40 protein-coding genes and 1 pseudogene (1 of these 41 running past the window's edge) are annotated in these 57,671 nt (G+C 61.5%); 11 read left to right on the forward strand and 30 right to left on the reverse strand.

Translation table 11 applies throughout. The annotated features are described in order from the left end of the window. From VHX65_03035 to miaA, 6 genes are all read right to left on the reverse strand, one after another. A partial coding sequence (locus VHX65_03035; protein ID HEX3997506.1) for an ABC transporter ATP-binding protein occupies nt 1-925 on the reverse strand: 925 nt, incomplete at its 3' end. A 56-nt stretch (nt 926-981) separates the two neighbouring features. Further along, a complete protein-coding gene (locus tag VHX65_03040) occupies nt 982-3,666 on the reverse strand; it encodes a hypothetical protein (protein ID HEX3997507.1) in 2,685 nt (894 codons plus the stop codon). Nucleotides 3,667-3,755: 89 nt separating this feature from the next. Further along, nucleotides 3,756-4,886: an efflux RND transporter periplasmic adaptor subunit gene (locus tag VHX65_03045; GenBank protein HEX3997508.1), complete on the reverse strand. Its 1,131-nt coding sequence runs from the start codon at nt 4,884-4,886 to the stop codon at nt 3,756-3,758. A 246-nt stretch (nt 4,887-5,132) separates the two neighbouring features. Continuing rightward, on the reverse strand, nt 5,133-6,266 hold the full coding sequence (locus VHX65_03050; GenBank protein HEX3997509.1) for an ABC transporter permease: 1,134 nt from the start codon (nt 6,264-6,266) through the stop codon (nt 5,133-5,135). 218 nt (nt 6,267-6,484) lie between these two features. Next, nucleotides 6,485-7,681, reverse strand: a complete 1,197-nt coding sequence (locus VHX65_03055; GenBank protein ID HEX3997510.1) for an ABC transporter permease — start codon at nt 7,679-7,681, stop codon at nt 6,485-6,487. Nucleotides 7,682-7,783: 102 nt separating this feature from the next. Beyond that, complete coding sequence (gene miaA, locus VHX65_03060; GenBank protein HEX3997511.1) at nt 7,784-8,746, reverse strand: tRNA (adenosine(37)-N6)-dimethylallyltransferase MiaA; 963 nt, start codon at nt 8,744-8,746, stop codon at nt 7,784-7,786. A 201-nt stretch (nt 8,747-8,947) separates the two neighbouring features. On the opposite strand from miaA, the gene VHX65_03065 reads away from it, so the two are divergent. The 3 genes from VHX65_03065 (at nt 8,948) to hisG (ending at nt 11,243) form a co-directional block, all read left to right on the forward strand. Continuing rightward, the gene (locus tag VHX65_03065; GenBank protein HEX3997512.1) at nt 8,948-9,292 is read left to right on the forward strand and encodes a phosphoribosyl-ATP diphosphatase; all 345 of its coding nucleotides are present in this window, start codon (nt 8,948-8,950) and stop codon (nt 9,290-9,292) included. 39 nt (nt 9,293-9,331) lie between these two features. After that, nucleotides 9,332-10,279 carry a hypothetical protein gene (locus tag VHX65_03070; GenBank protein ID HEX3997513.1) on the forward strand — a complete coding sequence of 316 codons (948 nt, stop codon included), beginning with the start codon at nt 9,332-9,334 and terminating at the stop codon, nt 10,277-10,279. 115 nt (nt 10,280-10,394) lie between these two features. Further along, nucleotides 10,395-11,243: an ATP phosphoribosyltransferase gene (gene hisG, locus VHX65_03075; protein HEX3997514.1), complete on the forward strand. Its 849-nt coding sequence runs from the start codon at nt 10,395-10,397 to the stop codon at nt 11,241-11,243. A 109-nt stretch (nt 11,244-11,352) separates the two neighbouring features. On the opposite strand, the gene VHX65_03080 is transcribed toward hisG, so the two are convergent. The 3 genes from VHX65_03080 to VHX65_03090 all read right to left on the reverse strand — a co-directional run bounded on the left by VHX65_03080 (nt 11,353) and on the right by VHX65_03090 (nt 15,822). Continuing rightward, on the reverse strand, nt 11,353-12,642 hold the full coding sequence (locus tag VHX65_03080) for an amidohydrolase family protein (protein HEX3997515.1): 1,290 nt from the start codon (nt 12,640-12,642) through the stop codon (nt 11,353-11,355). Beyond that, complete coding sequence (locus tag VHX65_03085) at nt 12,635-14,866, reverse strand: ABC transporter permease subunit/CPBP intramembrane protease (protein HEX3997516.1); 2,232 nt, start codon at nt 14,864-14,866, stop codon at nt 12,635-12,637. The genes VHX65_03080 and VHX65_03085 overlap by 8 nt, the downstream gene beginning before the upstream one ends. A 158-nt stretch (nt 14,867-15,024) precedes the next feature. After that, nucleotides 15,025-15,822 carry an ATP-binding cassette domain-containing protein gene (locus VHX65_03090; protein HEX3997517.1) on the reverse strand — a complete coding sequence of 266 codons (798 nt, stop codon included), beginning with the start codon at nt 15,820-15,822 and terminating at the stop codon, nt 15,025-15,027. A 596-nt stretch (nt 15,823-16,418) separates the two neighbouring features. Between VHX65_03090 and VHX65_03095 the strand changes: the two genes are divergently transcribed. Both VHX65_03095 and VHX65_03100 read left to right on the forward strand, forming a co-directional pair. After that, the gene (locus tag VHX65_03095; protein ID HEX3997518.1) at nt 16,419-18,569 is read left to right on the forward strand and encodes a hypothetical protein; all 2,151 of its coding nucleotides are present in this window, start codon (nt 16,419-16,421) and stop codon (nt 18,567-18,569) included. A 199-nt stretch (nt 18,570-18,768) separates the two neighbouring features. Further along, nucleotides 18,769-19,593, forward strand: coding sequence for a formylmethanofuran dehydrogenase subunit C (locus tag VHX65_03100; GenBank protein HEX3997519.1), 825 nt, complete (start codon nt 18,769-18,771; stop codon nt 19,591-19,593). 104 nt (nt 19,594-19,697) lie between these two features. Here VHX65_03100 and VHX65_03105 read toward each other — a convergent pair whose 3' ends face one another. Next, entirely contained in the window at nt 19,698-21,239 is a 1,542-nt protein-coding gene (locus VHX65_03105; GenBank protein ID HEX3997520.1) for a PQQ-binding-like beta-propeller repeat protein, read from the reverse strand. Between the two features lie 258 nt (nt 21,240-21,497). On the opposite strand from VHX65_03105, the gene VHX65_03110 reads away from it, so the two are divergent. Both VHX65_03110 and VHX65_03115 read left to right on the forward strand, forming a co-directional pair. Continuing rightward, nucleotides 21,498-23,009: a sugar ABC transporter ATP-binding protein gene (locus VHX65_03110; GenBank protein HEX3997521.1), complete on the forward strand. Its 1,512-nt coding sequence runs from the start codon at nt 21,498-21,500 to the stop codon at nt 23,007-23,009. Nucleotides 23,010-23,037: 28 nt separating this feature from the next. Further along, a complete protein-coding gene (locus VHX65_03115) occupies nt 23,038-24,261 on the forward strand; it encodes an ABC transporter permease (GenBank protein ID HEX3997522.1) in 1,224 nt (407 codons plus the stop codon). Nucleotides 24,262-24,518: 257 nt separating this feature from the next. Here VHX65_03115 and fabF read toward each other — a convergent pair whose 3' ends face one another. From fabF to rpmF, 5 genes are all read right to left on the reverse strand, one after another. Continuing rightward, nucleotides 24,519-25,766 carry a beta-ketoacyl-ACP synthase II gene (fabF, locus tag VHX65_03120; protein HEX3997523.1) on the reverse strand — a complete coding sequence of 416 codons (1,248 nt, stop codon included), beginning with the start codon at nt 25,764-25,766 and terminating at the stop codon, nt 24,519-24,521. Between the two features lie 10 nt (nt 25,767-25,776). Next, nucleotides 25,777-26,013 carry an acyl carrier protein gene (gene acpP, locus VHX65_03125; GenBank protein ID HEX3997524.1) on the reverse strand — a complete coding sequence of 79 codons (237 nt, stop codon included), beginning with the start codon at nt 26,011-26,013 and terminating at the stop codon, nt 25,777-25,779. A 398-nt stretch (nt 26,014-26,411) separates the two neighbouring features. Next, nucleotides 26,412-27,203 carry a 3-oxoacyl-[acyl-carrier-protein] reductase gene (fabG, locus tag VHX65_03130; protein ID HEX3997525.1) on the reverse strand — a complete coding sequence of 264 codons (792 nt, stop codon included), beginning with the start codon at nt 27,201-27,203 and terminating at the stop codon, nt 26,412-26,414. Between the two features lie 111 nt (nt 27,204-27,314). Continuing rightward, entirely contained in the window at nt 27,315-28,226 is a 912-nt protein-coding gene (gene fabD / locus VHX65_03135) for an ACP S-malonyltransferase (protein ID HEX3997526.1), read from the reverse strand. A 135-nt stretch (nt 28,227-28,361) separates the two neighbouring features. Then, the gene (rpmF, locus tag VHX65_03140) at nt 28,362-28,541 is read right to left on the reverse strand and encodes a 50S ribosomal protein L32 (protein ID HEX3997527.1); all 180 of its coding nucleotides are present in this window, start codon (nt 28,539-28,541) and stop codon (nt 28,362-28,364) included. A gap of 221 nt (nt 28,542-28,762) precedes the next feature. On the opposite strand from rpmF, the gene VHX65_03145 reads away from it, so the two are divergent. Further along, nucleotides 28,763-29,596, forward strand: a complete 834-nt coding sequence (locus VHX65_03145; GenBank protein HEX3997528.1) for a menaquinone biosynthesis protein — start codon at nt 28,763-28,765, stop codon at nt 29,594-29,596. A 202-nt stretch (nt 29,597-29,798) separates the two neighbouring features. Next, on the forward strand, nt 29,799-30,878 hold the full coding sequence (gene mqnC / locus VHX65_03150; protein ID HEX3997529.1) for a cyclic dehypoxanthinyl futalosine synthase: 1,080 nt from the start codon (nt 29,799-29,801) through the stop codon (nt 30,876-30,878). A 135-nt stretch (nt 30,879-31,013) separates the two neighbouring features. Here the strand turns inward: mqnC and VHX65_03155 are convergent, their stop codons facing one another. The 3 genes from VHX65_03155 to VHX65_03165 form a co-directional block, all read right to left on the reverse strand. Next, entirely contained in the window at nt 31,014-32,441 is a 1,428-nt protein-coding gene (locus VHX65_03155; protein HEX3997530.1) for a class II fumarate hydratase, read from the reverse strand. A gap of 116 nt (nt 32,442-32,557) precedes the next feature. Then, the gene (locus VHX65_03160) at nt 32,558-32,926 is read right to left on the reverse strand and encodes a hypothetical protein (protein ID HEX3997531.1); all 369 of its coding nucleotides are present in this window, start codon (nt 32,924-32,926) and stop codon (nt 32,558-32,560) included. Nucleotides 32,927-33,291: 365 nt separating this feature from the next. Beyond that, nucleotides 33,292-33,732, reverse strand: a complete 441-nt coding sequence (locus VHX65_03165) for a DUF393 domain-containing protein (GenBank protein HEX3997532.1) — start codon at nt 33,730-33,732, stop codon at nt 33,292-33,294. A gap of 381 nt (nt 33,733-34,113) precedes the next feature. Between VHX65_03165 and VHX65_03170 the strand changes: the two genes are divergently transcribed. Then, nucleotides 34,114-35,916 carry a hypothetical protein gene (locus VHX65_03170; GenBank protein ID HEX3997533.1) on the forward strand — a complete coding sequence of 601 codons (1,803 nt, stop codon included), beginning with the start codon at nt 34,114-34,116 and terminating at the stop codon, nt 35,914-35,916. 603 nt (nt 35,917-36,519) lie between these two features. Beyond that, on the forward strand, nt 36,520-37,731 hold the full coding sequence (locus tag VHX65_03175; GenBank protein ID HEX3997534.1) for a lactonase family protein: 1,212 nt from the start codon (nt 36,520-36,522) through the stop codon (nt 37,729-37,731). A 149-nt stretch (nt 37,732-37,880) separates the two neighbouring features. Here VHX65_03175 and VHX65_03180 read toward each other — a convergent pair whose 3' ends face one another. From VHX65_03180 to VHX65_03235, 12 genes and pseudogenes are all read right to left on the reverse strand, one after another. Then, nucleotides 37,881-43,136 (reverse strand): hypothetical protein, encoded by a 5,256-nt coding sequence (locus VHX65_03180; GenBank protein HEX3997535.1) that lies wholly within the window; start codon nt 43,134-43,136, stop codon nt 37,881-37,883. A gap of 73 nt (nt 43,137-43,209) precedes the next feature. Then, nucleotides 43,210-43,653, reverse strand: a pseudogene (locus VHX65_03185) (four helix bundle protein). Next, on the reverse strand, nt 43,607-44,947 hold the full coding sequence (locus tag VHX65_03190) for a prepilin-type N-terminal cleavage/methylation domain-containing protein (protein ID HEX3997536.1): 1,341 nt from the start codon (nt 44,945-44,947) through the stop codon (nt 43,607-43,609). The pseudogene VHX65_03185 and the gene VHX65_03190 overlap by 47 nt, the downstream one beginning before the upstream one ends. Continuing rightward, entirely contained in the window at nt 44,947-45,987 is a 1,041-nt protein-coding gene (locus tag VHX65_03195; GenBank protein HEX3997537.1) for a prepilin-type N-terminal cleavage/methylation domain-containing protein, read from the reverse strand. The genes VHX65_03190 and VHX65_03195 overlap by 1 nt, the downstream gene beginning before the upstream one ends. Before the next feature lie 58 nt (nt 45,988-46,045). Next, a complete protein-coding gene (locus VHX65_03200) occupies nt 46,046-46,957 on the reverse strand; it encodes a prepilin-type N-terminal cleavage/methylation domain-containing protein (GenBank protein HEX3997538.1) in 912 nt (303 codons plus the stop codon). A gap of 206 nt (nt 46,958-47,163) precedes the next feature. Next, nucleotides 47,164-48,069, reverse strand: a complete 906-nt coding sequence (locus VHX65_03205; protein ID HEX3997539.1) for a prepilin-type N-terminal cleavage/methylation domain-containing protein — start codon at nt 48,067-48,069, stop codon at nt 47,164-47,166. Between the two features lie 241 nt (nt 48,070-48,310). Continuing rightward, the gene (locus VHX65_03210) at nt 48,311-49,657 is read right to left on the reverse strand and encodes a type II secretion system F family protein (protein HEX3997540.1); all 1,347 of its coding nucleotides are present in this window, start codon (nt 49,655-49,657) and stop codon (nt 48,311-48,313) included. Between the two features lie 130 nt (nt 49,658-49,787). Beyond that, complete coding sequence (locus VHX65_03215) at nt 49,788-51,506, reverse strand: ATPase, T2SS/T4P/T4SS family (protein ID HEX3997541.1); 1,719 nt, start codon at nt 51,504-51,506, stop codon at nt 49,788-49,790. A 224-nt stretch (nt 51,507-51,730) separates the two neighbouring features. After that, nucleotides 51,731-52,885: a type IV pilus twitching motility protein PilT gene (locus VHX65_03220; GenBank protein HEX3997542.1), complete on the reverse strand. Its 1,155-nt coding sequence runs from the start codon at nt 52,883-52,885 to the stop codon at nt 51,731-51,733. 531 nt (nt 52,886-53,416) lie between these two features. Beyond that, on the reverse strand, nt 53,417-55,129 hold the full coding sequence (locus VHX65_03225; protein HEX3997543.1) for an ATPase, T2SS/T4P/T4SS family: 1,713 nt from the start codon (nt 55,127-55,129) through the stop codon (nt 53,417-53,419). Nucleotides 55,130-55,467: 338 nt separating this feature from the next. Beyond that, complete coding sequence (locus VHX65_03230; protein HEX3997544.1) at nt 55,468-56,856, reverse strand: S26 family signal peptidase; 1,389 nt, start codon at nt 56,854-56,856, stop codon at nt 55,468-55,470. 107 nt (nt 56,857-56,963) lie between these two features. Further along, nucleotides 56,964-57,671, reverse strand: partial view of an MFS transporter gene (locus tag VHX65_03235; GenBank protein ID HEX3997545.1) — the end only. Its footprint extends 780 nt past the window's final position; the window shows 708 of its 1,488 coding nt (coding positions 781-1,488); the start codon falls outside the window, past its right edge; its stop codon occupies nt 56,964-56,966.

Genomic DNA, 57,671 nt, shown 5'->3' on the forward strand with positions numbered 1-57,671 from the left:
AATTCACCAGCCCCTTGGTTACTAGCATGAACACGTCTTCCAGCGTCGGATCCTTGTCGGCATAGCTGCGCACGCGCACGCCTTCGCGCATCAGGTGCTCGAGCAGTTCGGCCACTTTCGCATCGTCGCCTTGGAGTTCGACTGTCGCCCGATGGTCTTCGACGCGCACATCGCGCGTTTCCGGCATGCTGCGAATGATCGATAGGCCGATGTCCATGCGGTCGACGAATTTGATCTCGATCAGCCGATTGCGGCGGATGCGGCGATACACCTCTTCGATCGGCCCGTGCAGCAGCAATTGGCCGCGCTCGATGATGCCGACCGAAGTGCAGCAATCGGCCAACTCGCTCAAGATATGGCTCGAGATGAGAATCGTCTTGCCCATGCGGCGGAGCTCTTTCATCAGCGCCTTGAACTCCATGCGGGCCCGCGGATCGAGGCCGCTCGACGGCTCGTCGAGGATCAGCACCGGCGGATCGTGCACGAGCGTCTTGGCGAGGCACAGCCGCTGCTTCATGCCGCGCGACAGGCCGTTGACGAAATCGTCGCGCTTGTGCGTGAGATCCAAAAGCTCGAGCACATCGCAGATGACCTGCTTGCGCCGGTCGCGCGGGATGAGATAGGCCACAGCGAAAAAATCCAAGAACTCCCAGACTTTCATCCCATCATAGACGCCGAAATTGTCGGGCATATAGCCGACGCTGCGGCGAACGCCGAGCGGATCGCGCGTCACGCTGTGGCCGTTGATCACGCCTTCTCCGCGAGTGGCTTTGAGCAGCGTCGACAGAAAGCGGATCGTGGTGCTCTTGCCCGCCCCGTTCGGGCCGATGAAACCGAACATCTCCCCCGCCTCGATCTTCAAATTCAAGCCATCGACGGCTTTGAATTCGCCGTAGTGCTTCGTGAAATCGGTGAGTTCGATCATGAGGAAGGGGCGAGGGCGAGGGGCGAGGGGCGATTGTTCGGGTGCGGGCGATAGGGTTAGGGGGAAGGAGCAGGGGTGGGCGGGGCAGTTGGTTCTTCGGGAGGCTCGGGCGGGGCGTTTTGCGTGGGGCGGAGGTTGACGTCGGCTTCGGGGGGGGCGGGCGGAGCATAACGCAGGTTTGCGACGACAAACACGCTGGCTCGGGTCGCTTGAGAGGCCTGCGGCGTCACTTCCATTCCCGGCAGCGGCTCGGCGAGCAAACCGACGAGCCGCATGTCGCCGGGTTTGAATCCGTCGCGATTCGTGACGATTTCCACCACCGAACCTCCAACGACACTTGCCGCGGCAGCACGGCGCTCGGCCGATCGCGCACGGGGAGAATCCGGGTCGTCGTCTTCGGGCGCTGGCGGAGCTTGCCGCCCCGGAGCTGCCGCCGGATGGTCGAGCGGCATCTCGCCGCCGCTCGCTGCCGCCAATTCCGGCAGCGCCGGTGAGCCTCGCGGCACGGGTTTGAAATCGAGCATGCGGTCGGAGTCGGCGGGAAGTTCGCCGATCCAGGCGGCGTCGAAATCGCCGTTCGGCTCGCGCCACACGACGCCTGCTTGCTGGAGCGTGAATTTCGAGCGGTTGAAAATCTTCAGCCGGCCCCCTTCGGTCGCGCAGGAAACCCCGCCGCCGAAATCGAACATCTGTTCGCTGTGCAACATCGCCGTCGAATTACTGGAAACGTCGAAATCGGTCAGCCGAACGTCGGCGTCGCGGTGCAGCATCACGGTTCGAGCATCCTGACGCAACCGCGATTCGCCGCCCAGGGCAAACGGCTCGACCAGCGCATGCGGATCGTCGAAGCGGATGTCGTAGGTCGTGGAAAGCGATGTGTAAAGGGCGGTGTAGCGGGTGAGATGGGCACGCGGATAATTTGGCTGCAGCTCGACCACGTCGATCTCGGTCTGCGAGCGGGCGAAGCCGATATTCAAATGCGCCGCCTTCGTGACCACGACCGCGCCCAAAATCGCGATCATCGGAGCGGCAACCCACGCCCATTCGACGCGGCCGATCCAATTGAAAAGCCCCCAATTCAATGGCCCCAGAATCACCAGATACGCGACCAGCATCCAGGCGACGAACATCGGCTTCGGGATCGTGATGCCCGCTGCGGTGCGGAGCGACTGGCGCGCGGCGGATGATATGCCGCCGAAATCGGTCCACGCTCCGACACCGGAACCGACCAACTCCCCATCGGTTATGAAATTTTCCCGATGCGACCCCGACGGAAACTGGGGTGGAGGCTGCATGGCGTCGTCGGCTTGCTCCTGCTGCGGTGGCGCGAAAGCGATTCCACTATCGCCCGCAAATTCGCCATCGTCAGCCATGTCGCGGCTTAGATAGCGCAGGCCGCAAGTTAGCCGCGGATCGAAGCGATTCTCATTTCGATCGGCCCACTGGGGCGCCCAATCATGGTCGAGATCGTCGGTCGTAACGTATTGGCGCGGCGGATGCCGCAGCAGGCAGGCGTTCAACAGCGTGTCGAAGCCCGGCCAGTTCAAGAGTTCGCGCTGTGTGAGATGAAATGCCGTAACCACGATCCGGCCACGGCCAACCGCGGCTTCAGCAATGAGACTCGTGCTCCCTTGCGGCAGCCAATGCGCCGCTGGGCGTAGACTGAGTTCGACGCCGCTCCACGGCCGCACCGGCTCGAGCGGCAAGTAGCGCTGCGGGACGTCGGAGACAAATCGCCGTTTCGACCATGTCGGCGGTCCGTCGGGGCCGGTCGGCTGCACTGCGGCCACCAGCGGCGCGAGCGATTCGGCCGTCAGCGTGCGGCTCTTTCCAGCCGTCGCGGGCAAATAGGGATCGAGAAAACTGTTGTGCAACCGCGTGAGTGTGTCGGGCCCGCTGACGATGAGCTGGCCGCCCCAGTGGAGCCAATCGAGCATCGCCTGCTGTTGTTCGAGCGACAGCAGGCCCGGATCGACGTCGTCCCAGAGCACGTAGGCCGTGCTGGTCCAAGCCAGCGAATTCGACGGCAGCGGAACGTATTTATCCACTCGCGGCGAGTTGACGCGATAGTAGGCGAGATTGCCGTCCCACGACGCCCCCTTCAGCGCGTCCTTGCGAGCGAACGATTTATAGCGCGACGGCTCGCGGGCCAGGATCACGAAATAATACTGGTAGGCGGGCATCGGCGAGAGCTCTTGCGAAACCGGCATGGCCACTTCGGCGCCGCCGCGGGTGTCGATTCGGTCGCGCACCCACGGCTTGTGCTCGCTGCGCGGGATGAAGAGCGTTTGGTCGAGATATTTTTCGCGTCCCTTGGGCAATACGACATTGCGCGTGGCAAGCAGCAGATAGGGCTGGCGATCCAGTTCGAGGGGCACGGCTTGGGTGTCGAGGCGGGCAAAAACATCCGCCTCCATCGATCCGACGAAGTCGAAGTTGTTCGCCGTTATTTTTCGCGTCGCGCTGAGCCAGTGTCCCGGCTTGGCTGCCGAGAGCGGGTTTTCCGGATCGGCGGGTTGCACGCGCAGATCGGAGATTTCGAAATCGGGCTTCGGCTTTTCTTTTTTCTTCTTCTCTTCTTCCTTCTGTTGTGCGGCCGTTTTTGCGGCATCGGCTTGTTGCTTGCCGGCGTCGGACTTTCCCCAGCCCCGCCAACCCAAGATCGGCAGTGCGATCCAAATCAACGGCAATAGCAGTGCGGCGCAAACGAAGAGAGAGAACAGTTTGAATCGACGGGACATGGCGAACCGCGCGGCAGCAAAGACGAGGCCTCTTCCGATCCTGCCCCTGAGTGTAATGCACCCCGGCCGCTGGGGAAAGATATTCGCATTCAGCGAGCGCCGCCGTTTCCTTGCGGCAGCGGGTGATTCCTTTTTTTCGCGGGGGGAACAACACCCTTCACGGACGACGGCGCGAGCTTCGCTTGCGACGGTTGGGCCGCGCCTTCTGGGGGCGTGGTCGGAATGGCAGGCGAATCGGTCGGCGCAGTGTCCACATCACCGCTGGTGTCGAGAAATACGTCGACTTGCATGCCGACGAACAAGCCCGGTTCGTCGCGGTCGACCTGGTAGATCACCTGCAATACGCGCGTGTCGACCCGCTCGGTGTTGTCGCCGGTGAGCGATTGTTTCGGGATCACGTAGGGTTCGACGCGCACGAAGCGCATCGGGAACCGCTTGCTCGGGTCGCCGCGCGGCGAGGCAAACGCGGGCACGCCCGGCCGGAAATACGGATAGGCTCGGGGAATATCGTTCTCGTCGATATCCACGCGGACGTTCAGATTGTGAACGCTGCCGAGCAAGAGCAGCGCTTGCGAGGGCGGGGTGCCGACGTATTCACCGGGCCGCAGGTTGACCTGCAACACCTTGCCGTCGACCGGCGCTCGAACGAGGCAGCGGCCGATGTCGGTCTTGGTTTGCCCGATCTGCGCCTCGGCCTGTTGGATGGCAGCCCGCGAGAGATTGATATTCGCGACGGCCTGGTCTTCCTGCGCCTGGTACTGGTCCAACTGCAACTCGCTGACCGCGCCGGAATTTCCCTTGAAGAGGGTCTTGAATCGCTCGTTGGTCGCCTTGGCGAGGCGCAGCGAGGCTTCGTTGAGTTCGAGTTGGGCATTGGCGGAAGCGAGATTCGCTTCTTGAAATTTGAGCAGGGCTTCGAGAGCCCGGGTGTCGACAAGGAACAATTTGTCGCCCGCCTTCACGCGCTGCCCGACTTTTTCCACCGGCACGTAGACTTCGAGCACCACACCGGGTAGCGCCGAGCCGATGGCGATATTCTCCGTTTCGGCCTCGACGATTCCGGCCCCGGCCACGGTTTGACTGAACGGGGTGCGCGGCGGTTCGATCGGCGGCGGAGGTTTGGGGGCGGTTTGCTGCGCCCGCATCACATGCCACACTGAAAACACGAGCATGACAATTGCCAACAGCGGCAGAAACAACTTGGTGAATTTCGATGTCACGGATATTGCCTCGCTTGCTGCGATTGTCGAACGGCTAGAAAGTGCAGTGTGTGCGAAATGGAGTGGCGAATCAAACACGCCTCGCCGGCTTTTCGTCTAAGCACCGAGTCACCGAGAACACCGAGACGACAAGGCCGAGTCGAAGGGTTGTGTGTTTCAGCGCCTGCGGCGATCGGCGTCGCTCGTTCATTCGGATGCTTCCGCTGCTCTCGGTGTTCGCTGTGGCTCTGGTGGTTAGCAATCGATTCAATTCCGAAACACGACGGCCGGCTCAAGCACCAGCACGCGATAGATGCTGATCAAGCTGGCGATCGCCACGATGAATCCTACGCTCACGGCCGTGCCGACCAGGATCTGCCACGGCATGTAAAACGATATTTCGGTGTTGTGCGTGGCCACGCCGAATAGCGTGGCCAGCCCCACGCCCAAACTATAGCCGATCAGCCCGACCACGAGCGCCTGAATGAGCACCATGCCGACAATCCGCCGATTGCTGACGCCCATGGCCTTCAGCGCCCCGAACTGATTTTGATTTTCGAGGACGAATGTATAAAACGTCTGCCCCGCAATCGCGCAACCGACGATGAATCCCAGCCCGACCGTGATGCCGAAATTGATCGGGATGCCAGTGCGCTTGAGATAATAAGAAATCGTTTTCCAGGCGAAATCGTCGCGCGTGATGGCGATCAGGCCTGTTTGTTGGCGAATTCGAGCACACACTCGCTTCGCCGACGCTCCGGGCTTGACGGCTGCCAGCACGAACGGCATCACGCGCCGCTCCTGCGGGATAAATTGCAGCGCGAGGCTATAGCGCGTGTAGAGCACCGGAAACGTTTGAAACGTGCGCGAGGCACGGCAAATGCCCACCAACACGGCCCGATGGTCGTTCATTTCCAACAGTCGGCCGGTGCGGAGCGGCTGGCGCGGCCAGAGATAATGATAACCCTCTTCATCCATGATGACGGCGTCGGGCTGCCGCAGATCGGCAAGCGAACCGAGCACGATTTTTGTCGGTGCGCCGACCATCGTCGCGTCGTCGAGGCCCAAGACGATCGCCTGCTGATATTTGCCGTTGCCCAATTTCAGCCGTGCCTGACCCTTATAGAAGTGCACCGCCCAGGCCACGCCGGGCACTCCCTGCACGCGCTGCAAATAATCTTCCTTCATCGGCTTCAATTCGTCGATGTAATCGACGTTCGGGTCCATCACCCAAACATCGGCCTCGGCGATGTCTTGCAATTGGCTCGTGGTGCGCAACAGCAGGCCGCAAAAAATCGAAAGCTGCTGTGCGATCAGCAGCGCGGCAAACGTGATCCCGGCGACGATGCCAAAATACTTGGCCCGATCGCCGACGAGCATCTTCAGAGCGATCCATCTCATGGTTTCACGCTGGGGCAACGACGGAAAAATGAAAACATCTCAGGCGGAGACGCGGGGGACGCGGAGAAACCGAGATCAATCAACAACACAAAACCCTCTGTTCGGAACATCCTGCAAGCGAAGTCCCAAAATCCAATTCGTGCCTTATCTTTCCTCCCTCTTCTCTCCGCGTCTCCGCGTGAGCTGCCTTCGTCTCGTCGTCTCTCCGCTGCCTCGCGTCATCGGAAGGCCGTCGCCGGTTCGAGTGTCAGCACGCGGCGGAGGCTGAACACCGACGTCACGAGCACGATCAGCGCCATCGCCACAGCCGTGCCGGCGGGGATTTGCCACACCATGTCGGCGGCCATCGGAATCGTTTTCAATCGCAGCGCCAGAATCTCTTCGATGCCGCACGTCATCCCCAAGCCGATTCCGTAGCCGATCAGTCCCACGAAAAATCCCTGGATCAGAACCATGCCGATGATCCGCGGGTTTGTCAAACCCATTGCCTTGAGTGCGGCGAAATGCCGCAGGTTGCTGATCGTAAACAGATGAAACGTTTGCCCGGCGATCGAGGCCCCGATAATGAAGCCCAACAACACGGTGGTGCCGAAATTGATCGGGATGCCCGTGCGGCGCAAATAATACGTGATCGTCATCCAAGCGAAGTTGCGCTGCGACAGCGCGAGCCGGCCGGTCTGCTGCAAAATCCGTTGGCAAACTTCATCGACCGGCACTCCGCTCTGCGCTTTCGCCAGGATGAACGACAGCGTGCGCCGCTCTTGCGCCGAATAGCGCAGCGCCTGGCTGTAGGTGGTGTAGACGATGGGAAATGTCTGAAACGTCGGCGATGCCCGGCAGATGCCGACGATATGGGCCCGGGTGTCGTTCATTTCGAACGTCTCGCCGATTCGCAGCGGTTGATTTGGCCAGAGATAGCGGAAGCCGTATTCGTCGATGATCACGGCATCGGGGCTGCGCAAATCGCCGATCGAGCCCAAGAGCATCTGCGGCGGTGCGCCGACCAACGTCTGATCGTCGAGCCCCAGCACGATGAACTGCTTGAAATTTCCCTCGCGAAACTGCGCCTGAGCCAGACCTTTGTAGAGCGGCACGGCCCAGGCCACGCCGCTGACACCGCGAACGCGATACAAATCATCGTCCGAGAGCGGCGTAATGTCGTCGACGAATTCCACGCTGGGATCCATCACCCAGATGTCGGCCCCGCTGATATCGCGGATTTGGCTCGTGGTATTGCGCATCAAGCCCACGAAAATCGACGCCTGCTGCGCCATCAGCATGCATGCGAACGCGATCCCGAAAACAATGGCGAAATACTTGCCACGGTTTCCGATCAACATCCGTAGCGCAATCCAACTCATGCCGGCACGACCGTCCAACTGCCCACGCTTGTGAAAGAATCGTTCAACATGCATTCTACCGGCTGGTTGCAAACCAGAGATAGGCGGGGTGTAAATCTTGAATCCCCGAAGGTCGCCCGGTTTCCGTCGCAGCGACGCCGCTTTGACCGCAGACAATCAGCCTCCGCCACGCGCTGGTTGCAAGCCCGAAGCCGCGGCGACGACGATCCGCTCGGCCACGGCGGCCGGATCAATGCGTTGTTCCACCGCGATCCAGCGGCATTCCGTCAGGCTACGCAGCCATGTGAGTTGCCGCTTCGCAAATTGGCGTGTGCGAGTTTTTATCAATTCGGCGGTTTCGGCAAAGCCGCGTTCGCCGGCCAAGTGCTCGAGAAGCTCGCGGTATCCGACCGCCTGCGAAGCGGTTCGGCTAAGCGCTCGGCCGCTGTCCACGAATTGTCGGGCTTCGTCGAGCCAACCGGCGGCGAACATCGCATCGACGCGGTCGTTGATCCGCCGGTGCAATTGCTCGCGCGGCCAATCGAGCACGAACACTTGCCGCCGCCCGCTTTCGCCGGCGGCCGTAAATTGCGTCTGCATGCTGCTGATCGGCTGGCCAGTGTGATGGTAAACCTCGAGGGCGCGGATCAAGCGGCGCGTGTCGTTCGGATGGAGACGATTCGCCGCGGCCAGATCGACTGCCGCGAGTTGAGCATGCAGCGCTGCGGAGCCTTCGCGCCGCGCGATCTCCGCCAGTTCGCCGCGAAAGTCCCAGTCGGCCGGCGGCCCGTCGAACAGGCCCCGCAGCAATGCCTTGAGATAAAGCGGCGAGCCGCCGACGAACAGCGGCCGTCGCCCACGATCGAGAACCTCCAGGACCGCTCGCTCCGCCGCGTCGATATATTGCGCAACACTGAAATCTTCGGTCGGCTCGACGAGATCGAGCAGATGATGCGGCACCGCCTGCCGCTCGGCCGCCGGTGGCTTGGCCGTGCCGATATCGAGCCCGCGATAGACGGCCATTGAATCGAGCGAAAGAATCTCGCCGCCGATCCGCCGCGCCAAATCGTTCGCAACCGCCGACTTGCCGGAGGCCGTCGGACCGGAAAGAAACCAACATTCTTGGAGACGGGCGAGCATTATCCGATTATAGTGGCCCCGAGCCGCCCCGCGCCGCGGCCGATTGCAGGATGGCAAGATTCTATCTACGATTGCTGATCCATGATGACAGCATGCTCGTGGGCCCCGCTTCGGTTGGCGTAGCCGCGGGATTTCCTTAGCCCAGGCTTTTAAGCTCTGAAGGCCTGGGCTAGGAAAAACGACAACCGTTCTGATCCAGCTATGACCGACCCTGAAGCCCACCGCCTCGCCGACCTGATGGCCACGATCGAAGATCGCAAGGCCAACCCGCCCGCCAAATCGTATACGACGACGCTGTTCGCCGGCGGCGTGCAAAAGATCGGTGCGAAAATCACCGAAGAGGCGGCCGAGGTGGTCGAAGCGGCCGGCGAACCCGATGAAGCCGGCCGCGCGCACCTGATCCGCGAAGCGGCCGATTTGATCTACCATTTATTCGTGATGCTGGCCCAGCGCGACGTGCGGCTCGCGGAGGTAGAAGCCGAACTGGCCCGCCGCAGCGGCACCAGCGGCCTCGACGAAAAAGCCTCGCGTTCCAAACCGCAGTAGATCGGTTGGAGCGAATCAAACTCAAAGCGTTTCGGGCGCATGTTGAACTTCGCATCCAACCTTCAAAGCGACTACGAACGAAGCGTGTCCGCCCCATGCCGCAAGGAGCGAGGGCAGGTGTTCACGCCGCCCGAGGTGGCCCGATTCATGGCGGGCCTGCTCGATTCGATTCCGACGGAATACGTGCTGCTTAACCCGGCGGCGGGCGTCGGCATCCTGACCGCCGCATTCTGTGAGCGAATCGCCGCGCTGCACTCGCCGCGAACGATCACGGCCCACCTTTTCGAAAATGATCCGCGAGTCGTTCCGTATCTCAGGCAGAACCTGGACAACTGCAAGCGGGAATTGATCGCCGCGGGCCATCGGTTCCACTACGTCGTGCATTCCGAAGACTTCATCCGTGCGGCGTCGCACGGTTTGAACGGTGGTGGGCTGTTTGATGAAGCCGGTTTCAATTTCCCTTGCGACGGCGTGATCATGAACCCGCCGTATTTCAAGCTGCGCAAGGATTCGCTGCACGCGAAATGGATGCTGCGAATCGTGCATGGCCAGCCAAACAGATCGGCACTGAAGTTGCTGGCGCTGGCCGGGCTCAATTCGGGCGATCCGTGGACAAAGGCCCGGAAACAGTCGCTCCGAATCTGGGATATGATGGCTTTCATGCGCGAGAACTGCGGCAAGGATTACGCCGCCAATTCGCGCGAAACGATCCGGCGGCAGACGATTCACCAGTTTGAGCAAGCTCGGGTGGTCGACCGAAAGTGCTATACGATGCGGCGAAGCATTGGCTGTTTCTTATCGAGGCCGCCACAAGCCACGGTCCGGTCGGCCCCAAGCGGCACGCAGAACTTGAACGGATGTGCGCAGGAAGCCCGGCCGCGCGGGTCTACATCACGGCGTTCCTCGACAAGGCCAGTTTCCGAAAGCGTGCGGCCGATATCGCCTGGGAAACCGAAGTGTGGGTTGCGGAGAACCCCGATCACATGATTCACTTTAATGGCCCAAAATTTCTCGGTCCGTATAGACCCATACCTTCCGCCGAGTAGTATGCCTTTCCTTCGTCTCGCCCCTCGCCCCTCGCCCCTAACCCCTCACCCCTTCCATGAACCTTCGCATCGGTGTTCCCAGTAAAGGCCGGTTGGCCGAAATTGCCGAGGAATTGTTGAAACAGGCCGGGCTCCACTTTCGCCGCACCGAGCGAAGCCTCTTCGCGCGCTGCCGCGAGTTGCCGGTCGATATCACGTTTCTGCGCACCGACGATATTCCCACGCTTTGCGCCGAAGGGGCCATCGACCTCGGCATCACCGGCGCCGATCTGATCGCCGAAAGCGGCGCCGATGTCGCCACCCGGCTAAAACTGGGGATGGGAAATTGCCGCCTGGCTGTGTGCGTGCCGGAATCGAGCCCGATCACCAGCGCCAGCCAGTTGAACGGCACGCGGGTGGCCACGAGCTTTCCACACGTTACGGCCCAGTATCTAAAATCGCACGGCGCCGAAGCGCATCTGGTGACGCTCACCGGCAGCGTCGAGATCATGATCGCCCTCGGCGTCGCCGACGCGATTGTCGACCTCGTGGAAACGGGGAGCACGCTCGCGGCCAACCAATTGCGGATTCTCGACGAAATCGGCCGCTACGAAACGGTGCTTGTGCAGAACCACAAGGCGCGCGAAAAGGAACTGGCCGACCGCGTCGTGCGGCGATTGGAAGGGGTCGTGATCGCCCGCAGCTATTCGCTGTTGGAATACAATGTGCCGCGCAAAAAACTTCCCCAGGCCGAGCAGATCACGCCGGGCTTCAATTCGCCGACGATCAGCGCCCTCGAGGATCCGGCGTGGTGCGCGGTCAAGGTCATGGTCCATCGCGGCGACGTGATACGGATCATGGAGCAATTGGAAACGCTCGGCGCTTCGGCAATTCTTGAAACGCAGATCACGAACTGCCGGCTGTAGGTCTTTGTCTCACGCGGAGCCGCGGAGACGTGGAGAAGAGATTTGACTTTTGTACAGCTCGCGGGCGGCTAGCGCCTTGCCGCTAACGCGACCCGTTAGCCGCAAGGCGCTAGCCGCCGGTGTTTTTCGCATCTCGCGCGATTTGCTGGCCGGCGCGAATCGTTGCGGTCACGGCGGAACGAGGATCGAGCAGAAGTTCGTGCGGCTCGGCTTCGATATTTGGCAGGCCCACGATTGCCAGATCGGCAGATTTGCCGGGCGTGAGCGTGCCGACTTGGTGATCGTGGCCGAGTGCCTTCGCGCCGCCGAGCGTTGCGGCGGCCAAGATTTTCTCCGGCGGCAACGAGTGATGTGCGGCCGCGAAGCGGATTTCTTCGAACAAGTTCAGATCGGGATTCGACGCTCGGCTGTCGGTTCCCAAGCCCACGGTTACGCCCGCGGCCAACAGCTTCGCCAGTGGATATGGTGCGTGCGGGAAATAGGCGTGAGTGCGCGGGCAGTAGACCACCGCCATCCGATCCGAACGGGCGGCAAGATAGGCGATCTCCTCGCCGTCGAGATACGTGCCGTGGATCACCAGCGCGCGGTCGGCGTCGGCCAACAGCCGTAAATAATCGATCGGTCGAGCACCGGGTGGAATTGCCGCCGGGTCCCAGGCTGCAAATTCTTGCAGTAAATCCCGCAACGGCCCGTCCCCCGTCGCCAGCAATCGCATCTCTTCCGGCGATTCGGCGATGTGCATCGCGAGCGGGATTTGGGCCATTCGACTTACCTCGGCCGCGTAGCGAATCACGGTCCGGTTGACCGTGTACGGCGAGTGCGGGCTAAAACCGACGGTGCCCTGCCGCTCCACATGCTCCGCCGCAGCGGCGATGTTCGCAACCGTTCGCTCCGGTAGTAAACCAAGCAGTTCGAGAAATACGACCGTGGCCGGATGGTTTGGGTTCGACGCGCCGCCAAGCAGCAAATCAACCGGCCAGCCAGCCGTCGCGATTTCGCCGAGCATCGCCGTGCCCGCCCGGACTGATTCTTCCAAGCCGCGGCGAACCGCCTCGCGGCGGTCGGTATCGCTCCGGCTGCGGCGATAAGCGACGACCGCGCGAATCCAATCGGGAAACGCGATGCCCGCGTGGCCAAGCGGGGCCGGTAAATCGCTGAATTCCAAATGCGTGTGCGCGTTTACGAATCCCGGCAGAATCGCGGCGTTTCCGAGATCGACGACATTGCCGCCCTTGGCCGCGGCGCTCGCAGACCATTGCCCGACCGCGACAATTCGGGACCCATCGATCGTCAGCGCCGCGTCGGCAATCGGCGGGGCGGCGACGGGAAACGCGTATCGGGCGCGGAAGATTTTCTGGCTGTCGCCCGCCGGCTGCAATTTCTCGCCGTCGTCAAGCATGCACCGCCTCGGCAGCTTCGCGGGCAATCGCTTCCTCGACCACTTCTTCCTCGGTGTGCTGATAGCGAAGCCTGCTGAACCAAGCCAGGATTCCGATTGTCGCCAATGCGGCGACCAGCACGATGCCCCCTTCGATCCACGGCATGAGCTTCGGATGGAGATTTTCCAACTCGGCGAGATCGCCTTGATATCGCTCTTGCAGCCACAACAGCGAGTTGTGGATCAGATGCACGAGCATGCCGGGCCAGATGCTGCCGGTTTGCACGGCGATATAGGCGAGCATGGTTCCGAAGATGAAGGCGGAAATGGATTGCTGGAGCACTTGATGGGTGACGGAGAAGAAAAATGCGCTAAGCAGAATCGCTCGCCATTTGTGCCCCGTATGCCGCAGGCCGGAGAGAATAAAACCGCGAAACGCGAATTCTTCGCACACGGCCGGCAACAGCCCGATCAGCAACGGCGCGAGCCACGCATATTTCGCATTCTTGATCAACAAGTTAAAAATGGCCTCGAGCGCCGCCACCTCTTTGCCCGGCGGGTAGATCGCCTGCAAAACATAACTCAGCGCGATCGACAGCGGATGCAGCGCGATGGCCAGCAACACCGCCATTGCAATCGCTCCCCAACCGGTGCGGCGAATCAATAGCGTCTTGGCCGGATCGCGAGCAAACAGCCCCGTCATCAGCACCGTCGGTACGACGACAATCGCCATGCTAACGACGACCAGCACGACCGCATCGGAATAGGTCGTCGGCAGCGGCAGCAGCAGCCCGACAAAGAATCCGCCGACGAGAATCAGCAGCCCGCAAACGACGGCGGCCGCGGCGGTGGGCGTGGCGCCGCGGGTGCGAATCGTGTGTTTTAGCCAGAGACGCAAATCGAGCCGTTCGCTTTCGCGGAACAGCACGCTCTCCTTGTTGAATTGATCCACTGCCCAACGCACCGCGATATAGCAACACGTGCCGGTCACCGCCACGACCGGCAACACCATCGGCAGCGCGTCGCGCCATTCGCCTTCCAGCAACAGACGCAGCAGCAGCACCAATCCGGTGAGCGGAATCAAGCTGGTGCCCAGCGTCAGATCGACTCCCGGCGCCATCGGCAAAATCAACAGCGGCATGGCCACCATCATGAGCGGCATCAGATAGTATTGCCCCTCTTTCGTGCTGCGAGCGACCACGGCCAGTGCGACGCATAGGGCGCTGAACAGGGCCGACACTGGCACCAGTGCGACGAGCATCCAGGCCACGGCCGACCATGGAGGGAAGCCCAATCCCGCCCCGAGCACCTTGCCCAGCGAGCCGATATGGCCCATCACCATCAATCCCGTGAATCCCATGCTGAGCAGATTCAAAAGCGACGTGGCCATGCTGAACAGCATGACGGTGAGCATTTTGCCGGCGACGATCTCCGAGCGTTCGGCAGGGCTGGAGAGCAAGGTTTCGAGCGTTCCGCGTTCTTTTTCGCCGGCGCAAAGATCGATGGCCGGATAAAAGGCTCCGGTCAGGGCCCAAATCAGCAGCACGAACGGCAATATTTTCGACCACAGGGCGGCTTGGCGTTGGCTCGGCTCGGCAATATCGGTGTCGGCGACGTTAAACGGTTGCGCTGCCGACGCCGGCACATTGCTGTCTTTGAGCGTTTGCTGGGCAATCGCCTCTTGCCAACGGTGGACCACCTGGCTCACGCGGTTGAATGCGATTTCCGATTTCTCTTTCGTCGAATTCCAATAAATCTGCGGCGAGGGAATTTCCGGAGAGGGAAGGTTCGCGGCGCTCGTTCGATCGCGACGCAATAACTCTTCGCGAAATCGCTTGAGCCGCTGCGAAAAATCGGGCGGAAAATAAACCACCACATCGTCGTTGCCGACGGCCATCCATTGACGACTCTGCTCGCCGATCGTCGCCTGCGATTTGGCGGCCGGTAGCTCATCGGTCCGCTTGCGCTCCACTTTCAGCAAATCGGGATCGACGCTTTTGTCGAACCATTGCGGCGCGAAGTGGTCGTCGTCCACGAGCGATGGAAACCCGGGCACGTTGGTCCAATCGACCACCAGAATCCGACTGGCATGCTCTTGCATGAACTGCGCGACCTGCACGAACGTCATCCCCAGCAGCGGATAGAGCAACAGCGGCAGCACGGCGATCATGAACAGCGTGCGCCGGTCGCGCAACTGATCGCGAACCTCGCGAAACAGAATCAGTTTGACGTTGGTCCAGGACAAAGCAGGGGCTAGGGGCGAGGGGCGAGGGGCGAGGGAAAAGAGCGGTGTGAATCAGAGTGGAGTGAGTAGCTCGCTTGCGGTTTCGCGCGCTGACGCGACGCGCGAAACCGCAAGCGGGCGACCAGCCTCGCTGCCAGGGGTGGGCATCAATGGTTTTCTCATAGGATTTCTTCCTGTCCGACTTCCTCGCCCCTCGCCCCTCGGCCCTCGTCCCTCGCTGCGTCATGTTGCGAAATTAGGCGAAAAAACAGCTCTTCGAGGTCCGATTCCTGGTAGGTGTCTCGCAAATGCGGCAGCGTGCCTTCGGCAAGGATGTGGCCACGATGAACGATCGCAATCCGATCGCAAAGCTTTTCCGCTTCACGCATGATGTGGGTGGAAAATAGAACGCACTTCAAATGATCGCGAAGGTCGGCGACGGTTTTTAGCAGCGCCCGCGCCACGAGCACATCCAGCCCGGCGGTCGCTTCGTCGAAGATCACGACCGGCGGATCGTGGACGATGGCCCGGGCAATCGACACTTTCTGCCGCATCCCGCTCGACATTTTCGAGCCGAGCCGGTCGCGAATTTCGTTCATCTTGAGCACGTCGAACAGTCGCTCCATCCGCTCTGCGAGCGGCTCGGGCTGCATGCCGTAGAGGCGGCCGAAATATTCGACCATTTCCCAGGCCGTCATTCGGTCGTAGATGCCCGTGTTCGCAGACATGAAACCGATTTGCCGCCGCACCAGAGACGGCTGAGTGACGACGTCGAAACCGTTGACGGTGGCGGTTCCACTGGTGGGGCGAAGCACGGTGCTCAAAATCCGCAGGGCCGTGGTCTTGCCGGCGCCATTCGGGCCGAGCAAGCCATAGATCTGGCCGGGCACGGCGTCGAAGCTGATGCCTCCCAGGGCAACAAAGCTCCCGCGCCGCAAATCGGCATAGTGCTTCGTGAGATTGCTGACGTGGATCATGGTCGGCCGATGCTTGGGAGCCGCAAGATGCGTCGTGCGCCTCGGGGCCGACGATGATGAACCGCCAGGCTCGGTCTCAAAATTCGCCCGACCCGCACACTAGCCCGATGCGTTTGCGAGGAAGACCTGCAAGGGCGGCATCGCTGGGCTGCATGACGGAAAAAGCCGAATGCGCATTGGCTCGAGGCGCTAACCCGGGCGAGCGGCGATGGGGCGCGCCCTGGCTTAGGCTTCGGGCTAGTGGTTTGGGACAAAGTCTGGTTCCTTTGATTTCCGACGAAAGGGGCGGCCATCGGTTGGATCTCCGCCGGTCATCAACCCAAGCCGCATCGGTCGGCGCGCATCTTGAGCCCACGGCTAGTTTAGCTTATCACGGCCTTGAAGCGCATGGGGGCAGGAAGAGCGCGCCCCGCGAACGTTGGTCCAGATCAGACAAGGCAATATCGGCACTTTCGAAAAATCGCGGGAACTTGGCCGACGGTTTGGGCGTCTAACCGCTGCCAAAGGTACAATTTGCCCAGCGGCGCGGTCGATTTTGTCCCGCCACGGCCCGCCTGCGCCCAATCCCCGTCGTTCTTGTACAAGGAGTTCTGGCGATGTCGCGCAATATTTTCAAACTGCTGCCGCTCGCGCTTCTCGGCCTGATCTTTGTTCTGCCGACCGCAAGCGCCGCCGCTGCCGATGGCGACGCTCCGCCACCCAAAGAGAACGCCGGCGAAAAGCCGGCCGCCGCCGCGTCGCTGCCATTGACCAAGGTGGCGCTGTTTAGCTCGGGTGTCGGATTCTTCGAGCACGATGGCGAAGTAACCGGCGACGCCCATGTCGATCTCCAGTTCAAGGTGCACGACATCGACGACCTGCTGAAAAGCATGGTGTTGCAGGATTTCAGCGGCGGCCGCATCTCCACCGTCAACTACGGCTCCAAAGAACCCGTCACCAAAACGCTCGAATCGTTTTCGATCGATCTCAATGGCCAGCCGACGATGGCCGACTTGCTCCGCCAGTTGCGAGGCGAATCGGTCGAGGTCGACGCTCCGCAACCCGTTACCGGCACGATCATCGGCGTCGAAAAACGCAAACTGCGCAGCGGAAAGGACGAAACCGTCGAAGTCGAGTTTCTCAACCTGCTCACCAGCGAAGGCTTGCGCAGCATCTCCCTGGAAAACGTCGTGCGGATCAAGTTGAACAATGCCAAGCTCAACAACGAATTGCAGCAAGCCCTGGCGGTGCTGGCCACGGCCCACGACACCGATAAAAAGACCGTGACGCTCCATTTCCTGGGCAACGGCAAACGGCAGGTTCGCGTGGGTTATGTGCAGGAAGCGCCGCTGTGGCGGACCAGCTATCGGCTCGTGCTCAAAGACAAGGCCGAACCGTTCTTGCAAGGCTGGGCGATCGTCGAAAACCCCACCGAGCAAGATTGGAAAGATGTTTCGCTGACATTGATCAGCGGCCGGCCGATCTCGTTCGTGATGGATCTCTACGACCCGTTGTATCTCACGCGTCCGACGGTGGTGCCGCAGCTATATGCTTCTCTACGGCCGCAAACCTACGATCAGGATTTGGCGAATCGCGAACGAATGTTTCACGGAGCGGAAGACAAAGCCAAAGCCGATGAGATGGCCGACGCGGAAGGGGCCGGCAGTTTTGGGGGAATGGCAATGCGGAAGGCCGCGCGGGCGCCCATGGGCGCTGCTGTGGCCGGCAGTCGGCCCCAAAATGGAGCGTTCGCTTATCGCCGCCAACTCGATCTGCAACAGGGAGGCCAATCGCTGGCCGAAGCGGCCAAGGTCGGCGAATTGTTCCGCTACACCATCGAAACGCCGGTCACGCTAGCCCGCCGCCAGTCGGCCATGCTGCCGATCGTCAACGAATCGATCAAAGGCAAGAAGGTTTCGATCTACAACGCTCAGGTCCAAGCCAAGTATCCGCTCAACGGCCTGCAACTGACGAATAGCACCGCGCTGCACTTAATGCAGGGCCCGATCACCGTGTTCGACGGCGGCAACTACGCCGGCGATGCGGAGATCGACGACGTGCAGCCCGGCGCCGAACGGTTGATCAGCTACGCGATGGATCTCGATACCGAGGTGGCCCCCGAATCGATCGGCCATCCCGAGCAGCTTGTGAGCGTGCGGATTGCAAAAGGCACGCTCTACGCCTCGCGCAAGTACACGCGCACGATGAAATACACGGTGAAAAACTCCGGCGCGCACGACAAAGACGTGCTGATCGAGTATCCCATCGATCCGAGCTGGAAGCTGATCGCGCCGGAAAAGCCGACGGAGAAAACTCGCGACCTGTATCGCTTTTCGGTCAATGCCGAGCCCGGCAAGCCGGCGGTCCTGTCGGTCGAGGAAGAACGAACCGATCAGCAGTCGTGGGCCGTCACCAATCTCGACAACGGCACGATTCTGTTCTACGCCCGATCGCAAGCGACCACGCCGAAAGTGAAAGACTCCTTGGAGGAAGTGATCAAGCGGAAGGAGGCGATCGAGCAACTGGCCCAGAAGCGTCAGCAGTTGGAGCAACAAGTGCGGGTGATCGACGCCGATCAGGCCCGGATTCGCCAAAACATGCATGAGCTCGATCATACGCTGAAGATCTACAGCGACTACGTCGAGAAATTCAGCAAGCAGGAATCGCAGATCGACGCGTTGCACAAGCAAATCGAATCGCTGCAAAATGATGAAAACGGGGCCCGTAAGAGCTTGGATGATTATTTGCTGAGCTTGGATTTGTCGTGATGGCCAGGGGCCGGCGAGCGCGGCAACCGGGATTCGCCCTGGTTGCCGCGCCGCTGCTTTTTTTCGCTGTTTAAGACCAGATGATTGCCGCTCCTGGTTTGTCCGGCAGTGTGCCTCACGCCAGACCGCCGACTGCCGGACAAGCCAGCAGTGGCACCCGGGAACACCGAACCCAGTCGCCAGCGAGCAGTGATTCCGCATGCCATTGCAATTGAAGTGTACTGCCGCCTCCCGACTTCCGATCGATTTTGCGGGGATAATTCCCGAGCGGATTCGCGGGCATTCGCTTGCGGAAATTGAGCGAACCGAAATCTTCTGCGGCAATCGGCGATTGCCGCTCGTCGAATTATTCTCCGTTGCCGGCGAATCCGCCGACGGTGGGATTCATTTGACGGGCGATCTGTCGAGCGTGCATGGCATCGGATGCGGAATGACGCAGGGCGTGATCCGCATCGAAGGTAGCGCCGGACGGCATCTGGGAGCCGAGATGCGCGGCGGCAGGATCGATGTTTTCGGCGACGCCGGCGATTGGGCCGGCGCGGAAATGCGGGGTGGCGCGATCCACGTCCATGGCAATGTGGCCGATCACGCGGCCGGGGCTTTTCCCGGCAGCCTCCGCGGCATGACCGGCGGCGAATTGCTCGTTGCAGGCAATGCCGGCGATAACGCCGGCACGGCGATGCGGCGCGGACTGGTGGCCATCGGCGGATCGGCCGGCGACGGCCTCGGTTCGCGGATGATCGCCGGCACGATCATCGTCGGCGGCCAATGCGGCCGGCACGCCGGCGCCGCCATGCGCCGCGGCACGATCGTGCTCATGAATCCAGCAAGCAACGGCGCGATGCAGCTATTGCCGACGTTCGTTCGAGCGAACCAATGGAACCCTCCGTTCCTTCGGCTGCTGCTTGTGAATCTCCAGAGCGCCGGTTTTGTGCAAGCCGAGCGATGGATCGACTCGGATTACATCGTTCACCACGGCGACCAGTTGGCCCTGAACCGGGGCGAGATTCTCGTTCGAGTGTAGCCGGTCCAGCTCGACTGAAAAGCAACTTCTCCGCAGCCCCTCTCCCCTCGCGGGAGAGGGCGGGTGAGGGCTTCGAAAAGCGGAAGTTATTTTTCGGCCGAGCCTTATTGATTCGCCGCGGCCTTGGCCTTTTTTGGCGCCTTTGCGGGCGGGGCGCCGCTGTCGTCGGCCTTCTTCTTGGGCTTTGGCGCCGGCTTCGGATTGTCGGCATTGTCGGCCGCGGGCTTCGGATGGCTGACTGCCGCTACCACTGGTTTCGGCGGCATCGCCATCTTCTGGGTCGGGTAGTAAGCCGGCTCCGGCATCAGCGTTTCATGCAAACATTGCAACATGCCGCTTTCGCTGGAAAGCAGAATGCGGTCGGTTTGGATATTCGTGAGCGGTCGAACATCGGTCGGCAGCGGAATCGTGTCGAGCGTGCCCCCCGCCTTGCCGTCGAGAATCAACATGCGGTTTAATCGATCGACGGCGTAAACCTTCGTCGGACTGGCCGCGAGAAATTGCCGCGGGATCGAGTTAACCCATTCTTCATGCCCATCGGCGATCGCAGCGCAGGCCAACCCAGCGTCTTCGGGTAGCGTGTAGACGACATTTCGGATGGCAATCGGCGCTTCGCGAATCGGCGAACCGATGGGAGATTTCCAGATCAGAGCGCCTTCGGTATCGCGGATGCAAAACAGGTCGCCATCGGAATTCGCCGCAAAGATATAGGGCGAATGGACGGCCAGTTGCGCCGCGGCCGGGCCTCCCAGATCGACCTCAAATTTCGGAGTAATGCCGTCGGGCATGGTGAGGTGCACCGAACCGCGATCGGAGATCCATGCCACACGCTGGCCGGCCACGACCGGCGGATGCTCATTGCGGCCGGAGCTGGTGACATAGGTGACGCCCGCGTTCATGTCGTTGATCGCGTAGGTCTCGATATGCCCGTTGGCGGTTGGCACGTAGACGAACTCTTCGGCGACCATCGGGCCGTTCTTGGGCAGGTTGCGCAAATGGGTCGCCCACGCCTGTTTGCTCTTTCCGTCCATATGGGGCCGGCCGTCGGCCCGGTCGAGCAAGTACAATTGGGTGCCGTTGACGACCGCCACGACAAGGTTGTCGGGCATCGGCCACACGGTTGCCGCCGCAGGCGATTTCGGCTCGGTTGCCGGTGGCGCGGAACCCTCGTCGGCGGGCATTGGTCGGGCGTCGCCGGCGGCGACTGCATTCGCCGCGCCTCCGTCAGCGGCCACCGGCGCGGCCGCATGTCCGGCGGCGGCGCCCTGCTTCGCCTTCGTTTCCGGTTTCCAATGGGCCTTGCGAAAAACCGGATTTCCATTGCCGGCCGCCGGAAAAGTCGGCTGGCGCGGGTCGCCGACTTGGGTCGACCAAACCAATCGCCCCGTTTCCGCATCGACGGCCATCACCTCGGCGTTGGTGGTGGTCACAATCAGCAGATCGTCGTCGGGCACGACGGCCACGATTTTCGAGCGCATTCCGGCCAGCGGCAACTGCATGAACCACGAGCGCGTCAGCCCGTGCCGCTCGACGAGCGATTGAGGGACCAGAATTTCGCCGACGTTTTCAGCCCGTGTTGGGGTGGCCGATAAAACCGCGGCGGCAAAAAGGGCCAAGCCACAAATCAAAATCCGAGAAACGCGCATGGCGATGCCTCTAGCGAGAGATTTGCCGAGTAGGTCGAGATTCGAAATTCGCGAAATGTACGGACGAGAACGCGGAATGCCGTCCATTCCATCATAATTGGACAATTCTCGACATGGAACAGGGGATGGAGCCGGCCATCGTTGTTTGGGGAATTGTTTGCTACGATACAGCCGCCTGACTCCGGGCCGATTTGTGCTGCATCGTTGCGAACAACGCTCCGGAACCAACCCCCGCTTCTGCCCCAGCCAATTTTTCTAATGAGCGGTCCTGCACTTCTCAGAATGGAGCGCATCGCGAAACGGTTTGGCCGGACCGTTGCGCTTGGCGAGGTGACGCTCGACGTTCGCCTTGCCGAGGTGCATGCGCTGGTCGGCGAGAATGGGGCCGGCAAGTCGACGCTGATGAAAATCCTGGCCGGGGCCGAAATTGCCGATAGCGGGTCGATCGAATTCGCTTGCCGGCCCTTCGCGCCCCGCGAGCCGCGCGATTCGCTCGCCGCCGGCATCGCCATGATCTACCAGGAATTCAATCTGGCCCCGCATTTGTCGGTCGAGGCCAATCTCGTGCTGGGGCGCGAACGGGCGGCCGGGCATGTGTTTATCGCCGGCCCCCTGGCGGCAATTCTCGGCGGTCCGGAGCGGCGGCAATGCCGCGCCATGCTCGATCGGCTCGGAATGCGCGTGCCGCTCGATGCCCGCGTGGGCGATCTGGGCGTGGCCGACCAGCAGATGATCGAAATCGCCAGGGCTTTGCTGGGCGGCGCGCGGTTGGTGATCATGGATGAGCCGACCAGCGCACTCGCGTCGCACGAAGTGCAGCGGTTGTTCGAGATCATCCGGCAACTGCGCGGCGATGGAATCAGCGTCATCTACATCAGCCATTTTCTGGAAGAGCTCGATCAAATCGCCGATCGGCTGACCGTGCTGCGCGATGGGCGGACCATCGCCACCGGCGAACTACGCGACTGGCCGCGGCAGCGAATTATCGAAGCGATGGTCGGCCGCAAGGTTTCGGAAATGTATCCGCGCGTCGAACATGAAATCGGCAAGCCGCTATTGGAAGTCCGCGATTTGGCCGGCCGAAAAGCGCCGCGCCGCGCAAGCCTGACGCTCCATCGTGGCGAAATCCTCGGCCTCGCCGGGCTCGTCGGCGCCGGGCGCACCGAAATGCTGCGCACGCTGTTCGGGCTAGACCCGCGCCGCGGCGGGCAGGCCACGCTCGAGGGCGTGCGCATCGAGCGGTTTACGCCCAGCGATTGGAATGCCCGCGGTGTCGGCATGTTGAGCGAAGATCGCAAGCGCGAGGGCTTGGCTCAAAATCTGTCTTGCATCGCGAATATCACACTGCCGGCGGTCTCGCGCAACTCGCGGTTTGGGTTGGTCGGCCGGCGGAAGGAATATGTCGCGGCAGGGGAAGTCGGCCGCACGCTCAAGATCAAATGGGCGACCCCGCGCCACAATGTTGCATCCCTTAGCGGCGGGAACCAGCAAAAGGTGGCCATGGCTCGGCTCCTATACACCAATGCCGATGTGCTGCTGCTCGACGAGCCGACGCGCGGTATCGACGTCGGCGCGAAAGTGGATCTCTACCGCGCGATCGGCGAATTGGCGCGGCAAGGCAAGGGAATTATCGTGGTCAGTTCGTATTTGCCCGAACTTTTTGGTGTCTGCGATCGGATTGCCGTGATGAGCCGGGGCGTGCTATCCGCGGCAAGGAACATCGGCGAGTGGACGCCCGAAACGGTGATGCACCTCGCCGTCGGCGAATGACCGGTTCAGCAACTTTTTGACTCCAGCCATGCCGAACGACGCGAGCAATTCCGACTTCCCCTCGCCCACTTCGCCGCGTCCCGTTGCGGGGGACGGCGAAGCGGCATTGCACGGATTGCTGCGTTCGCTCGGCAGCGTTGCCGGGCCATTGATCGGGCTGGCGCTCGTGATCCTGATTTTCGGCGCGTGGCAGCCCTACACGTTTCTTTCGGCGAAGGCCTTTCGCAGCGTCTTCGAAAACAACTATCACTATTTGATCGCCGCGATCGGAGCAACTTTTGTCATCATCACCGCCGGCATCGATCTATCGGTGGGCAGCACGATGGGGTTGGCCTCGGTCTGTTGCGCGATGGCCGCCGCGGGGACTCAGTTTCCCGTTTTCGATTGGCAGCGAGCGCTGGTGATCGCCGGCGGAATGGCGCTCTTGGCCGGCCTGTGCGTCGGCGGTTGGACATTGCAACGCGGCTGGCAGCGGCTGCGGGCCCTGCGCTGGGCGGTCGGCTCGGCGGCAGCGGCGGCTATTGCCGGCATTTTGATCTGGCGGCTGTTGGCCGGGGCGACGATAGCGCCGATGCCGGTGTCTGCCGCGCTGCTCGTTGGCGTCGCCGCCGGAGCACTCGTGGGGCTGCTAAACGGCACGTTGATCACCACGCTTTCGCTCCCTCCCTTCATCGTCACATTGGCAACGCTCGGCGCCGTGCGCGGACTGACGCTCTATATCACCGGCGGAATCCCGGTGCCGAACTTGCCCGACAGCGTTTCGCAATTGCACTATGGCACGTGGCTTTTCGGATTGTCGCCGAATCTGTGGATCACGCTTGCCGTCGTCGTGGTGTCGATTCCGCTGTTGCATTTCACCGTGTTCGGCCGATATGCATTCGCGATCGGCTCGAACGAGCGAACGGCCCGGCTGTGCGGCGTACACGTCGAGCGGTGGAAGACGCTTTGCTATATCATCGCCGGCGCGACGGCAGGCCTTGCCGGGGCGATGATGACCGCCACGCTTGGCGGCCGGCCGACGAATTTCGAGGGGCTCGAACTGACGGCGATCGCGGCGGTCGTGATCGGCGGCACGAGCCTGTTCGGGGGCGAGGGAACCGTGGCCGGCAGCATCTTGGGCGTCTTGATGCTCGGATTCTTGAACACCGGCTGCACGATGGCCAGCCTGAGTTCGTATGTGCAGCCGATTTTCATCGGGGCCACGATCGTAATCGCTGCCGCCATCGACCGCTTCCGCCATTTAGGCCGGTGATGCGGCTGCTCGCGGGGCTCCGGCCTGGGCTGGTCGAATCGGCCTTTCAGGCCGAGACGTTCTCGCGGCAAAAACCCCCTCACCCCCGGCCCCTCTCCCGCAGTGGGGAGAGGGGAGAAGACGCGCGACGTCGATCGTGCAGATAAATCGGTTTATCCTGCGCGACGAGTGCGAATTCCCGCCCGGCACCGAGGGAACGATCGTCATCACGGTAGACGGCGACGAGCGGAAAACCCACGGCACGGCGGCGCGGCTTGTCAGGCCAGGCCGCGCAATCGGCCCACGATGAGCGACGCGTTGTGGCCGCCGAAACCAAAACTGTTGCTCATGGCGATCGGCACGTCGCGCTCGCGCGGATGATGCGGCGTGTAGTCGAGGTCGCACTCCGGGTCGGGAGTGTCGAGATTGATCGTCGGCGGGATGATGCCTTTGCCGACCGCCAGAACGCAGAAGATCAATTCCACGCCGCCGCTCGCCCCCAAGAGATGCCCCAATTGGCTCTTCGTGCTGGAAATGCTCAGCTTCTTGGCGTGCGGGCCGAAGATCGTTTTGACGGCCTTCGTTTCCGCCAAATCGCCGAGCGGAGTGCTGGTGCCATGGGCATTGATGTACACGATCTCGTCGGGCGGCAGCCGCGCGTCGGCCAGCGCTCGCTCCATCGCCTTGGCTGCGCCGACGCCGTTTTCATCCGGTGCGGTGATATGGCTGCCATCGGCGCTGGCGCCGTAGCCCAGCAGCTCGGCGTAGATTTTTGCACCGCGGCGGCGGGCGTGTTCGAGTTCTTCGATCACCAGCAGGCCGGCCCCTTCGCCGAGCACGAAGCCGTCGCGATCGCGGTCGAACGGGCGGCTGGCTTTGGTGGGCTCGTCGTTGCGCTCCGAAAGGGCCCGCATGTTCGAGAAGCCGGCGATGCCCATGGGCGTGATGGCGGCTTCGGTGCCGCCGGTGATCATGATGTCGGCTTCATCGCGCTCGATGGTGCGAATGGCATCGCCGATGGCGTTGGCGGCGCTGGCGCAGGCGGTGGCCACGGCGGTGTTCGGGCCGCGGAGGCCATATTCGATCGACACCCAGCCGCTGGCCGCGTTGACCATCAATTTGGGGATCGTGAACGCGGACACTTTATCGGGCCCGCGCAGCACGAGCCGCGAATGCTGGGCTTCAATTTCGTTGAGCCCGCCGATTCCGGAGCCGAGGATCACGCCACAGCGGAAGGGATCTTCGCGCGAGAAATCGAGGCCCGAATCGCGGACCGCATCGATGCCGGCGACGAGGGCGAACTGCGTGAAGCGATCGATTCGCTTCTCGTCTTTGCCGGAGATGTATTCGCCGGGCGACCAATCGTAGATATCGCCGGCGAAGCGGACTTTGTACTGCGTGGTGTCGAACAGGCGCAGCGCATGGATGCCGCTTTCGCCACGCAAAATCCGCTGCCAAAGATCGTCGACCTTCAAGCTCAGCGACGTGACCGCCCCAAGACCGGTTACGACAACCCGCCGTTTCATGCGCACTCGGTCAGGATTGGGTTTTTTCGATATAATCGACGGCCTGGCCGACCGTGGTGATCTTTTCGGCTGCGTCGTCGGGAATATTGATGTCGAACTCTTCTTCGAGTTCCATGACGAGCTCGACGACGTCGAGCGAATCGGCCCCCAGGTCGTTGACGAAGGAGGTTTCGGGTGTAATCTGCTCCTTGTTCACCCCTAGTTGCTCGGCGACGATGTCGATAACGCGTTCTTTGACGGAAGCCACCTTCTGGTTCCTTCTGTTAGTCCGATTTGAGGCCAGGCATGAAGTGCACGCCCGGCCAAAAGGAGCAGCGATTTTCCTACCGCTCCGTGTGCCGCCTTCCTGGTAAGCCCACTAAGATAGAGGAATTCCGCAAGTCAGGTCAAGATATAGCGATTTTCGCCTCTGGTGTCCAGACGGAAGGCTGTGAGGCTTGAGACTGTGAGGCTTGAGGTACGCGGGCATGTCGGACGCTGGCGCGTCCTCACGGGGAAGACTGTGAGGCTGTGAGGGGCGTGAGACTGTGAGGACGCACAAGCGTCCGGCCGTTTCTTCGTCCCTCAAAGCCTCGCGTCCCTCAAAGCCTCGCGTCCCTCAAAGCCTCACAGCCAAAGCCTCATAGCCTAACGCCTCATAGCCTTCTACACTGCAAATCCGCCGTCGACCACCAGCACTTGGCCGGTCACGTAGCCGCTGGCCGGCGAGGCGAAATAGAGCACCGCATCGGCAACTTCTTCCACTTGGCCCATCCGCTTGGCGGGAATCATCCGCTTGGTGATTTCTTCCAGCATCACCGGGCCAAGCGCGGCGGTCATTTCGGTATCGATGAACCCCGGGGCCACGACGTTCACCGTCACCTTGCGGCTGGCCAATTCGCGAGCCACGGTGCGCGTGAATCCGATCACGGCCGCCTTCGAGGCCGAATAATTCGCTTGCCCCGGATTGCCCCGCAGCCCGGAAACGCTCGAAATATTGATGATCCGGCCGTAGCGAGCCTGCATCATCGGCCGTGTCGCGGCGCGGGTGAACAGGAATGTGCCACGCAGGTTCGTATTCAAAACTTCGTCCCATTGCTGGTCGGTCATCCGCGGCAGCAGCGTATCTCGGGTCACACCGGCGTTGTTGACCAAAATATCCAATCGGCCCCAGCCGTCGGCAATCGAATCGACGAGCTTTTGCACCGCTTCGCCATCGGTGACATCGCCGGGCACGGCCTCGGCCGACCCGCCCGCGGCTTGGATCGCTTGCACCGTTTCGGCAAGCTTGTCGACGTTTCGAGCCACGCAGGCGATGCGCGCCCCGCAGCGACCGAGGGCCTCGGCAATCGATCGGCCGATGCCGCGCGATGCCCCGGTCACCAGGGCGACTTGCCCAGCCAGATCGACGGTGAGGCGGGGAACGGGAGCATTGGGATCAACGGGTTTCTTGCTCATCGTGATGGCTCAATTTTTGTAGGTCAGGCTTTCCGGCCTGACAAAGAACCGTGAGAACCGGATAGCATTCTCGTTCCTTGCGGCAATTCGCGTCAGGCTGAACAGCCTGACCTACTGATCGAACGTGCCGTGGCACGGAATCTTGCGCTCGATGCGCTTCAGCAGTCCCCGCAGCACGCGGCCCGGCCCTACTTCATAGAATTCATCGCAGCCGCTGGCAAGTAGCGCGCGCTGCGAATCCTCCCATAATACGGGGCTGACCACCTGCCGCACCAGCAAATTGCGGATCTCTTGCGGGTCGTCGTGGATTTGCGCGTCGACATTCGACACGACCGCAATCCGCGGCCGCCGAATCGGCGCCTCGGCTAAGGCTGCCGCCAATCGCTCGACGGCCGGCTGCATGATCGACGTGTGAAACGCGCCCGCCACGGCCAGCGGCACTGCCCGCATCGCACCCGCCGCCGTTGCCATCTCGGCCACTCGGGCACAGGCTGCCTTGGTGCCCGAAACGGCGATATTCCCTGGGCACAACAGGTTGGCCACTTGCAAAAGCTCGCCCCCGCTGGCGTCGGCACACAGTTGTTCCACCGCCACGCGATCCAGGCCCAAAATGCTCACCATGCCGCTGGGCATTCGGTCGGCCGCGTCTTGCATGGCTTCGCCGCGTGTTTGCACGACACGCAATCCATCTTCGAATTCGATTGCGCCCGCGAAAACCAGTGCCGTGTATTCGCCGAGGCTCAGTCCGGCAGCCGCCTGGCAGTTTTCCACCGCTGCGGGATTGCCGGCTTTCAGCGATTCAACGGCCGCCAAGCCGGCGACGAACAGAGCCGGCTGGCTATGCACGGTCGAATCGAGCGCGTGCGCCGGGCCCTCGAAGCAGATTTTCGCCAGATCGTAGCCCAACAGCGAGTTGGCCCGATCGAACAGCGCCCGGGCGGCCGGCAGCGACTCGGCCAATTGCCGCCCCATGCCGACCGTTTGCGCCCCTTGGCCCGGAAAGAGGAATGCGATTTTGCTCAAAGCAGCGGAGGGGTTAGGGGCCGCGGGATGCGATCCAGCACGGGCACGGCGCGAAACCGCAAGCGAGCTACCCCGTCGATTGGCATCGGGGCTCGCTTGCGGTTTCGCGCAGTCGAATAGCCCAGGCCCCCGGGGTCATTCCTTGATTTCAACGACGGTGCGGCCCATGTATAGGCCGCATTTGGGGCAAATCATGTGCGTCGGCACAGCGGTGCTGCACTGCCGGCAATAGGTCAGTTGCCGCGGCTTCTTGGCATCGTGGGCCCGCCGGCTACCGGTTTTGGAATTCGACTGTCTGCGCTTTGGAACGGCCATGATCGCTCACCCAACCTGAAATCCCCCGGTCGCATTCCGCCGGGAAAATGCAAACCGCCCAATCTAAACGCGGGCTACGGGGGTGTCAAGGCGGTGAGAGGCATCGACGAAAGTTAACATCGCTCGCCGTTTCCGGTTCCGTCGGTAGGACGATCGCCCATTTGAAGCGTGCAACGAGGGGCCTATAATCCGCGTTAGAAGAGAGAAGAGGAGCGTGGTCCATGAACCGCAGTGATCGGCTTCAAGTGGGGGCCGTTAATTATTTGAATACCAAACCGCTGGTCTACCGGCTCGATCGGCTCGCGCCGCAGGCGCAAATTGTGTTCGATTTGCCGAGCCGGTTGGCCGATCGGCTGGCGGCCGGCAGTTTGGATGTGGCCCTGATTCCGTCGGTCGAGTTTTTTCAGAATCCCGATTATCGGATCGTGTCGGATGCTTGTATCGCCTGCCGCGGGCCCGTGTTGAGCGTAAAGCTGTTTAGCCGCGTCGCGCCCGAGCGGATCGAGCGGCTGGCCCTCGATGAAGGATCGCGCACGAGCGCGGCACTGGTGCGGATATTGCTCAAGGAGCGATTCGGAGTCGAACCGCGGTTACAGCCGCTGGCGATCGGCGCTTGCCTCGATTCGAGCGATGCCGATGCGGTGCTCTTGATCGGCGACCGGGCCATGCACTCGCCTCCAGGACCGTTTGCGGAAGTTTGGGATCTGGGCGACGCTTGGGTCGCGTGGGCCGGGGTCCCCTTCGTGTTCGCGATGTGGACGGCCCGGGCCGACACGGAATTGAACGGCCTCGAAACGGCGCTTTCCGAATCGCGCGATCTGGGCGTTGCCCATGTGGCGGGCATCGCCGCGGTCGAGGCGGCGCCGCTCGGGCTCACGGTGCCGCAATGCGTTTCGTACCTGCGCGATAATTTGCACTTTTCCCTCGGCGACGAGGAGCACGCCGGCCTGAAGCGGTTCTACGATTTGGCCGTTGGCCTCGGCTTGGCCCCCTCGGCGCGGAACCTGGAAAATCCACCGCGACCTTTTGTAGGATCCGCAAGGCAATCCATCTAGACCCAAGTGCGCATTGCGAGCCCGCAGCGCAAGCAAGGATGCCGGACGGCATTCCCTTGCTAGCGCGACGTGCTCGGAGGCGCCGGCATCGGTCGTGGCCCAGGAACGACAAACAAGAAAATGAATGTCAAACGGCGGTTCACCCTCGCTAACGCGTCGGGCTTGTATTTTCCTCGTCCCTGACCCCTGACCCCTGACCCCTATGCCCTCCTCCCTCGAACCACTCTTGGAAAAAGCCGTCGCCGGCCAGCGGCTGTCGCCCGATGAAGGGCTGCGGCTGCTCGAGTCGCACGATCTGGCGGCGCTGGGCCGGGCGGCCGACGCCGTGACACGGCGACTGCATCCCGAGCCGTATCGCACCTACAACATCGATCGCAACATCAACTACACGAACGTTTGCACGGCCGTGTGCGATTTCTGCGCTTTCTATCGCAAGCCGAAGCATGAAGAAGGCTACGTGCTCGAGCGCGATGTGCTGTTGCAAAAAATCCAAGAAACGATCGATCTCGGCGGCGATCAGATTCTGATGCAGGGGGGCCTGCATCCGGAATTCAAGATCGAATGGTACGAAGACTTATTGCGCGATATCAAGCGGCATTTTCCGCAGGTGAATGTGCACGGCTTCAGCCCGCCGGAGATTCATCATTTCACGAAGGTTTCAAAATTGCCGCTACGAACGGCGCTCGAGCGGCTGAAGGCGGCCGGGCTGGGAAGCTTGCCCGGCGGCGGGGCGGAAATCCTCGTCGATCGAGTGCGCAGCGAAATCACCCGCGGCAAGGTGATGACCGACGATTGGCTGAACGTCAATCGCGTGTGGCATCAACTCGGCGGCCGCAGCACGGCGACGATGATGTTCGGCCATGTGGAAACGCTTGCCGAGCGAATCGAACATCTCGAGCGATTGCGACAATTGCAGGACGAGACCGGCGGGTTTACGGCGTTTATCTGCTGGTCGTTTCAGCCCGAGCACACCGATCTGGCGCATTTGCCGGCCGCGGGCTCGTTCGACTATTTGAAGACGCAAGCCGTGGCCCGGCTGTATCTCGACAATTTCGCGAACATCCAGTCGAGTTGGGTGACGCAGGGGCTGAAGATCGGGCAATTGGCCCTGGTGTACGGGGCCAACGACATGGGCAGCCTGATGATTGAGGAAAATGTGGTGTCGGCGGCCGGCACCGTGCACCACCTTTCGCTCGACGAAATCCGCGGCGCGATTTCCGAACTTGGTTACACTCCCCGTCGCCGCAACGTGTTCTATCAACTCGTCGATCAAGCGGCGTAGCGTTGCCCCGCTAAGGCTCGATCGAAAAATAACGTCCGTTTTCCAGACCCCTCACCCTGCCCTTTCCCGCAAGGGGAGAGGGAGTTGCGGTGAAGCGATTTTTCGTTCGAGCCTAGAGAACGCGGGCATGGCCGATCATCCGTGCGGCTCCGTCATGCTCCATGGATCGAGGGCGCGGGCGAGCTCTTCCTCCGGCAAAATCTTTTGGTCTTGGCAGAGCTCGCGGATGGTCTTGCCGGTGCGAAATGCTTCTTTCGCAATGGCTGCCGCCTTTTCGTAGCCGATGTGGGGATTCAGGCTCGTCACCATCGACAAGCTTTTTTCGACGCTCGCCTCGCAGCTTTCGGCATTGGCTTCCATCTCCGAGGCACAAAAATCGACGAACGCCTGCGTCGCGGCCGCCAGTAGCTGAATGCTTTCGAGCGTGGCGTTGCCCATCACCGGCATCATGATGTTCAATTGAAACTGGCCGCCCGACGCGCCCGAAATGGCCACGACCTGATCGTTGCCCATCACCATCGCGCACACTTGCATCATGCTTTCGCACATTACGGGGTTCACCTTGCCCGGCATGATCGAACTGCCCGGCTGCCGGTCGGGAAGCTTGATTTCATAGAAGCCGCAGCGTGGGCCGGAGGAGAGCCAGCGCAGATTGTTCGACACGTTGAAGAGCGTGGTCGCGATCGCCCGCAGGCCGCCGTGGCACTCGACCAAGCCATCGCGCTGGGCATTGGCCTCGAAATGATTCGCGGCTTCGACCAGCGGAATGCCGGTTTCCTCGGCCAGCGCGGCGGCCACGCGGCGGCCGAATTCCGGATGGGTGTTGATGCCGGTGCCGACGGCCGTTCCACCGGCGGGCAATTCATACACGGCCTCGGCCGCGCGCCGAGCGCGAGCCACCGACAATTCGATTTGCCGGGCCCAGCCGCCGATTTCTTGACCAAGCCGTAGCGGCGTCGCATCGGCCAAATGCGTGCGGCCGATCTTGATGATCTTGTCCCAAGCCTGCGATTTCGCTTCCAAAACCGATTGCAGCCGTTCGAGCGCCGGCATTAGTTGCCCATGAATGGCCACCGCCACGGCCACGTGAATCGCCGTGGGAAACATGTCGTTCGTGGATTGGCCCATGTTGACGTGGTCGTTTGGATGGATGGGCTTCTGCTGGGCGAAGCGATCGCCGCCGGTGAGTTCGATGGCCCGGTTGCTGATCACCTCGTTGGCATTCATGTTGCTCGATGTGCCCGAGCCGGTTTGAAAAACGTCGATCGGAAACTGATCGTCGAATTTTCCTTCGATCACTTCGCGGCAGGCGGCCAACAGGGCGTCGATCTGCGCCGCCGAAAGGGCTCGCTTGCCACTGGTGAGCGTGCCGAGATCGCGATTGGCGATCGCGGCGGCCCGTTTCACGCGGCCCAGCGCGTGGATCAGTTCCGGCGGCAGCGGCCAACCCGAGATCGGAAAATTTTCGACGGCCCGTTGCGTCTGCGCCCCGTAATACGCCTGGGCGGGCACACGCACATCGCCCATCGAATCGTGTTCAACGCGAAATTCGTTCGTAGCCATAAAGGAATTTCCTCCAGCCGAGGATCATAGCCGGTCGAGGATGATCCGCGAAAGATGGCGAATGTGTTGGCCGAGACCGATCGTCATTCGCAGGACCTATCCGAACGCGACCGCGGTCAAACTGCTATGCGGTCGGCGTGCGCCGAGAGGTCGAGCTTCCATCGATGAGGTCGGAATCGACGCGGCAGCAGAAACCAAACCTTGCCGTTGCTCAATTCCTCATGGAATGGAATCTGATGGCCGCGCATGTAGAGCTTGTAGGACTCAATCCACTCAGGCGGACAGGTAAGCACCTGCCATCTTGGAAAGACCGCGTCGCGAACTGAGCAGAGAAGGTCGTTTTCAACCAGATCGGCCTCGCCCGACGGATAATGGATGACCCCTTGCTTATCGACGCTGTGCTTGATATGCGACTTCTTGAGCAGCGCGAGCAAGCGGCTGTTTAAATCCTCATCACCAAACTTGAACGATTGCATCGTTTTCATTGTTCAGCCTTGTCAGTTCGGCCGCCGGTAACACCAAGTGTGACCACAATTGCAGCCAAGCGGATGCTGGCCTGGGCGCGTGGCAGCCGGCCCTTTGGCATGCCCCTTCCGACGCGTTCAGCGCATCCGCTCTTGTCGTGCCGAAGCCTGCGAAAACTTTTTGACAACCGCTGGGGCAGCTTCCGCGCGGCTTCGTCGTGCATTTCCATTGCCGGTCGGATCGTTTCTTGCCCACCAATCCCTCCGCGACAGCGACGACCAATAGGGTCGGTCCTATTCTGATCCGACACATTTTACCCGAGGTTGCGCAAACGGTCGAGCAAGCGATCTTGACGAGTGGCGTGCCGATCGACCATCAGATTCGATCATTTCCCGTGCAGCCGGCAACTGCCGTTGTCGCAATCGTCGGTGCGGCCGAAAAGGTATCGCCGTTTGGCGATCTGGCGATAGAGCCATTGCCACAATGGCAAGCTGCCGGGAATGTGCAACAGCGGCATCAGCCACCACAGCCGGCGCAGTCGCCGCGAGAGATAGCGGATCGCACCGGCGCCGCGATGCCGCACGCCGTTTTGGTCGACGACGTACATCTCTTTCATCAGCGCAGCGTGCGACAAATCGGGATACCGCCGAGCCACTTCCGGATCGTGCAGCGAAAGATAGGCCAGCCGATGCTGGCAATCCCACCACGGCAGCTTTCGCACCTGGGCCGTACACATGCGGCAATGTCCGTCGAAGATCACGACATCGGCGTCCGGCCGCTCGGCAGGCGTCGGCAGCGGTTTTTCAATGGTTTCGACGGTGGCCATAAGAGGTGTCCAAAATACTAGCCCGAAGCGTCAGCGAGGTGAAATACTACCCCGAAGCGTCAGCGAAGTGAAAAACTAGCCCGAAGCGTCAGCGAGGTGAAATACTAGCCCGAAGCGTTAGCGAGGATGCAGCGCGAACCGGCTTTCCACTTCCTACCATCAATCCTTCAACCGCTAAAAATTATACCGTACTAACCGCTGCCTTCATCCGGCCGGGGAAATTGGGCAATACAACCCATCTTTCCGAAACAGCGAACCGAACAAAAAAGCCGATTGCGATGCAACGCAAACCGTGCGGGGAACGTCTATAATGGCGGGCGGGCCGCTCTACCGGCTCTGTTGTCCGGCATCTCGTGCTTTCGCTCGGAGCAACCTTGAATCATGGACACGCTTCGTAAGCAAGTGGCTCGTGCCAGGCGGCGGCTGATTCTTGGGCAGTTTTTCGCCGCCTTGGCATGGTCGCTCTCCGCAGCATTGGCCGTGGCCGCGATTGGCTTGGCGGCCCGGAAATTGTTTCCGCTCCATCTCGATGGCCGGATCTGGGCGACTGCCTGGATCGGCAGCGCCCTGCTGGTTGGCTTCGTTGCGGCGGCGGTTTGCACCTGGCTCGCCCGGCGCGATCCGCTGTTTGCGGCGATCGAAATCGATCGGCGTTTCGCGCTCAAGGAGCGGGTGTCGAGCGTGTTGTCGCTCTCGCCGCGGGAATTGGAAACCGAAGCCGGGCAAGCGCTGGTGAGCGACGCGTTGCGGCGGCTCGAGCGCGTTGATATTGCAAGCCGGTTCGCCGTTCCACTCGGCAAGCGCAGCCTACTGCCGCTCGTGCCGGCAGTTGTGGTGTTCGGGCTGACGTTTCTCTCCGACAAAGTTCGCCCGACCGAAGCCGCCGCCACGGTGTCGCCGCAAACGGTCGCCCAAATCCATCAGTCGGCCGAGGTGCTGCGCCGCAAGCTGGAACAGCAGCGGCAGGAAGCCGCGGAAAAGGGGCTTGCCGATGCCGGCGATCTGTTCAAAAAAGTCGAACAGGGCGTCCGAGAACTCGCCAAAAAGCAAAGCGTCGATCGCAAACAGGCACTCGTCGACCTCAACGACCTGGCAAAGCAACTCGAGGCCCGCAAGAAAGAGCTCGGCGGCGATGAAAAGCTGAAGCAAGAGCTCGGCCAGATGAAAGACATGCAAAGCGGGCCGGCCGAAAAGCTGGCCGACGCCATGAAGAACGGACGATTCGAGCGGGCGCTCAAAGAACTCGAAAAGCTGCAAGACGCGCTCAAAGCCGACAAGCTCGACCCGAACGAGCAACAGCGAATGGCGCAGCAACTCGAGCACATGAAGCAAACGCTCGACCGATCGACCGACAAGCACCAGCAGGTGCAACGGGAATTAAAAAAGCAAATCGAGCAATTCAAAAACGCGGGCCAAATGGCCGACGCCAAACGGTTGCAAAAGCAATTGGACCAACTTCGGCAACAATCGCCGCAAATGAACGAGCTCAAGCAAATGGCCGGCAAATTCGGCCAGATTTCGAAGTCGCTCCAATCGGGAAAGCCCGGCGAGGCGGCCCAATCATTGAACGACTTGGCCCAGCAAGTTCAATCGCTCAAGCGGCAGGCCGACGAGCAAACCATGCTCGATCAATCGCTCGATCAAATTACCGATTGCCGCTCGTCGATGACCGGTGATAAGGATGGCAAGAACGACGGCGGCAAACAGCCCGGCAGCGGCCAACTGGCCAATGGCAAAAATGGCAACGGCAAAAAGGGCAAGAGAGCTAAAAACGGCAGCGGCCGACAAGACGGCAGCGAGCTAAGCGACGAAATGGCCGATGGCGATGCATTGCTGGAGGGCGGCCAACGCGACGGCAGCGGCAACGAAGTTGATGACAACGGCATGGTCGCCGGCGATGCGGCCGGCAACCAACGAGGCAGGGAATCGGGCCGCCGCTCGGAAGGCGCCAACGGCGTGAAATTCTACGACTCGAAGGTCGCCCAAAAAATCGGTCATGGCGCCGCGATCATCACCGGCGAAGCCGATGGGCCGAATAGCAAAGGCAACGTGCGGGCCGAAATCCAGGCCCAACTCGATAGCGCCAAACACGACGATTCCGACCCGCTCACCGGCCAGCGCCTCCCGCGCAGCCAGCGCGATTTCGCCAAAGAATATTTCGATTCGCTGCGGGAAGGGAATTAAATCAGCGGTAACGGTTCGCGACACTAGCCCGAAGCGTTCGCGAGGATGGCGCAACGCACAAGCCTCAAACTTTGAATGCACGGGATAAGGCTTCCTTGCTAGCGCTGCGGGCTCGACTTCGCAACACTGGCCCGAAGCGTTCGCGAGGCGGCGGCTGTATCGTCTGTCAATAATTCCTCGCTAACGCTTCGTCTCCGGTGGCACTGCTGTCGATCGCGAAATGCAAAGGTAGGCATCGTCTGTCAATAATTCCTCGCTAACGCTTCGTCTCCGGTGGCACTGCCGTCGATCGCGAAATGCAAAGGTAGGTATCGTCTGTCGATAATTCCTCGCTAACGCTTCGTCTCCGGTGGCACTGCCGTCGATCGCGAAATGCAAAGGGGGGTATCGTCTGTCAATAATTCCTCGCTAACGCTTCGTCTCCGGTGGCACCGCTGTCGATCGCGAAATGCAAAGGGGGGTATCGTCTGTCAATAATTCCTCGCTAACGCTTCGGGCTAGTGTGCTGATTGGCGAGGTTTGAGGGGTCGCCTACAATGCTGCGAGCAGTTGCATGTCGCCAACCGCACCTTCCACCCTTCACCCGAAGAAAACTCGCCCCCGATGAACACATCCCACGCGATCGGACTGCACCCGTTTTGCTTTTCCGCACTGACATGCCTGCTCGCTGCCGCTGCTTTGGCGAGCGGAGCGCCGGCGGCCCGCGCCGCCGACGACCCATCGGCCGATCACCATGCCAAGCGGGCCTTCGTCTACATCGGCCCGTACACCAATGGCACCAGCCGCGGCATCTATCTGTTTCGCCTGGATCGGGCATCGGGCAAGCTGGAAGCGGCCGGCGTGACGCCCAGCGACAATCCGTCGTATGTGGCGACCGATCCGGCGCAGCGGCTGCTGTTCGCCGTCGGCGAGATGGATCGTTTTAAGGGGCAGAAAGCGGGCTCGGTCAGCGCGTTTTCCCGCGACCCGGCCACCGGCGCTCTTTCGCCGCTCAATCAGCAATCGTCCGGCGGCGAAGCTCCCTGCCATCTCGTGGTCGATCACACAGGCAAGAATTTGATCGTCGCCAACTACACCGGCGGCAGCGTCGAGGTGCTGCCGATCGAAGCCGATGGCCGGCTCGGCCGGCCGAGCGATTTCGTGCAACATCGTGGCGCGGACGCGAATCCGGCGCGGCAGAAAAAGGCGCATGCGCATGGCGTGGCAATGTCGCCCGACAACCGCTTCGCGCTCGTGGCCGATCTGGGATTGGACCGCGTGTTCGTGTATCGCTTCGACGCCGAGCATGGAAAAATTTCGCCGAACGATCCGCCGTGGCTGGCCGCCGCGGCGGGGGCCGGCCCGCGGCATCTGGCCTTCCATCCCAACGGAAAATTCGTCTACGCGATCAACGAACTGAATTCGACGATCGCGCTGATGAGCTACGACGCCGCGCATGGCCGGCTGGAATCGCGGCAAACGATCTCCACGCTGCCGGCCGACGCCAAACTGCCCAAGACGGGCACCTCCTGCGCCGAACTGGTGGTCCATCCGTCGGGGCGATTTCTATATGGCTCGAATCGCGGCCACGATAGCCTGGCGATGTTTTCGATCGACCAGCAGACCGGCCGGCTGACGCCGATCGGCTACCAATCGAGCGGCGGCCACACGCCGCGCGGCTTCGACATCGATCCGTCGGGCGATTGGCTCATCGCGGCGAATCAAGACTCGGCCAATGTGGTCGTGTTTCGGATCGACCGCCAAACGGGCCGACTCATTCCGACGGGCATCACCGTAGAGGTCGATAAGCCGGTGTGCGTCAAGATTCTAGAATAGGGTTTTCGCACGTTCCTCACCCCTCACCCCTCAGTGGATGTGAAAGAATGGGGACAGGCACCTCGTGGAAAGCCTTTTATTCAGTCTTTTTCGACCGGCCCCGGAGCCAGTCCTCATTCTTTCACAAGCCCTCACCCCTTACCCTCACCCTATTCAATGTACCTCCGCAGCACGATTGCGCGGTTTACATTGTGGTTTTGGCCGCGTTCGTAGCCGACGGGGATCGAGCGGTCGAAGATGTAGAAGGCGCGATGGCGTTCGACTTCGCCGGTGTCGGAGCCGAGTTCCTCGCCCAGTTGGTATCCGTCGGGATGGCCCGCGTCGACCGATCCCCACGGCACGGCTTCGAAATAGCCGATCGTCAGCCACACGCCGAACACGTTCGACCGCGTGGTGACATTGTTCGGCAGCCGTTCCAAGCCTTGATAGGCGAAGTAGGAATTGCGCGTGGCGCTATTCCAATCAGAAACCGATGTGTTGCCGGCGAATAGCGGCGCCGTCGCGCTGTCGGGCGTCGAGCTGCTGGCCCGCATCAGCGTGGCATTTACATTGGCGTGCATCATCGCCGGGATCGGCACCAGATCGGCACCGGCGGCCGAGCGGAACGGATTGCCGAAATAGGTCGGCAGCGTCGTCGCCGGATTGACCACTGCGCCGGTCGCGCCGCCGTCGCAACGACGGCTATCGCAAAGCTGCGCAAACGTGGGAGTCGCGATTCCGTTCATCAGGCAGCTCAACACATTGGCATCGCTGATCGTGTTGAGGTTCAGCTTGCCCGGCTCGCGATAGTTCGAGACGTAGTTGAACGGCGGCAGGAAGTAGGCCGTCGGGGCGCCGCCGCTGCCATTTGCTTGGAAGTAGGTGGGGTTCAAATACGTTTCGCAACCGACAAACCGCGAGGGAACCTGCAGATAATCGAATATGCGATACAGATTCCACGACGTGCCTGCGCCATACGAGCTATTTGCCGAGTTGAAGAAGTTCAGCAAGTGGCCGAACGGGGCGCGGATATTGGCAGCGCCGCCGGGAGCATACGCATTCACTCCCGCCACGGTGAACGGGTTGGTGCTTGTCGGCGTCGTCGTGCCCGGCGTGTTGAACTCGAACAACAGCCGGTCGGGCGAGCTGGCCGGCACGTTGAGCAATTCCATCGTGCTGGCATAGGGCCGGGCGTTCCAATCGATCCAGGGGAACGGGTGCTGCGGATCGCCAATGTATTGCGCCGAGACGGCCTGCCCGGCTGCGAGGCCGGCAATCATTCCCGGGCCATAGGCTTGGTTCAAATAGCCCAGCGTGTGTTGCAGCCGGTAGGGGAAGTTGGGCTGCGGCGAGGCGGTCGAGGCGGCGATCGGCGTTTGCACTCCGAGCGAATCGCCCGATTGAATCGGCGACCAGATGTTGTAGGTCGGCGGAGTGGGAAGCGCTTGGGCATTGCTGCCGCCGCGCTGCCGGGTGTTGAAGTAGACGACGGGCGAAGTAGCCGGGGTGTCTTGCGGATTGGCGTTGCTCGGCACCTCTTCGCCGTTGAACACCGTCAGATCCATCGGCATCCAATCGACCGTGAGATACGGATTCCGCAGCGCGTCGTAGCCCGAGGTCGGATCGGCGAGGCGTTGCAGAAACGCGGTTTTGTAGTTTTGCGTCGTGCCGGTTTTGGTGATCGCGTCCTTCATCAGCGGGAAAGTGGCGTAGGTCGAGCCGTTTTCCTCGATCGGCTGATCGAGGAAGTATTCGCCCGAGTTTTTCTGCGTCAGATCGCCATACGCGCTGTAAAGGCCGGTCGACGCGTTGAGCACGGTGGGCTGCGGGTAATAGCTGCCGCTGGCGGGGAGCGGCTCGGAGATGTTGAAGCCGATGCCGACCGTGGTCTGCCCCGCCATTGCCGTGGAATTGGACCACACCGCGGCAGTCGGCGGATCGGCGGCGACGATCATTCCCACGGCCGCATTTGTCCCCGTCTTGTACGCTCCCGAGGGCGGGTTGGGGATGCCGTTGGCCGAACCATTCTGGTCGGCAACATAGACCGACGAACTGACCAGGATGGATTGCTTCGGCGCCTGGCCCCACTGCGGCGTTCCGGCCGTGGAAGTGGTGATGTTGCCGGACGAGCCGACATACGTTGTCGCCCGCGGTCCGATCACGGCATAGCTGCCGGGCGCAACGAGGACATCGCCGCTGCGGTTGTAATAGATTTGCGCCCCTGCGGCGGCTTGCCAGCCGGGCGAAAGATTCTGCCGCGTGGCGGCGGGCGGCGGCGTTTGCCCGAGCCAAATGACGCGCTCGATCGCCACATTCTTGGCGGCGGTGAATAGGTTCATCTGCTGCCAGGGCACGGCGCCAGCGGTCTGATCGGTCGTCGGCTCGAAGGTGGTCGTATCGGGATTGTTCGCCGACTGGGTCAACATGTCGTCATTCGCATTTGCTATGCGGCTCTGGCTGATGACGATCCGCCACACCGGGCTGCCATCGGGGGCCATGCGGCCAAGGTCGAGGCAGTATTGCCCGGCGGCATTCTTGGAATAAAGATCCGAGGGCGCGGCGCCTTCATACGTCGCGGTCACCAGCGGGTTCAAATTCGGATTGCGCGTGCAATTGATTTCGAGGAACCCCGAGCCTTGTGGAATCTCGATCTGGTCGAAGTTCGGCGAGCCGAGCGCTCCGCCGCTGTCCGGCGGCTTGTCGGCGATCTTATGTGGGCCGTTGGCGCCGTTGTCCCAGGCCGTGTCGCCGATTTTCTTATCGTGGAAGGCGAGCGTCTCGGTCAGCACCGCGTCGGGCGGCTTGCAGCCCCACACCACGCCGTAGTTCGGCGAGCCTTGGGACGTGTTCCCCGGATCGCCGTCGACCAGCCATCCCTGGTAGCCCTGCTGATAAATGTCCCATTGGTACACGAACGGCGTCATGATCGATGTCGCATCGCGGAACGAAACGGCGTTGATCGCCCATTGCGCGATGCGGCGGGCGATAAGCTGCTGCTGCTGAGCGGCTGTCAGTCCGGCTTCGGTCGAATAGCCGGCGAACTGCTGATCCGCAAACAGCATCATCAGGGCGTAAAGCTGCCGGGCCATCAATTCGCGGGCCTTCACGCCAACCGGCAGCCTAGTGGTGCTCATCAGCGGATCGGCCGGATTGATCGAGGTGTTCCAGTTGGTGAGATTCAGCGGCACGGCGGCGGAGAAACCCGAGCTACTTGGATAAATGCCTTCGACCGGATTCCAGGTTTCTGGATTCGCGTCCGGGGCGGATGGACTGTTCGAGCTGATTCCGCCCGGCGAATCCGGTACGCCGCCGGAGTCGGACCGGCCATTGCCGAACGGCCGATTGATATCCATCCGCAACCCCGCGATCATCTCCGGCGGCAGCAATTTGGCGATCTCGACTGTATTGCCGACCAGCGTGGGGCAATTCTGCGCGAACTTGGCGTTCAACAGATCGGTGATTCCATAGGCCCGATAACCGTTGGCGGCCAGTCCGGAGCGAAGGCCGCGCGGGGCTTGCAGGCTGGGGCCCGGATAGTCCCAACTGTCGGTGGTGATCTTGTTGCGCTGATTCGCGTTGGTTTGCACCGAGGTCAAAATGCTGTAGAGCCGTTGGGGCAGGGTGCGCCGATCGGCGTCGTATTGCCGCAAAATGGGTTCGAGCTCGCCGACGGTGAACGTATTGTCGATCTGCACTTGCGACACGTAGCGCCCGACGCGGGGCACGCTGCGATCCAGCCGGAGCGAGTAAGGCGCTTCGGCGATCGTGCCGCGGCTTTGAACTTCGTTGCTCCAATACGTGCTGCTTTGCGGGGTCGAGCCGGGGGTGATGAAGTTCACCTGCCCGCGCGGATCGAGCACCATGAGGCGCCGCCCTTTGAGATCGGGGGGCGACATGAACGTGGTGAGCGTGGTGAGCGGGTTGTCGGTCTGGGCCGCGACGATCGGATATTCGAACAGCTTGAGCAATTCCAGCGGACGGCAATAGGTCGTATTCGGCCAGGCCGAGAACGTGGTGGCCGGCGGGCCGCCGTAGCGCCCCGACCAGTTTCCCGTCCCTTCGATGATCGCCTTCACCTCGGCCGCGGAGAAAATGCCGTTCAGATTGATCTCGGCCGGACCGTAGCCCTGGCCGATCGGCTGGGCGTTGGCGCCGCTGAGGCTGCCGCTGCCAAGGCCGGCGATGGCGGCCGTGCCGTTCGCCGTGGCCGTGGCGCCGTTTTGAGTCGTGGGATAGACGTTCGTGTCGAAGTTCAACACGCTGCCATGAGCATTGACGTTGATACGGCCATCGAGATCGAGAATGCAGGGGGCAACGAGCACCTTGTAAGTGCGGCCGTCGCGGGCCGTCATCACCGGCAGGCCCGGATCGATCCAGATGCTATCGGGAACGCCGCCGCCGAGATTATCGACGTCGAACTGGCTTGCCGGATTGCCCGCGGCAAAGCTCGGGTTTGTGTTCGTGACGAACGCTTGATGATCCACCATGTTGGGTCGGAATGAAATCTTGCGGAGCAACTGCGCGTTGGTGCTCAGGTTCGGAACCTGTGTGTTCCAATAGTTGTAGAGCGCGGGGCGGAAAAACGAGGGAAGGATGCCCGACTGGCTGATCGTGGTGTTATTGAGCATCAAGCCCAGGTAGCAGTTGTTGTAGTCGGGGGCGGTGTAATCCATATTCGCGCCGCCGGGGCCGCCGGGGTCGCTGCCATACGTGGCATTGCCCTGAAAACCGACCGGATTGAGCAATAGCGCGTAGGGCCAACTCTGGTTGTTGGTGGTGGAATCCATCTCCATCGCGTTGTTGGCCGGGTCGGTGGCGTTGGCGGGCGCGGTGTTGTAGCCGCGGCCCATGCCGCAATACGGTCGGCCATTGATGAGAAACGTGTCGTTTGCCGCGGGGTCGTAGAGTCCCGCATCGGCCTGAAAGCGCATCACAGTCACCGACGGCGAGCTTCCGCCGGCGGAGGCGACGATCCGCGTGCTCAGGCCGGCGCATTGACCGGTGAGCATCGTGAGCACGCAGCCTTTGTAATAATTCGGCGTGGAGTTGAAAGTCACGGACGTCCCATTGACGTTCAGCCCTGTGGGCGTGAATTGGAGGAATTGTCCGCCGGCTTGCGGCGTCGGAGTGCCGCTCACGGTGCCGCGGAAGCTGACGTTGCCGTAAATCCCTTCCAACAGGCTCCACGAGCGGAACGGCGAATGCGGATCGTTCGTGTCGCGGAAGAGCACCATCGCGATTTCGTCGAGCAGAAAATTCGGCGGATCGCTCGAACGCTCGAAGCGCGCTTCATTCCGCGTCATCGATCGTTCCTTGCTGGCCACGACCGCATAGGTGATCGCCAACAGCAGGAACATGAATAGAACACAGAGCACGACGAGCAGGAGCACTCCGTGGCGACGGCGGCGGCGGGGGCGGCGGTACATGGGAGGGGTCAGGGGTCAGGGGACGGGGGTCAGAGACGCAAATGGAAAGCAATTCGAGTCTTGATCGAAGCGAGCGTTCGAGGCCGCAGAGCATTTTTCGAAGTTCGGCCGCCTGGGCAAGGATCGCCTCGATCTGTTCTTTGTCTCCATAGTTCAGTTTGGCTGCGAGCAGCAATTGCGTTTCGACTTCGGCGAGGGAGCCCGCCGCGATCGACAAATGATGCAAGAACTTTTTCGTACTGCGACGAGTGTTTCCCTCCGCGATGTTCGAGGGAATCGATACGGACGCACGTTGAATTTGGCTGGACAGGCCATACAGTTCATGTTTCGGAAATCGCGATGTGAGTCGGTACACATTGGCGGCAATTTCCATTGACAGTTGCCAAACCTTCAGTTGCCGAAAGTTTGAAATCGGATCTTCACGTCTGCCCTCGTCTCTGATCCCTGGCCCCCCGACCCCCGGCCCCTTCCTAGTTCGTCCACAGCGACGGCCCCTCCAGGCGCACGGTTCGTTCATACACCGCGCAGGCGCCGTCGTAGATGAATGCGTACATGCTGCCGGAGGAGACCAGGGGCAGATTCAAATCGGTGCCGGCCACGGTGACGTTTCTCGTCCACGAACTGCCCGACCCGGCTTGCGGCCCGGCGTTGAGGATGCGATACCAGCGAAACATCGGCCGCGTCAGAGTGCCGTAGGTGGCCGATGGGCTGAACGTGGTGATCTTGCCGTTGCTGTCGGCGGGCACGTCCTTTTGCATCCAGCCGAGCATCAGGCACTCGCCGACGCGGAGATTGAGCGCGGCCGACGACGAACCGCTGAGCGTAATGTCGCCGCCGCCGTAGCCGCTGCCGCCGACGGCCGTCACCTGGCATGCCCGCTCGGTAGGCGGGTTCGGAGCCGCGGCCGTGTAGGGCGATTGGGCAAATTGCCGTTGATTGAACACCACGACCGACATCGTCATCAGGTTGCGATTTTCGGTGGGCTGCCAATCGCCGTAGACGGGCACGAGCGTCAGCATCCACGAATATTGGCCGATGAATTCGCGCTTCGTACTGATCGAGTTGTAGCCGCCGGTGGGGAGCAGGTCGTCGTTGGTGGTCGAGATCGTGAATTTCATGTCGTCTTCCGACACGCAGGCCTGCGCCGCCGGCGAGCTGAACGCCGTGCCGGCGCTCGTCGTCGAAAGCGAAACGCCGGAGCCGAGCGAGCCGATCGTCAGCCGCGGCATCGTCGCTTGGCCGCCGCTTGCGAACGTCGTCACCGTGTTGCCGAATGCCGCCACCATCAAGGGATCGATTGCCACGGGCTGCAGATTCGGCTGGCCCACGGCGCTGGCGGTGGGGAAGGTCGTCGAGCCGTTCGACGTGGTCATGTAATACGAGCCGCCGGTGGTGAGCCACGATTCGGCGTGCAGCATTCCCCGGGCACGGTCTTCGCGAACGACCGCCTGCCCGAGAATGGCCTTGTGGTCATCGACATTGGCCCGCTGCGCCTGCAGCGCTCCGACCGACACCAGCGCCCCGACGCCGATCAGTCCGATGCCTAGCACCATGACGGCGATCATCACTTCCAGCAGCGTAATGCCGCGGCGGGAAGAAGCGAGGGGCGAGGGGCGGGGGAAGAAGGCGCGAAACCGCAAGCGCGGCGGAGGACCAAGCGGCGTGGCACCGCGCTTGCGGTTTCGCGCGTCCGTCGGAACGGGTACTATTTTTCCTACCCAACGGCGCGCTGCGCAGGCAATCCCCGCCCCTCGCCCCTCGCCCCCCGTCCCTCGCCCCTTCCTGTAGCCTGTAGCCTCTAGCCTGTTCATCAATTGCCTCCTGTGTTCTGGCTGCTGCGCGCGAGCCTGAGGCTGGTGATCACGTTGGCGGTCGTGCCGGTGGCAGCCGAGGCCACTTCGGAGGTAGTGACCAATCCCGATTGCCGGCCGACCGCGACCCAACGGGAATTGAAATCCTGCCAGTTGAACTGGTTCGGGCTGGTCGGCGTCGTGGCGGGCGGGATTGGAATGCTGTCGATCCGGCCGATCAGCAGATAAACACCCGAGACGGGCCGGAACACCTGCGTCGATGCCGTGGACGACACGATATACACCAGGTCGAGCGAACCGGTGGGGGCGAAGGTGATGATGATCTGGCCGGCGTCGCCCGCGCCGGCGGTAAACGGATTGTTGAAGCCGGTCATGCTGGAGTTGAAATCGGCCCCGGAAAATTCGAGATCGATCGCCACGCCATCGGAAAGCTGCACCGCCGAAGCGGCAGACTTGATCGGGCGGCGATAAATCTGAAACGGCAGACTTGCGCCGGGGGGATAGGTTTGCGTCGGATCGAGCGGCGCAATCGTGGCCGAGTTGCCGTTGATATTGCTGAGATAGAAGGATTCGCCACGGTAACTGAAGCGGATCACGTCGCCCGCTTGAACATTCGCATTGGTGAGACTGGCGTTGCTGAACGTGACCGTGCTGCCGTTGATGCTTGCCGTGGAAGTCAGCGTGTCGCCGAGATACGGGGGAGGAACTTCCGCGAGGTAGAGCTCCATCGCAGCCGACGAATTCACCACGGCCCCCGTGCTGTTCTTCAAGCGTTGAATCCACACCGCAGCCGGCCGGCCGCTCACCTCGGCTTGCGTTTGGGCCGTGGCCAGCATCGTGCTCAAAACACGCGCCCCTTCCCGCGCCCGCCGAGAGTCGCTGGCCGCCGACAACACCGGAATCATGATCGATGTGAGCAGTGTGACCAGCAGGATGACGACCATCATTTCAATAAGCGTGAACCCGCGACGCGGCGCCGCGGTCGACGCGCGAAACCGCAAGCGAGCCACAGCGCCGGTTGATATTTGTTTGAGGTTCATCGTCGTGCCCATTTTTGTTCGTCTGTCCTCGCCTCTCGTCCCTCGCCCCTCGTCCCTCCTAATGCACCCCCAGCGCCTGATTCGTGACATTGTCATAACTGCCGAGCACGCCGGTCGTGTTGGTCGGCGAGATTGCCGGGGTGCCGAGCGCATTCGACGTGCCGACATTCACGAACGGATTGTTCGGCGGAGTGGTTTGCGAATAGCGCAGCGGCGTCGATGTGTCGAGGGTGATGTCGTACAAGGTGTCGGGGCCGGCCGAAAAGATCAGCGGATACAAGGCAAAGGTGGCGGGCGGACTGCCATAGACGCCGGTCGGATCGGTTTGATCGCGGTCCGTGGAGTTCGCCGGCTGCAGCGGCGAATTGAAGCCGGGCGCCCAGCGCAGGAATTGAATCGGAAAGCCCCACGAGTCCATGAAACACTGCATCTTGGGATTCTTTGGATCGGTGCCGATATCGCTCTGCGAAAAGTTTTCCAGGATGTCGTTTTCTTCCAGGCCCATCGTGACGATCAAATAGAGGCAATCCGCGCCTTGATACGTCGCGTCCGTCGGGTTCGCACTCGTGTAATAGGTGTAATACGATTGCGCGGCGGCCGTCCGGCCCGATAGCACGGCAGGCGCGTCGGTGATGTCGGTCCAACGGTCGGGCAATTCCATCCGCATCAGCTCGCGGACCGCGTTGCAGCGCAGTTGCGCGGCCACGGCCGGCGAGCTTCCCGGCGTGATCTGGATCGGCAATCGGCGCCAGCGATACGATTCGTAGCGGTCCATCAGCAAGGTGTGAATTCGCGCGATGACCGCCCGCGTGTGAGCGATCTGGGCCGACTCCTGCGCCCCGCCGACCGCCACCGCCACCAGCGCCGCCAGGACCACCATGATGCCCATCGTCACCAGCAGCTCGACCAGCGTGAAGCCGGCCCGCCGAGCGCGATGCCCACGATCTTCGGTAGTGTGTCTGACGTTCATCGAAACAAAGTCCAGTAAATGCGGGTCTGCGACGTGGTGGTCCCTCGCTAACGCGTCGGGCTAGTTTTGTCCCTCGCTCGCGCGTCGGGCCAGTTTTGTCCCTCGCTCGCGCTTCGGGCTCGTCTTGTTTGTGGTTTTGGTGGTCACACTAGCCCGAAGCGTTAGCGAGGGAGGCCCCGCCGCGGGACTTATTTTTCTCGCGCCGCTTAATGCGGGGTCGAATCTTTCAAGTTGCTGGGCGCAAAGTTCGTCAGGTTGTCCAAATCTCCCTGCGTATAGCCGTTGCCGGACGGATACGATGGATACGGGCTGGGCGTCGACGACGCGCTGGTGTCGCCAAAGTCGCCGTCCAAGCCGGCGGAGATGATTTGGAACGTATTCGGATTGGCGTATAAGAGTTGCGGGCTGACGGTGGAAGAGCCGGTGTCTAGATAGTAGGGCCGGCAAACGCCGGTGCCGCCTTGATTGGCCGAGACGGTGTTGTAAGCGGCTTGCGTGGCGTAATTCTGGGCGGCGAAATAGACATACGGGGAGCCCAAACCGTCGGTCGGCACATACACTGGCGCGGCGGCGCCGGCCGGTTGCAACCGTGTGGTGTCGAACTGATACAGGGCGGTCTTCGCACCTTGTCCGGTAATCGGATGCTCCGGATCGGGGCTGAAGCCCGAGAGCCAAAACACAAGCGCTTGCGCCGCAGTCAATCCCGAGGGGATCGCGGCCGCTTCGGTGTTCGCATTGCAATGCGGAAACGCATGGGCCAAGTGCGCGATGACAAGCGGCATGCCGGTGCTCGAGAAGTCGGACGGCGGATACGAGCCATACTTTTCCTTATAGGCTTTCATCGAACCGTCGAGGGCGGCGATTTCCGCCGTGATCCGCGCTTCCCGGGCTCGTGCCATGACATTGACCAGCACCGGCGTCAGCAGCCCCACCAAGATCATGATGATCACGATCACGACCATCATTTCGACGAGCGTGAAGGCGGAGTGCCGTCGAAAGCCGAATGGCGAATCCTCGACGCGCGAAACCGCAAGCGAGCTTCGCGCCCCGGTCAAACCGCCGCGTCCCGCGTCCCGCGCCCCTCGTCCCGCGCCCCAAGCGTGCTTGCACATGATCGGAATTCCTTGGATATGGATAGTTCGCCTCCGAGGAGGCGGCAACATTTCGTAGCAGGCATACTCCGGATGCCGACTACCGAGAAGTTCGATTCGATTCCAAGTGGGCCATCACGGCACACGGAGTGTGCCTACTACTTTGCCGACGGCACACGGAGTGTGCCTACTACTTGCCGACGGCACACGGAGTGTGCCTGCTACTTTTTTTACGGCACACGGAGTGTGCCTGCTAGGTTGCTTATTTGCCGCCGCCGGCGCTCAGGTTCGTGATCAAGGCCACGAGCGGCATGAACAACGCGACGACGATAAATCCCACCGCACCGCCCAACACGATGATCAACAGCGGCTCCATCAACTTCGTCAAACTGTCGGTGAGCACCGCCACTTCTTCGTCGAACGTGTCGGCCACTTTATAGAGCATCGTGTCCAACTCGCCCGTCTCCTCGCCGACGTCGACCATGTTGACCACCAGGTCGTCGACGCAACGGGCGTTCATTCGCAGCACGTACAGGATCAATCCGATCGGGCCGCCGACGAACATCGTCCAAAACAGCACGCTGATGGCGTTGAACCTGGTGCGCGAATGTTCCTTGAGCGGCTTGGCAATGCTTTCGCCTTCGCGGATCGATTCGCTCACCTTGCCGTAGATCCGCTCGAAGACGGCGTTGCCGGAGGTTTCGCGCGTGATATTCAGCGCTTCCAGAATGGGCACGCCGCTGGAAACGAGGGTGCCGAGCGTGCGCGTCGTGCGGGCCAGGATGTTCTTTTCCACAAGCTGCCCGAATATCGGCACCTTAATGGAAAATGTATCCCATCCTTCGCGGCCGTAACGGAATTTGCGCAGCAGCTTGACGAACAGCCAGATACCGATCGGAAAACCTGGAATGGCCCACCAATAGTCGAACGCGGCGTGCGAGATGCCGATCAGCACCTTCGTCATCGTGGGCAGCTCTTGCTTGAAATCCTTGAAGATCTTCTCGAAGGCGGGCACGATCTTGATCATGATGAACGTCAAGATGCCGACCGCCACCATTACGACCACGATCGGGTAGACCATCGCCCCTTTGACTTTTCGTTTGAGCGATTGAGCTCGCTCTTGGAACTCGGCGAGGCGGCGGAGAATCACTTCCAGGGCACCGCCCGCCTCGCCGGCCTTGATCATGTTGACATACAGCCGGTCGAAGGCTTTGGGGCTTTTGGCCATCGCTTCGCTGAGCGTGGCTCCGCCTTCGATCTCGTCGCACACGTCCATCAGCGAATTCTTGAATCGACCCGGCTTGGCCTGATTCTCGAGAATTCGCAGGCTGCGGAGGATCGGCAGGCCGGCGTCTTGCAGGATCGAAAGCTGGCGCGTGAAGACGGTGCGTACTTTCGATTTGACGCCGCCGATGACGAAGGGCCGCTTCTTCTTGCCGGTCGGCGTTTTTTCGGTCGTGGCTTTGCGGGCCTTCTTGACGGCGATTTTCGTTACGAAGTAGCCCATCTGCCGAATCGTGGCTTGAGCTTCGGCTTCGTTGGGCGCTTCGATGACGTCTTTGATCTCCTGCCCAGTGGAGTCCATCGCCTCGAATTGATAAGTCGGCATGGCGGCGGCAAGGGTGAGGGTGAGGTGTTAGGGCGAGGGAAAAACGCGCGAAACCGCAAGCGAGACGCGCCGCCGTTCGAGCCGCGAAGCTCGCTTGCGGTTTCGCGCGTCATGCATTCATCGTTTGTCGTTAAGCTTCCAGGATCGTCTCTCGGATCACTTCTTCCGCGGTGGTGGTGCCGGCGAACGCGGCTTCCAAGCCGGCGTCGCGCAAGGTGACCATGCCGCGATTCTTGGCCGACGATCGCAACACGTCGGTCGAAGCGTTGCCCATGATCAGATCGCGCATGTCGTCGTCGATCGGCATCATCTCGAACAGCCCGACGCGCCCGCGATAGCCGGTGCGATTGCAGTTTTCGCAGCCGCGGCCGCGGTAGAACTTCTTGCCTTGGATTTCCGTCGAGTTGAGCTCCAAGTCGGCCATCATTTCCGCGGTCGGCATCACTTCCTCGCGGCATTTCGAGCAGATCTTCCGCACGAGCCGCTGGGCCAGCACGCCTTCGAGCGTCGCGGTGATCAAAAACGCCGGGATGCCCATATCGCGCAAACGGGTGATCGAACTGGGGGCGTCGTTGGTGTGCAGCGTGCTGAACACGGTATGGCCGGTGAGCGACGCCTGGACGGCGATTTCGGCCGTTTCCACGTCGCGAATCTCGCCGACCAGAATCTTGTCGGGATCTTGCCGCAAGATCGACCGCAGGCAATGAGCAAAGGTGTTGCCGATCGTCGGATCGATCGGCACCTGGATCAGCCCGTCGATGTCGTATTCGACCGGGTCTTCCGTGGTGATGATCTTGTCGCTGACTTTGTTCAATTCCGAAAGGGCCGCATAGAGCGTCGTCGTCTTGCCGCTGCCGGTCGGACCGGTGACCAGCACGATCCCGTTGGGCTTGTTGATCACGTCGCGGAATTGGCGGAGGATGCTGTCGTTCATGCCCGTCTTTTGCAGATCGAGCGAGATGACCGAGCGATCGAGCACCCGCATGACGACGCTTTCGCCGAACATCGTCGGCAGCACGCTGACGCGCAAATCGACCGGATGCCCGCCGACGTTCAACTCGATTCGCCCGTCTTGCGGCAAGCGCCGCTCGGCGATATCGAGATTCGCCATGACCTTGATGCGCGTGGTGATCGCGAAGGCCAGGTGCCGCGGCGGGGGAACCATTTCGAACAGCACGCCGTCGGCCTTGATGCGAATGCGAAATTCATCTTCGAACGGCTCGAAATGCAAGTCGCTGGCCTTATCCTTGATGGCCATCAACAAAACCATGTTCAACAGCTTCCGCACGGGAGCGCTGTCGGCCAGGGCCTCGACGCTCGTCAGATCGATCGGGCCATCGCCGGCCACTTTGTTGGCCGCCGCCGTCAGAGCGCTGTCGGTCTCCATGTCGGCCACGATGCTCTCGACGCTTTCCGAGCCGGCCGAATAAAACCGGTCGAGCGCTTTTTGAATATCGCGCTCGGTGGCCACCATCGTGCGAATTTCCAGCCCCAAGAAGGTCCGCAATTCGTCTTGCACCGAGAGCTTTGCCGGATCGCTCGTGGCGATCGTCAGCGTGGTGCCATCCAGCGTGATCGGAATCACGCGATAGAGCTGAGCCATCGCCTCGGTCACGGTGTCGAGCACCTGGGCCGGTATCTGGAGCTCCGCCAGATAAACCATCTTCATGCCGAACTGCTCGGCCAACGCCTGGGCCAACTGTTCGTCGTCGATGTAGCCCATCTCGATGGCCAGCTTGCCGAACGATTCGTCCGGCCGGCGATGTTGCTCTTCCAAGAGCACCTCGCGCTGATCGTCGGAGAGGAAACCAAGGTCGACCAGAATTTGATCGGTGTTGCGAATCGGCATGGTTGGGCGAACCGCGCTGAAAGAAAAGGAAGAGGAGCCGCGAATCAGCAATCGTCCGTCAATCAACAATCAATCTCAAACCGCGTCACAAAGTTCTTCAATTCAACACGAGCCGATTTGGCGGGTGCCATGCCCACTGCCTTGAGTGGGCATGGGTGCCGCGCTCGCCCGAACATGCCAAGGCAGAGCCGTGGGCATGGCACTTCAGCGAATTCGGCTCGCGGTTAATTTTTTCTTGCGTTTCCCTCGTCGCGGCCGTCGGATCTTTCCTTGGCGTTGCGTTCGACGTCGGCGTCGTCGTCGAAAATTCCCCGCTTGGCATTGGCGATGCGTTTGGCCAATTCGTCGGGCAATTGGGCCCGCATCATCACTTCGTCGATCGCCACGGTTTCCGATTTCCAAAGCTCGAACAGCGAATCGTCGAGCAATCGCATTCCCAGCTTGGCCCCCGTCTGGATCGTCGAATTGATGCGGAAGGTCTTGTTTTCGCGGATCAGGTTGCCGATGGCCGACGTGACGACCAGCATTTCGTAGGCGGCGACGCGCCCGCCGCCGATTTTCGGCAACAGGGCTTGCGACAAGATGCCGATGATCGCCGTCGAAAGCTGCGTGCGCACCTGCTCCTGCTGGTTGGTGGGAAAGGCGTCGATAATGCGGTTCACCGTGCCTTGGGCGCCGGTGGTATGCAGCGTGCCGAACACCAAGTGCCCCGTTTCCGCGGCCGTGATCGCGGCTTCGATCGTTTCCAGATCGCGCATTTCGCCGACGAGAATCACGTCCGGGTCTTGCCGCAAGACGCGCCGCAATGCTTCGGAAAACGACGGCACATCGACGCCGACTTCCCGCTGGTTCACCGTCGCGCGCTTGTTCGAATGATAAAACTCGATCGGGTCTTCGACCGTCACAATATGGTGTTCGAGCGTTTCGTTGATGTAGTTGATCATGCTGGCGAGCGTGGTGCTCTTGCCGCTTCCGGTCGGGCCGGTCACCAAGAACAATCCTCGCGGGCGCATGCAGAGCCTTTGCACCACCGCGGGGGTGCCCAATTGCTCGAACGTCAGCAAGCGATTGGGAATCTGCCGCAGCACCATCGCCACGTTGCCGCGCTGCTTGAACACCGAAACGCGGAATCGAGCCAGTTCGCCGAAGGCAAAGCCAAAGTCCGTACCGCCGACTTCGGCGAGTTCCTTTTGGCAGCGGTCCGGCGTGATGCTCTTCATCAGGGCGACGGTGTCGTCGGCCGCGAGCACTTTCGTCTCCAGCCGCCGCATTCGGCCATCCATGCGAAACACGGGCGGCTGGCCCACGGTCAGATGGATATCGCTAGCCCCCTGCTTGACGCAGGCGTGCAACAATTTGTCGATGAGGATATTGCCCATGCGGCAAAACGCTCCATTTCCTCGGCGGATCGGCGAATGCCGAACCGATGGACGACAGACGGCGGACCGGAAACCTCGTGCCAGAAAACGAACGACTATTTACGGCGCAAACTAACTTCCAATGGCGACCGTGCCGCGGCGATTGCTGCCGCGCGACGATCGCTCTCGACTTCCCCGACTTGGTAGCGCCCTGCCAGCCTCCCGGCCCGTCGACCCACCCCGCATGGTTTGCCGACAAAGAAGCTGTAGCCGTTTCATTGCCAGACGATTATTCGCGCTCCGTGCGGAACACTCAAATTTTTGCGTTTCAATGCTTCAATAATGTTCGTGATCGTAATCGCCGACTCGGCGCCCACCGCCTGCGATTGATCGCGAGCGAGCCCCAATCGTCAGTTACCCGGTTTCGCGACCGGCAACCCGTGCCGATACGTTCCGTCCATCGAACCGGTCTCGACCCGCCCAATCAGCTCCGTCGAATTCATTCTGGATTCGGCGCACGCCTTCGCGGTCCGTCCATCCAACGACGGGCGATCAATCCTCGACTTTCTTGGCGACACGAAACACCTCTTCAATGGTCGTGACGCCATTGAGCACCTTGTGGATGCCGTCGTGGTAAAGTGTTGTCATGCCTTGCGCAACCGAGGCTTTGCGAATCTGCTGAGTCGGCGCGCCTTCAAATGCCAGTTCGCGGATGCGTGCTGTCATCAACATCAGCTCGAAAATGCCGAGTCGTCCCCGGTAGCCGCTTTTTTGGCAACTCGTGCAGCCCTTGCCCTTGGCAAAGTTCGCCTTGGCGGCCATCTCCGGCGTGATGCCGGCAAGGTCCAAAACCGAGTCGGGCGGCGTGTATGGCTGCTTGCATTTCGCGCATATCACGCGCACCAACCGCTGCGCCAGCACCGCAATCACGCTGCTCGACACCAAATAGGCGGGCACACCCATGTCGATCATGCGCGTAATAGCGCCGGGCGCATCGTTCGTATGCAGTGTACTGAAAACCAAGTGTCCAGTCAAAGATGCCTGAATCCCCATCTGGGCCGTCTCCGCATCGCGCATTTCACCCACGAGAATCACATTCGGGGCCTGCCGCAGCATGGCCCGGATGATCCGGGCAAAGTCGAGCCCGATGCCGTGCTTCACTTCCACTTGGTTAATGCCCGGCAGGTAGTATTCGACCGGATCTTCGGCCGTGATGATCTTCACGTCGGGCCGGTTAAGCTCGTTCAAGGCAGCGTAGAGCGTGGTGGTCTTTCCGGAGCCAGTCGGCCCGGTCACGAGCACGATGCCGTTTGGCCGGCGGATCAGGTTTCGGAAAGACCGAAACTCGGCATCGGCCAAGCCCAACTGCCGCACGCCGACCCGGATGTTGTCCTTATCCAACAGCCGCATGACGACCGACTGCCCGTGGTTGGTTGGCAGCACGCTCACGCGCAGATCGAGTTGTTTTTCGCCGACCGTGATCTTGATCCGCCCATCTTGGGGGCGGCGGCGCTCGGCGATATCCATTTTGGCCAGGATCTTGACGCGCGACAGCAGGGCCCCGAGCAACCGCCGTGGGGGGCTATCGCGCTCGATCAGCACGCCGTCGATCCGATAGCGAATCCGCACTCGATCTTCGAACGGCTCGATGTGGATATCCGAAGCCCGGAGTTGCACTGCCTCGCTGATGAGCAGGTGCACCAAGCGCACGATCGGAGCGCTGGCGTCGTCGACCGTTTCATCCGAGGCGACCGTTTCCTCGGCCGTCTCGGTGAAATCGATGGCCGTGTCGGTGAACTCCTGGAGCATCGAGTCGGTGCTTTCGCCGTCGCTCGCTCCGTAGTGGCGGTTGATGGCCTCGGTGATGGCCTCGCGGGGGGCCAGAGCGATTTCGACGTTCCGATTCAGGATGAACCGCAGTTTTTCCCGCGTGTCGTAGTCGAGCGGATCGCTGACGATCACTTTCAGCGAGCCGTTTTCCTCCGACATCGGCAGGATGGCGTTTTCGCGAGCGACCGATTCGGGCACCAATTCCACGACCGATGGTGGGATGGCGACTTCCTTCAAATTGACGAAATCGAGTCCGTGCTCCTGGGCCATGGCCCGCATCACGTCGTCGCCGCTGGCATAGCCGAGGCGGACCAATTCATCGGCCACCTTCTTGCCCGACTCCTTGGCGACGCGCTTTGCGTCTTTCAACTGATCGGCACTGATGACCCGCTTGCGGATCAGAATTTCGGTATAGTCGCCGCCGGAGCTTGGCATATCGAGCGCGCTGGTGGGAATGATGGGAGCGGTGAACGGAAACGACACAGTGCATCAACAACACAGCGCGGCGACACCGCAACCAAAGTGGCAGGCACACCCGTGTGCCCGCTCTGCTTTGTGCGCAAACGCGTCGCGGTGCGCCGCCGGCACACGGAGTGTGCCCGCTACAATTGGGGCGTTTCGTCGCCCCTTGCAAAGAATTCGTGGATTAGTGGTTCAGTAGGGACAAGTCGCGGGCACGAAACGCATCCGGGAGACGATTGTCTCGATGCGGTGAAAAGGCTCATACCGTAGAGTAATGGCACCAAAAGTGCCTGTCAATGAACCGAAACCCCTCAATTCCCGGTTCTTTTGCCGGCGGCTCCAGGTTGCCGCCGACGGGCATTCAGCACTCGGCCCACCAAGGAGCCGGAGGGCACCGTCTGGCCGCCCATCCAGCTTCGGCTATCCACCGAGATCGGGCTGTTGTCGCCCAAAACAAAATATTCGTCCGGGCCAAGCTGCCGGCTGAGCGCCTGTCTCGTGTCGGTCGGCGGTGTGTAGTACACGTCGCGAAGAACCCGCAACCGCTCGATGGCGATCGCCAGGCGGTTTGCCGCGATGGCGAACGGACGGGAAACGGGCTTCGGTGGGGCGCTGGAACGATCATCGTCGAATATGAGTTGCCGGCGGCCGTCGATGGCAAACAGCAATCGTCGGTCGAACGTGGATAGCACGATCTCGACCGGGCGGTCGATCAATCGTGCATCGATTTGAGCGGTTTGCACCTCTTGGCCATTGCGTTCGAGTGTCGCGCGGCCCGATGCCGATTGAATTCTCAATTGAAATGTGGCTCGGCCATCCATCGCTCGCAGATACAACTCGCCATTGCCCGCCAGCCGCAGCCGCGCTTCGAGCATCACATCCGTCACGTCGTTAAGTCGCCGCGAGATGTCGGGATTATAGGGATCGTCGTCGCGGATCGGCGTTTCCTCGAGCGCATCGAGCGAGCCCGGCATGCGGCGGCTGTGTACGTACGTCAGCCAGTCGGTGGCAGAAGACTTTGCGTCGCCGGCCGGCCGATGCCAGCCGCCATCGGCCGAGGTGGCCCAATCGCTGTTTGTCCGCTCCGCCTTCCACCGCGGCGGCAATCGCGGATCGCGGTAGGCCGAATCGTGCACCAGCATTGCTGAAGCTTGCTGCTCGACAAGAGTCTTTCGCGCGATGCGGCCGTCGATGTAAACATCGCCTTCGCGAATTTCGACACTTTCGCCCGGCAAGCCGATGATCCGTTTGACGCAATAATCCTGGGCATGCGGCGAGCAGCGAAACACGAACACTTCCCAGCGCCCCGGTGGGCGAATGCCGAGCGTTGCCCGATCGATGAAAAGTCGCTTGCCGTTGATGGTGCGCGGTTCGAGCGGATTGCCGGGCCAGCCGCAATTGGGACACACCAGTGAATCGACCGTAAGATCTTCGGCATCGCAAACCAGCGGCATGCCGCAGGCTTCGCAGCGTGCTTCGCGATGCGGCCCCAACAATGCCGGCGCCATCGACCCGCTCGACACCACGCTCGGCACCAGCCAGCCGTCGACCAGAAACGTGTGGCTTAAGATCGCGGCGATTGAAAACAGGGCGATTGCTTCGATGCCGCGGCGGAAAAGCGAACGACGGCGGGGGCGTGGGATTCGCCGCATGCCGTTCGAAGCAGGATGCGTTTCGCTGAGCGGTTTGGCGGTTGACACAGCACGCACGCTTTCGTCCGCCGGCCCGAGCCCGCGGCGCCAGCAAGGAAGAGGCACTATACATCCTTGCTAGCGCTTCGGGCTCCCGCTTCGGGCTCCCTCGCCAATTATTCCGGCAACGCTTCGCTTCTCGGCTCCGGCAACCAGAAGCTGGTAATGAAGCCGATCAGGTACACCGCCAGCACCACGGCAGCCGCCGAATAGGCGAGCGCGGCAGGGCGCGGGAAATCGGAATTGTGCATCATCAGCGGCAGCGCCACGGCCAACTGGGTCGTTACAAAGTTGGCCCCGGTGCCGATCATTCGCCCGCCGACGTTGGCTGCGAAGCTTTCACCGGTGCCGCGGATGCGCGTGGGATACATTCGCGGCAGATAGTTGCCGAAGAAGCTGAACTGGGCGACGGTGAAAAACCCGGTCAGAAACATGCCGACTTTCAGCACGTCCAAGCTTGCATAACCCAGATGCCCCGCCGCGGGAATCGCATACACCAGCGGAATTATCAGCAGTCCCGGGATGATGAACAGCCGCAGAAGTTTCCTGCGGCTGACAATCCGCACCGCCAGCCAAGCCAGCACGATTCGTCCGGCCAAGCCGCCGACCTCCTGGATCAACTGCACCGTGCCGATGATTTGCTGCGGATGAGACTTCAGATCGGCGACTTTCGCGGTCAATTCCTTGAACTGCTCGGAGCCCTTGTCCGCTTTGGCCAATTGCTTATTCGTCGAGGCAATGCGACCGGCGATCAGGCCCGGCACCATTTGCGGCGTGAGTTGAATCGCTCCGAAGGCCGCGCCGAACGCACAGGCAAACAAGAT

The organism is Pirellulales bacterium (assembly GCA_036267355.1).
Taxonomy (GTDB): Bacteria; Planctomycetota; Planctomycetia; order Pirellulales; family DATAWG01; genus DATAWG01.

Bases quoted from the DNA above. Each gene is read 5' to 3' on its own strand.
- VHX65_03190 (HEX3997536.1), bottom strand. From the start codon at position 44,947: ATGAACAGGCTAGAGGCTACAGGCTACAGGAAGGGGCGAGGGACGGGG.
- VHX65_03050 (HEX3997509.1), bottom strand. From the start codon at position 6,266: ATGAGATGGATCGCTCTGAAGATGCTCGTCGGCGATCGGGCCAAGTAT.
- VHX65_03175 (HEX3997534.1), top strand. From the start codon at position 36,520: ATGAACACATCCCACGCGATCGGACTGCACCCGTTTTGCTTTTCCGCA.
- VHX65_03070 (HEX3997513.1), top strand. From the start codon at position 9,332: ATGTTGAACTTCGCATCCAACCTTCAAAGCGACTACGAACGAAGCGTG.
- mqnC (HEX3997529.1), top strand. From the start codon at position 29,799: ATGCCCTCCTCCCTCGAACCACTCTTGGAAAAAGCCGTCGCCGGCCAG.
- fabG (HEX3997525.1), bottom strand. From the start codon at position 27,203: ATGAGCAAGAAACCCGTTGATCCCAATGCTCCCGTTCCCCGCCTCACC.
- VHX65_03110 (HEX3997521.1), top strand. From the start codon at position 21,498: ATGAGCGGTCCTGCACTTCTCAGAATGGAGCGCATCGCGAAACGGTTT.
- VHX65_03160 (HEX3997531.1), bottom strand. From the start codon at position 32,926: ATGAAAACGATGCAATCGTTCAAGTTTGGTGATGAGGATTTAAACAGC.
- VHX65_03170 (HEX3997533.1), top strand. From the start codon at position 34,114: ATGGACACGCTTCGTAAGCAAGTGGCTCGTGCCAGGCGGCGGCTGATT.
- VHX65_03215 (HEX3997541.1), bottom strand. From the start codon at position 51,506: ATGCCGATTCGCAACACCGATCAAATTCTGGTCGACCTTGGTTTCCTC.
- VHX65_03055 (HEX3997510.1), bottom strand. From the start codon at position 7,681: ATGCATGTTGAACGATTCTTTCACAAGCGTGGGCAGTTGGACGGTCGT.
- VHX65_03095 (HEX3997518.1), top strand. From the start codon at position 16,419: ATGTCGCGCAATATTTTCAAACTGCTGCCGCTCGCGCTTCTCGGCCTG.
- VHX65_03165 (HEX3997532.1), bottom strand. From the start codon at position 33,732: ATGGCCACCGTCGAAACCATTGAAAAACCGCTGCCGACGCCTGCCGAG.
- VHX65_03105 (HEX3997520.1), bottom strand. From the start codon at position 21,239: ATGCGCGTTTCTCGGATTTTGATTTGTGGCTTGGCCCTTTTTGCCGCC.
- VHX65_03065 (HEX3997512.1), top strand. From the start codon at position 8,948: ATGACCGACCCTGAAGCCCACCGCCTCGCCGACCTGATGGCCACGATC.
- VHX65_03040 (HEX3997507.1), bottom strand. From the start codon at position 3,666: ATGTCCCGTCGATTCAAACTGTTCTCTCTCTTCGTTTGCGCCGCACTG.
- VHX65_03225 (HEX3997543.1), bottom strand. From the start codon at position 55,129: ATGCCAAGCTCCGGCGGCGACTATACCGAAATTCTGATCCGCAAGCGG.
- hisG (HEX3997514.1), top strand. From the start codon at position 10,395: ATGAACCTTCGCATCGGTGTTCCCAGTAAAGGCCGGTTGGCCGAAATT.
- VHX65_03090 (HEX3997517.1), bottom strand. From the start codon at position 15,822: ATGATCCACGTCAGCAATCTCACGAAGCACTATGCCGATTTGCGGCGC.
- VHX65_03155 (HEX3997530.1), bottom strand. From the start codon at position 32,441: ATGGCTACGAACGAATTTCGCGTTGAACACGATTCGATGGGCGATGTG.
- VHX65_03100 (HEX3997519.1), top strand. From the start codon at position 18,769: ATGCCATTGCAATTGAAGTGTACTGCCGCCTCCCGACTTCCGATCGAT.
- VHX65_03145 (HEX3997528.1), top strand. From the start codon at position 28,763: ATGAACCGCAGTGATCGGCTTCAAGTGGGGGCCGTTAATTATTTGAAT.
- VHX65_03080 (HEX3997515.1), bottom strand. From the start codon at position 12,642: ATGCTTGACGACGGCGAGAAATTGCAGCCGGCGGGCGACAGCCAGAAA.
- VHX65_03200 (HEX3997538.1), bottom strand. From the start codon at position 46,957: ATGAACGTCAGACACACTACCGAAGATCGTGGGCATCGCGCTCGGCGG.
- rpmF (HEX3997527.1), bottom strand. From the start codon at position 28,541: ATGGCCGTTCCAAAGCGCAGACAGTCGAATTCCAAAACCGGTAGCCGG.
- fabF (HEX3997523.1), bottom strand. From the start codon at position 25,766: ATGAAACGGCGGGTTGTCGTAACCGGTCTTGGGGCGGTCACGTCGCTG.
- VHX65_03220 (HEX3997542.1), bottom strand. From the start codon at position 52,885: ATGGGCAATATCCTCATCGACAAATTGTTGCACGCCTGCGTCAAGCAG.
- VHX65_03205 (HEX3997539.1), bottom strand. From the start codon at position 48,069: ATGTGCAAGCACGCTTGGGGCGCGGGACGAGGGGCGCGGGACGCGGGA.
- VHX65_03210 (HEX3997540.1), bottom strand. From the start codon at position 49,657: ATGCCGACTTATCAATTCGAGGCGATGGACTCCACTGGGCAGGAGATC.
- VHX65_03115 (HEX3997522.1), top strand. From the start codon at position 23,038: ATGCCGAACGACGCGAGCAATTCCGACTTCCCCTCGCCCACTTCGCCG.
- VHX65_03195 (HEX3997537.1), bottom strand. From the start codon at position 45,987: ATGAACCTCAAACAAATATCAACCGGCGCTGTGGCTCGCTTGCGGTTT.
- VHX65_03180 (HEX3997535.1), bottom strand. From the start codon at position 43,136: ATGTACCGCCGCCCCCGCCGCCGCCGTCGCCACGGAGTGCTCCTGCTC.
- miaA (HEX3997511.1), bottom strand. From the start codon at position 8,746: ATGCTCGCCCGTCTCCAAGAATGTTGGTTTCTTTCCGGTCCGACGGCC.